The sequence below is a fragment of the Myxococcus sp. CA051A genome (assembly GCF_013336705.1).
GTDB classification, from domain to species: Bacteria; Myxococcota; Myxococcia; order Myxococcales; family Myxococcaceae; genus Myxococcus; species Myxococcus llanfairpwllgwyngyllgogerychwyrndrobwllllantysiliogogogochensis.
The window spans coordinates 1087183-1143844 of the sequence record NZ_JABUMS010000002.1; the positions used below are offsets into that span (position 1 = coordinate 1087183).

49 protein-coding genes (2 of these 49 running past the window's edge) are annotated in these 56662 nt (G+C 69.0%); 24 read left to right on the forward strand and 25 right to left on the reverse strand.

Translation table 11 applies throughout. The annotated features are described in order from the left end of the window. Positions 1-261 carry the end of a hypothetical protein gene (locus HUA74_RS09695; RefSeq protein ID WP_141640490.1) on the forward strand. Its footprint begins 378 nt before the window's first position, so only the last 261 of its 639 coding nucleotides appear in the window; its start codon lies off the left edge, out of view; its stop codon occupies positions 259-261. Between the two features lie 66 nt (positions 262-327). Here HUA74_RS09695 and HUA74_RS09700 read toward each other — a convergent pair whose 3' ends face one another. Together HUA74_RS09700 and HUA74_RS09705 are read right to left on the reverse strand one after the other, a co-directional pair. Continuing rightward, positions 328-1923 carry a TIGR02996 domain-containing protein gene (locus HUA74_RS09700; RefSeq protein ID WP_174454273.1) on the reverse strand — a complete coding sequence of 532 codons (1596 nt, stop codon included), beginning with the start codon at positions 1921-1923 and terminating at the stop codon, positions 328-330. 28 nt (positions 1924-1951) lie between these two features. Then, the gene (locus HUA74_RS09705; protein ID WP_174454274.1) at positions 1952-2422 is read right to left on the reverse strand and encodes a YchJ family protein; all 471 of its coding nucleotides are present in this window, start codon (positions 2420-2422) and stop codon (positions 1952-1954) included. Positions 2423-2546: 124 nt separating this feature from the next. Between HUA74_RS09705 and HUA74_RS09710 the strand changes: the two genes are divergently transcribed. After that, the gene (locus HUA74_RS09710; RefSeq protein ID WP_174454275.1) at positions 2547-3440 is read left to right on the forward strand and encodes an undecaprenyl-diphosphate phosphatase; all 894 of its coding nucleotides are present in this window, start codon (positions 2547-2549) and stop codon (positions 3438-3440) included. A 13-nt stretch (positions 3441-3453) separates the two neighbouring features. Then, positions 3454-4077 carry a CoA pyrophosphatase gene (locus tag HUA74_RS09715; RefSeq protein WP_141640494.1) on the forward strand — a complete coding sequence of 208 codons (624 nt, stop codon included), beginning with the start codon at positions 3454-3456 and terminating at the stop codon, positions 4075-4077. On the opposite strand, the gene HUA74_RS09720 is transcribed toward HUA74_RS09715, so the two are convergent. Together HUA74_RS09720 and HUA74_RS09725 are read right to left on the reverse strand one after the other, a co-directional pair. Then, positions 4068-5486 (reverse strand): MBOAT family protein, encoded by a 1419-nt coding sequence (locus HUA74_RS09720; RefSeq protein ID WP_174454276.1) that lies wholly within the window; start codon positions 5484-5486, stop codon positions 4068-4070. The genes HUA74_RS09715 and HUA74_RS09720 overlap by 10 nt on opposite strands. A 1-nt stretch (position 5487) precedes the next feature. Continuing rightward, complete coding sequence (locus tag HUA74_RS09725) at positions 5488-8367, reverse strand: GDSL-type esterase/lipase family protein (RefSeq protein ID WP_174454277.1); 2880 nt, start codon at positions 8365-8367, stop codon at positions 5488-5490. Between the two features lie 124 nt (positions 8368-8491). On the opposite strand from HUA74_RS09725, the gene HUA74_RS09730 reads away from it, so the two are divergent. The 6 genes from HUA74_RS09730 (at position 8492) to tpx (ending at position 15349) form a co-directional block, all read left to right on the forward strand. Next, positions 8492-9556: a mannose-1-phosphate guanylyltransferase gene (locus HUA74_RS09730; protein ID WP_174454278.1), complete on the forward strand. Its 1065-nt coding sequence runs from the start codon at positions 8492-8494 to the stop codon at positions 9554-9556. 200 nt (positions 9557-9756) lie between these two features. Beyond that, on the forward strand, positions 9757-11700 hold the full coding sequence (locus tag HUA74_RS09735) for a protein kinase (protein ID WP_174454279.1): 1944 nt from the start codon (positions 9757-9759) through the stop codon (positions 11698-11700). Positions 11701-11940: 240 nt separating this feature from the next. Beyond that, the gene (locus tag HUA74_RS09740; RefSeq protein ID WP_141640499.1) at positions 11941-13311 is read left to right on the forward strand and encodes a phosphomannomutase/phosphoglucomutase; all 1371 of its coding nucleotides are present in this window, start codon (positions 11941-11943) and stop codon (positions 13309-13311) included. A 2-nt stretch (positions 13312-13313) separates the two neighbouring features. Beyond that, complete coding sequence (locus tag HUA74_RS09745; RefSeq protein WP_174454280.1) at positions 13314-13865, forward strand: NADPH-dependent FMN reductase; 552 nt, start codon at positions 13314-13316, stop codon at positions 13863-13865. Between the two features lie 14 nt (positions 13866-13879). Then, positions 13880-14812 (forward strand): ROK family protein, encoded by a 933-nt coding sequence (locus HUA74_RS09750; RefSeq protein WP_141640500.1) that lies wholly within the window; start codon positions 13880-13882, stop codon positions 14810-14812. An 18-nt stretch (positions 14813-14830) separates the two neighbouring features. Next, complete coding sequence (tpx, locus tag HUA74_RS09755; RefSeq protein ID WP_141640501.1) at positions 14831-15349, forward strand: thiol peroxidase; 519 nt, start codon at positions 14831-14833, stop codon at positions 15347-15349. A 46-nt stretch (positions 15350-15395) separates the two neighbouring features. Here tpx and HUA74_RS09760 read toward each other — a convergent pair whose 3' ends face one another. Continuing rightward, on the reverse strand, positions 15396-15800 hold the full coding sequence (locus tag HUA74_RS09760; protein ID WP_174454281.1) for a hypothetical protein: 405 nt from the start codon (positions 15798-15800) through the stop codon (positions 15396-15398). Positions 15801-15933: 133 nt separating this feature from the next. Here HUA74_RS09760 and HUA74_RS09765 point away from each other — a divergent pair, with 133 nt between their 5' ends. Further along, complete coding sequence (locus HUA74_RS09765; protein WP_254624978.1) at positions 15934-16740, forward strand: helix-turn-helix domain-containing protein; 807 nt, start codon at positions 15934-15936, stop codon at positions 16738-16740. A 65-nt stretch (positions 16741-16805) separates the two neighbouring features. On the opposite strand, the gene HUA74_RS09770 is transcribed toward HUA74_RS09765, so the two are convergent. From HUA74_RS09770 to HUA74_RS09780, 3 genes are read right to left on the reverse strand one after another with little or no spacing between them, the layout of a single operon-like run. Then, complete coding sequence (locus tag HUA74_RS09770) at positions 16806-17354, reverse strand: peptidase M23 (RefSeq protein WP_141640507.1); 549 nt, start codon at positions 17352-17354, stop codon at positions 16806-16808. Positions 17355-17410: 56 nt separating this feature from the next. Next, positions 17411-18397, reverse strand: a complete 987-nt coding sequence (locus tag HUA74_RS09775) for a HEAT repeat domain-containing protein (RefSeq protein WP_174454282.1) — start codon at positions 18395-18397, stop codon at positions 17411-17413. Beyond that, complete coding sequence (locus HUA74_RS09780; protein ID WP_174454283.1) at positions 18397-19563, reverse strand: HEAT repeat domain-containing protein; 1167 nt, start codon at positions 19561-19563, stop codon at positions 18397-18399. The genes HUA74_RS09775 and HUA74_RS09780 overlap by 1 nt, the downstream gene beginning before the upstream one ends. Before the next feature lie 207 nt (positions 19564-19770). Here HUA74_RS09780 and HUA74_RS09785 point away from each other — a divergent pair, with 207 nt between their 5' ends. Next, positions 19771-22626: an HAD-IC family P-type ATPase gene (locus HUA74_RS09785; protein WP_174454284.1), complete on the forward strand. Its 2856-nt coding sequence runs from the start codon at positions 19771-19773 to the stop codon at positions 22624-22626. A 6-nt stretch (positions 22627-22632) separates the two neighbouring features. On the opposite strand, the gene HUA74_RS09790 is transcribed toward HUA74_RS09785, so the two are convergent. Further along, complete coding sequence (locus HUA74_RS09790) at positions 22633-23619, reverse strand: DUF547 domain-containing protein (protein ID WP_174454285.1); 987 nt, start codon at positions 23617-23619, stop codon at positions 22633-22635. Positions 23620-23736: 117 nt separating this feature from the next. Further along, positions 23737-24828, reverse strand: coding sequence for a Gfo/Idh/MocA family protein (locus HUA74_RS09795; RefSeq protein WP_174454286.1), 1092 nt, complete (start codon positions 24826-24828; stop codon positions 23737-23739). Positions 24829-25023: 195 nt separating this feature from the next. Here HUA74_RS09795 and HUA74_RS09800 point away from each other — a divergent pair, with 195 nt between their 5' ends. The 3 genes from HUA74_RS09800 (at position 25024) to HUA74_RS09810 (ending at position 29709) form a co-directional block, all read left to right on the forward strand. Then, positions 25024-25626, forward strand: a complete 603-nt coding sequence (locus HUA74_RS09800) for a TetR/AcrR family transcriptional regulator (RefSeq protein WP_174454287.1) — start codon at positions 25024-25026, stop codon at positions 25624-25626. 102 nt (positions 25627-25728) lie between these two features. Then, positions 25729-28926: a TonB-dependent receptor gene (locus HUA74_RS09805; RefSeq protein ID WP_174454288.1), complete on the forward strand. Its 3198-nt coding sequence runs from the start codon at positions 25729-25731 to the stop codon at positions 28924-28926. A 27-nt stretch (positions 28927-28953) separates the two neighbouring features. After that, a complete protein-coding gene (locus HUA74_RS09810) occupies positions 28954-29709 on the forward strand; it encodes a hypothetical protein (RefSeq protein ID WP_141640514.1) in 756 nt (251 codons plus the stop codon). A gap of 54 nt (positions 29710-29763) precedes the next feature. Here HUA74_RS09810 and HUA74_RS09815 read toward each other — a convergent pair whose 3' ends face one another. Then, on the reverse strand, positions 29764-31149 hold the full coding sequence (locus HUA74_RS09815; RefSeq protein WP_174454289.1) for a nitrous oxide reductase family maturation protein NosD: 1386 nt from the start codon (positions 31147-31149) through the stop codon (positions 29764-29766). A 95-nt stretch (positions 31150-31244) separates the two neighbouring features. Further along, positions 31245-32438, reverse strand: a complete 1194-nt coding sequence (locus tag HUA74_RS09820; RefSeq protein WP_174454290.1) for an LLM class flavin-dependent oxidoreductase — start codon at positions 32436-32438, stop codon at positions 31245-31247. Between the two features lie 284 nt (positions 32439-32722). Here HUA74_RS09820 and HUA74_RS09825 point away from each other — a divergent pair, with 284 nt between their 5' ends. The 5 genes from HUA74_RS09825 (at position 32723) to HUA74_RS09845 (ending at position 36466) form a co-directional block, all read left to right on the forward strand. Next, on the forward strand, positions 32723-33289 hold the full coding sequence (locus tag HUA74_RS09825) for a hypothetical protein (protein WP_174454291.1): 567 nt from the start codon (positions 32723-32725) through the stop codon (positions 33287-33289). A gap of 143 nt (positions 33290-33432) precedes the next feature. Continuing rightward, complete coding sequence (locus HUA74_RS09830; RefSeq protein ID WP_174454292.1) at positions 33433-34077, forward strand: HAD family hydrolase; 645 nt, start codon at positions 33433-33435, stop codon at positions 34075-34077. Between the two features lie 23 nt (positions 34078-34100). After that, entirely contained in the window at positions 34101-35162 is a 1062-nt protein-coding gene (locus tag HUA74_RS09835; protein WP_174454293.1) for a Rieske 2Fe-2S domain-containing protein, read from the forward strand. A 7-nt stretch (positions 35163-35169) separates the two neighbouring features. Beyond that, positions 35170-35739 (forward strand): RNA polymerase sigma factor, encoded by a 570-nt coding sequence (locus tag HUA74_RS09840; RefSeq protein ID WP_174454294.1) that lies wholly within the window; start codon positions 35170-35172, stop codon positions 35737-35739. Between the two features lie 91 nt (positions 35740-35830). Beyond that, entirely contained in the window at positions 35831-36466 is a 636-nt protein-coding gene (locus HUA74_RS09845) for an isoprenylcysteine carboxylmethyltransferase family protein (RefSeq protein WP_141640522.1), read from the forward strand. A gap of 77 nt (positions 36467-36543) precedes the next feature. Here HUA74_RS09845 and HUA74_RS09850 read toward each other — a convergent pair whose 3' ends face one another. From HUA74_RS09850 to HUA74_RS09860, 3 genes are all read right to left on the reverse strand, one after another. Beyond that, positions 36544-39027, reverse strand: a complete 2484-nt coding sequence (locus HUA74_RS09850; protein ID WP_174454295.1) for an FG-GAP-like repeat-containing protein — start codon at positions 39025-39027, stop codon at positions 36544-36546. Between the two features lie 269 nt (positions 39028-39296). Further along, a complete protein-coding gene (locus tag HUA74_RS09855; RefSeq protein ID WP_141640524.1) occupies positions 39297-39509 on the reverse strand; it encodes a hypothetical protein in 213 nt (70 codons plus the stop codon). A gap of 143 nt (positions 39510-39652) precedes the next feature. Further along, complete coding sequence (locus tag HUA74_RS09860; protein ID WP_174454296.1) at positions 39653-41077, reverse strand: TolC family protein; 1425 nt, start codon at positions 41075-41077, stop codon at positions 39653-39655. Between the two features lie 311 nt (positions 41078-41388). Here HUA74_RS09860 and HUA74_RS09865 point away from each other — a divergent pair, with 311 nt between their 5' ends. Beyond that, the gene (locus HUA74_RS09865; protein WP_174454297.1) at positions 41389-41877 is read left to right on the forward strand and encodes a MarR family winged helix-turn-helix transcriptional regulator; all 489 of its coding nucleotides are present in this window, start codon (positions 41389-41391) and stop codon (positions 41875-41877) included. A gap of 51 nt (positions 41878-41928) precedes the next feature. On the opposite strand, the gene HUA74_RS09870 is transcribed toward HUA74_RS09865, so the two are convergent. From HUA74_RS09870 to HUA74_RS09885, 4 genes are all read right to left on the reverse strand, one after another. Then, a complete protein-coding gene (locus HUA74_RS09870) occupies positions 41929-42732 on the reverse strand; it encodes an energy transducer TonB (protein ID WP_141640527.1) in 804 nt (267 codons plus the stop codon). Positions 42733-42747: 15 nt separating this feature from the next. Next, the gene (locus HUA74_RS09875; RefSeq protein ID WP_141640528.1) at positions 42748-43182 is read right to left on the reverse strand and encodes a biopolymer transporter ExbD; all 435 of its coding nucleotides are present in this window, start codon (positions 43180-43182) and stop codon (positions 42748-42750) included. Positions 43183-43185: 3 nt separating this feature from the next. Beyond that, positions 43186-43896 (reverse strand): MotA/TolQ/ExbB proton channel family protein, encoded by a 711-nt coding sequence (locus tag HUA74_RS09880; protein ID WP_141640529.1) that lies wholly within the window; start codon positions 43894-43896, stop codon positions 43186-43188. Positions 43897-44097: 201 nt separating this feature from the next. Continuing rightward, complete coding sequence (locus HUA74_RS09885) at positions 44098-45327, reverse strand: PQQ-dependent sugar dehydrogenase (protein ID WP_174454298.1); 1230 nt, start codon at positions 45325-45327, stop codon at positions 44098-44100. 203 nt (positions 45328-45530) lie between these two features. On the opposite strand from HUA74_RS09885, the gene HUA74_RS09890 reads away from it, so the two are divergent. Next, positions 45531-46106, forward strand: coding sequence for an NIF family HAD-type phosphatase (locus HUA74_RS09890; RefSeq protein ID WP_174454299.1), 576 nt, complete (start codon positions 45531-45533; stop codon positions 46104-46106). A 6-nt stretch (positions 46107-46112) separates the two neighbouring features. Here HUA74_RS09890 and HUA74_RS09895 read toward each other — a convergent pair whose 3' ends face one another. The 6 genes from HUA74_RS09895 to HUA74_RS09920 all read right to left on the reverse strand — a co-directional run bounded on the left by HUA74_RS09895 (position 46113) and on the right by HUA74_RS09920 (position 52891). Beyond that, positions 46113-47105, reverse strand: coding sequence for a hypothetical protein (locus HUA74_RS09895; protein ID WP_174454300.1), 993 nt, complete (start codon positions 47103-47105; stop codon positions 46113-46115). Positions 47106-47230: 125 nt separating this feature from the next. After that, positions 47231-47521 (reverse strand): hypothetical protein, encoded by a 291-nt coding sequence (locus tag HUA74_RS09900; protein ID WP_174454301.1) that lies wholly within the window; start codon positions 47519-47521, stop codon positions 47231-47233. 1020 nt (positions 47522-48541) lie between these two features. Then, positions 48542-49537 (reverse strand): aldo/keto reductase family protein, encoded by a 996-nt coding sequence (locus HUA74_RS09905; RefSeq protein WP_174454302.1) that lies wholly within the window; start codon positions 49535-49537, stop codon positions 48542-48544. Between the two features lie 11 nt (positions 49538-49548). Continuing rightward, positions 49549-50031 carry a DoxX family protein gene (locus tag HUA74_RS09910; RefSeq protein ID WP_174454303.1) on the reverse strand — a complete coding sequence of 161 codons (483 nt, stop codon included), beginning with the start codon at positions 50029-50031 and terminating at the stop codon, positions 49549-49551. Between the two features lie 52 nt (positions 50032-50083). Next, the gene (locus tag HUA74_RS09915) at positions 50084-50860 is read right to left on the reverse strand and encodes an AraC family transcriptional regulator (RefSeq protein WP_254624979.1); all 777 of its coding nucleotides are present in this window, start codon (positions 50858-50860) and stop codon (positions 50084-50086) included. A gap of 63 nt (positions 50861-50923) precedes the next feature. After that, positions 50924-52891 (reverse strand): alpha-amylase family glycosyl hydrolase, encoded by a 1968-nt coding sequence (locus tag HUA74_RS09920; protein ID WP_174454305.1) that lies wholly within the window; start codon positions 52889-52891, stop codon positions 50924-50926. A 261-nt stretch (positions 52892-53152) separates the two neighbouring features. Between HUA74_RS09920 and HUA74_RS09925 the strand changes: the two genes are divergently transcribed. The 3 genes from HUA74_RS09925 to HUA74_RS09935 all read left to right on the forward strand — a co-directional run. Beyond that, complete coding sequence (locus tag HUA74_RS09925; RefSeq protein ID WP_174454306.1) at positions 53153-54400, forward strand: hypothetical protein; 1248 nt, start codon at positions 53153-53155, stop codon at positions 54398-54400. Between the two features lie 287 nt (positions 54401-54687). Further along, positions 54688-55524: a hypothetical protein gene (locus tag HUA74_RS09930; RefSeq protein ID WP_174454307.1), complete on the forward strand. Its 837-nt coding sequence runs from the start codon at positions 54688-54690 to the stop codon at positions 55522-55524. Positions 55525-55630: 106 nt separating this feature from the next. After that, positions 55631-56662, forward strand: the 5' portion of a protein-coding gene (locus tag HUA74_RS09935; protein ID WP_174454308.1) for a hypothetical protein. 561 nt of this gene lie beyond the right edge of the window; only the first 1032 of its 1593 coding nucleotides appear in the window; the start codon lies at positions 55631-55633; the stop codon falls past the right edge of the window.

Below are 56662 nucleotides of genomic sequence, written 5' to 3' on the forward strand. Positions count from 1 at the left end.
GCCGTCGACGCGGGCTCCAACCCTCAGCAGGGCAATCAGGGAGGAGGCGAGGAGCAGAGCGCGCCACCTCCGTATGACCCCTGCACCAACCAGTCCGACGAGATTGGCGACAAGCCGCCGCCGGACCCGACGGATGAAGGGGGAGCGGTGCCGGATGGCTTCGCGGCCCTGGCCTGGAGGACCGCCAATGCCGTCGATGACACCAGCGACCCCTCGCCCGCGGCCACTGCTCCGCCGGCTGGAACGACGGTGCCCCGCTAAGCGCGGATGAAGGGACGAGGCCCGGAGCTGTCACGCCGGGCCTCGTCGTAATTCCTCGCAGGCGCGTCAGGTCTCCAGCGTGCCGCCGAGCGCCTTCACGCGTTGCTCGATGTCCGCCTTCACGTCCGAGCGCAGCTGATGGGCCATGGTGAGCTTCGAGCGCTTGAGCCGCGCGATCTGCTCGAGTCCGGCGACGAGGTCGTCGCGCACGAGCTCCTCGTAGGGCTCGTTCATCTTCGTGGTGAAGAGGTGGACCGCGTGCTTGCCATCCGGCTCGCGCACGAAGCGGAAGCCGCAGCTCCAGTCCTTGGTGTCGTTGTGCACCAGTCGGAAGGTGAGGTCAGGGACCTTCAGCGTCGGCACGAGCGAGAAGACCTCCCGCGCCGCCGACGAGTCTTGGGCGCTCACGTAGATGCGGACCTGGAGTCGCTCCAGTCGCGACACGAGCGGTGTCGCCAGGAAACGGGAGACCCACGCGGGGAAGAGGAAGAGGTCCAGGTGGCGCAGCGAGGGGAACGCGCTGGGGTCCTGGCCCAGCTCCATCCAGGCGTCCACGGCGCCACGCACCGCCAGGGATTCGAGCCGAGGCATCTTCGCTTGATCCCGGAGCCCCACGTCGCTGTATGCGAGCGAACGCAGCGACTTCATCACGGGGTCGGTGGTGATGTCGTAGTCGCCGCGACCTTCCAGGTGCTCCACCGTGGCCCACAGGGGATGGCCGATGGTCTTCTCGATGGCGCTCTGGGTGGCGCGCGCGTTGCCCTGCTTCAGCGTGGCGTGGGACAGGAAGCCCCGCGTGAAGACGCAGTCGGGCTTGAGCGCCTCGTCGAGCGGGCCGAGCAGCTCCTTCCGGGCGCTCTTGAGAATCGCCTGCTCCCGCTTGCGCTCGGCGGCGGTGAGTGGGCGCCGGGCGGCCTCGAGCTGGAGCGCGATGAGCTCGCCGCGAGGGTGGCCCTGCTCCAGCAGCACGTCGGCCAGCACGGCGCGGGCCTCGTCGTCCTCGGGCTTCGCGAGCACCTGGGCCAGCAATGCCTCCGCGTCCGCGGCGTTCCGGGGCTTCGGTGGCGCGGCTTCCTGGAGGGCCGCGTCGAACCCGGCGAGGACCTTCACGTCGTCGGCGTGAAGCTCGGCGTCCTTCGCGGCCTCGAGCCCGGCGCGAATCCGGTCGACGTGGCCGGCGAGGAACTCCTCGAAGTCATCCTGTTTGTCGTAGCCCGCGCGTGCCTTCAGCATCGAACTCGCGGCCTGGGCATCCCGGACGCGGCGCGCCAGGGGGGCCAGCCGTGTCCAGTATGGACGGGCTCCGGTGCTGGTGAAGGGCGGGTCCACGAACTGGCTCGCGACCCAGCGGTCGATGCGCGGGTCCTCGGGCCAGTCCGCGAGCGTCTCCAGCCGGGGCCTCCCTTTCACCGAGCCCTTGTCGAGCAACGCGGCGAGCAGCGTCGTGAGGTTCTTCGCGTCGGGCTTCTTCGCGAGCGCATCCCAGTCCTTGGGCGGAGGGATGTCGCCGGAGAGCTTCTGTCCCACGGTGACGATGCGGTCGGCCAGCGCGGTGTGGGGCGCGGCACGCCACGCGACGAGCAGGTCGTCGAGGACGCGGCTCCAGTCGTGCTGGCTCGCGGCTTTCAGCAGGGAAGACAGCTTCGAGGTCGCGGTGGGCATCGAGGGTCCTTCGAGGCGCGGAGCTGGCCTACCTGGGAAACGTCGCGAGTGTGAGGGACTCGGGCGGGACGGTCAGCTCGCGCAGCACGAGCGTGTCCCCGGAGAGGTAGCGCCAGCCGGTGCCGTCGTGGCGGAAGTCGGAGCGCTCCACGAAGGAGCGGTCCTTGCCCTTCTCGAACACCTTCGCGAAGAAGAGCACCTGCGCGGTGCCCTGGGCGTCGGGGGCCTGACGGTCCATCACCACCAGCTTCGGGAACTGGTGGGCCTGCGCGAAGGCGCGCAGCTCGCGCACCACGACGTCCTCGGGCCGCGCGCGGTCCGGGTGGCTGGGGTGAAGTGTCTTCCACAGGTACGTCGGCTCGCGCTGGGCGAAGGCGCTGTAGCGGCTGCGCATCAGTCGCTCGGCGTCTGGCGGTTCTGCTTCGCCCCGGTGGAAGGGGGCGCAGCACTCGCGGTAGCGCAGTCCGGAGCAGCAGGGGCACGGAGGGGCAGGGGGCATGTCGCGGACCCGAGCCTACCTTGACCGAGGGGGAAGGGGGACGCCGCGTGCTCGCCCCGCCACACACGCGGAGGTTCGCCCTTGCTGGCGGCGGTGTCCGGGCATACATCCGGGGACCGCGCCTATGAGCCTCCTTGAAGCCATCGTCCTGGGACTGGTCCAGGGTCTCACCGAGTTCTTGCCCATCAGCTCCACCGCCCACCTGCGCATCGCGCCGGAGCTGTTCGGGTGGAAGGACCCGGGGGCCGCGTACTCCGCGGTCATCCAATTGGGCACGGTCGCCGCGGTGCTCATCTACTTCCGCAAGGACATCGTCTCGCTGGTGACGGCGTTCTTCCGGGGGCTTGCGAAGCGCGAGCCCTTCGGCACCGTGGAGTCCCGGCTGGCGTGGTTCGTCCTGGTGGGCACGCTGCCCATCGGCATCTGTGGCCTGGCCTTCAAGAAGGCCATCGAGACGCAGTTCCGCTCGCTCTACGTCATCTCCGGCAGCCTCATCATCCTGGCCATCATCCTCTTCGTGGTGGAGAAGCGCGCCTCACACCAGCGGACGCTGGCCGACATGACGTGGCGGGACGGCATCCTCATCGGCCTGTGGCAGGCGCTGGCGCTCATCCCCGGCTCGTCGCGCTCGGGCACGACGCTCACCGGCGGCCTGTCGCTGGGACTCAAGCGCGAGGACGCGGCGCGCTACTCGTTCCTCCTGTCCATCCCCGCCACCTCGCTGGCGGGCATCTTCGAACTGAAGCACCTGTTGGAAGCCACCGAGCGGCCCAGCGCCGTGTCGCTCTGGGTCGGCACCCTGGTGGCGTTCGCCTCGGGCATGGCGGCCATCGCGTGGTTGTTGAACTACCTGCGCTCGCGCACGACGCTGGTGTTCGTGGTGTACCGCGTGGCGCTCGGTCTGCTGCTCCTCGGGTTGCTCCAGGCGGGCGTGCTCAAGCCGCTGTCGGGCGTGGAGAACGTGGACGTGCCTCGCGAGCCGGGGAAGCAGCAAATCGAGAAGCAGATCACCGACTAGGGAGGCTGGCGTCGTGAGCGTGGAGGCGTTGTTCCAGGGGGTGGAGGCGCGGCTGTCGACGCGTCCGGCGCGCAACGTGGACCTGCCGGGGCTCGTGCTGCGCGAGGCCTCCGTGCTGGTTCCGCTGTTCGAGCGCGACGGCGTGCCGCACGTGGTCTTCACCCGACGCCCCGCCACCCTGCGCACCCACGCCAATCAGTACAGCTTCCCGGGCGGAGGCCGCGACGCGGAGGACCTCACGCCGCTGCACACCGCGCTGCGCGAGACGGAAGAGGAGCTGGGCATCGACCGGCGCGGCGTGCGCGTGCTGGGCATGCTGGACGAGGTGCCCACCATCTCCCAGTACCGCGTGCGACCCTTCGTCGGCGTGATTCCGGGCGACGGCAAGTACCAGCCCAGTCCAGAAGAGGTGGCCTTCATCCTGGAGGTGCCACTCGTCGCCCTGATGGACCCGGCCATCCTCCGCGTGGAGCGCAAGGAAGTCTTTGGCGCCGAGCGGGACTTGTACTTCTACACGTACGACTCCCACGTCATCTGGGGAGCCACCGCGCGCATCCTCCGCGACTTCCTGGGGCAGCTCGCGCAGGTGCCCGGCCTGGAGTCCGTGCTCGCCGCGCCCGGCCGGCGTCAGAACTGAAGGTACACGTACGGTCGCGTCTCCACGGCGGACAGGTGGCGGATGCCCAGGCCGAGGACGACCAGCGCCACGGCGCGCACCGGCACCGGCATCCGCACGAACAGCTCCGACGTCACCGTGTAGAGCTTCATCGGCACCACGTGGAAGAACACCGCCGCCGCCAACATGCCCCACACCAGCGGGCTGACGTTGGCGATGCCCGGCACGCCCTCCATCATCCGCGCGTAGAACTCACCCGCGTGCGTCATCGTCTTCGCGCGGAACACCACGCGCGTCAGCACGACGATGGTGAACGTGGCCAGCATCCCCATGGCGATGCGAGGGACCCCCGGCTTCTCCGGCTTGCCTACCCACCACTCCCAGCACCGTGACAGGCCCAGCACCGCGCCGTGCACGCCGCCCCAGACGGCGAAGCGCCAGTCCGCGCCGTGCCACAGGCCACCCAGCACCATCACCGTCATCAGGTTGAACAACACCCGAGGCTTCGACACCCGGTTGCCGCCCAGCGGGCGGTACAGGTAGTCCCGCAGCCAGGTGGACAGGCTCATGTGCCACCGGTTCCAGAACTCGCCCAGGTTCTTCGCCAGATACGGCCGGTTGAAGTTCTCCGGGAACTTGAATCCGAACAGCGCCGCCACGCCCAGCGCGATGTCCGAGTAGCCCGAGAAGTCGTAGTAGAGCTCGAAGGTGTAGGCGATGGCCGCGACGATGCACTCGGCGGAGGCGTACTTGTCCGGCGAGGCGAACACCGGGTCGACAATGCCGCTGCCCAGCACGTCCGCGATGACCAGCTTCTTCACCAGGCCCACGGCGATGCGGAACATCGCCTGTCCGCCTTCGTCCGGCGTCAGCGTGGGCACGTCCTTGAAGCGCGCCATCAGCTCCGACGCGCGGACGATGGGCCCGCTTACCACGCGCGGGAAGAAGAGCATGTACAGCAGGTGCTCGATGAACGAGTGCTCGGAGCTGGCCTTCCCCCGGTACACGTCCACCGTGTAGCTGATGGCCTGGAAGACGAAGAACGACAGGCCCAGCGGCAGAATCAAACTGAACGGCGTCTCGCGGACGTGGAGGCCCCAGGACTCGGGCACCAGCTCCAGCGCCGTCTTGCGCAACAGCTCCAGGTACTTGAAGCCCGCGAGCAACCCCAGGTTCGACACCACCGACAGCGTGACGAGCAGCTTGCGCACGCCCTGCGACGTCGCGCGTCCCATCCCCTTGACGAGCAGGTGGTCCACCGTGACGCCGATGAGGAAGATGATGAGCGGGAAGGGCGTGAAGGCCGCGTAGAAGTAGACGCTGGCCACCAGCAGCACCAACAGGCGCGGCCAGTAGTGACGGTGCACCGCCCAGTACAGGGCGAACACCGCGATGACGAAGACGAGGTACTGGAGGCTGTGCGACAGCACGTCAGTTCCCCTCCATGCGCGCGGTGGGCTCGGTCTTCTTGCGCAGCTCGTACGCCGCCAGGAAGTCCCGCGCGAAGCTCGCCGCCAGCCGCTCGTAGCCTTCCGGCGTCAGGTGCACGCCATCCGCATGGCCCAGCACCGGACGGGCCCGCTGCCAGCGCAGCATCGCCCGCTCGCCGCCCATGGCCGCGCGCGGAGACCAGTATGCGCAGCCCGCGTCACGCGCCACCCGAGGCAACGCGTCCAGCACCGACGCCAGCGCGGGCGCCTCCGTCCAGCGGCCATTCGCGTCCTGCGCCAGCCGGTCCGTGGGGCCCATCAACAGGCACTCGGCGTTGCCGGTGGCCTTGCGCAGCCGGGCGATGAGCGCGGGGTAGTCGTTCGATATCGCCGCCGCGTCCAGGTCCGCCTTGCCCGCCTCGTTGGTGCCGTACCAGAAGACGAGCAGGTCCGGACGACGAGAGGCGAGCTGCGCATCCACCGCCGACGCATCCATGTCCCGCAGCGTGGAGGCCATGGCCCCGGGCAGCCCCAGCGCGTCCAGCACCACGCCCGGCGTGTCGTACTCCAGCGCGGCGCCCAGCACGGTGACCCCACTGCCCTCCGGCGCCACCACCTCGACTTCGTGCGAGGCGCCCGTGACGGGGAAGGAGCGGATGCGCACCATCGGCGCGGAGAGCGGCTCCGGCAGCGGTGCGTCCGGAGGCATGGCCTCGCCGTCCACCCGAATGTCTGGAGCCTTCGTGTCGGGCGCGTCGAGCGCGTACAGGTCGAGCCGCCCGGTCAAGGTCTTCGCGTCCTTGCAGTCCTTGCAGAACTCGATGCGCAGCTTCGCGCCCGGCGCGCCCACGGCGCGGATGCCCGTGAGGCCCCACAGTCCGCCCGGCGGTGCCTCCATCGCGTCCTCCACCGTCCAGTCGCCCACCAGCTCGCGGGCCACGCGCGCGTTCTCGAGCCGAGGCGAGGACTTGCCCGCGGCGATGAAGCCCCGGCCCGCGTCACCGAAGCGCTTCGTCAGCACCCCGCGCACCGCGTCCGTGAAGTAGTGCGACGCGGTATGCGACGCGCCGAGCTGGGCGATGCCCACGCGCAAAGCCTCGCCGGACTCGCGGCGGCGCAGCCGGTCGAACGTCTTCGTCAGCGCGGTGTCCGCGTCCCGCAGGCCCGGCGCATCCGCCACCGGCACCAGCGGCGCGTGCACCTTCGCGAACCCGCGCTGCAGCGCCAGGTCGAACAGGTGGCCCAGCAAATCGGAGCCCTTCGCGCGCGGGTGCACCAGGTCCTCCAACATCAACCCGGCCTCCAGCCACCGCAGGGCCGCGCCCTCGCCACCCATGGCGGTGTACGCGTCCCAGAAGGCACAGCCACCCAGGCGCGCCTCCTCGCGGAAGATGTCGGAGACCTCCTTGGAGCCCCGGCGCGGCACCAGCTCGCCGCCCATGGTCCGCACGCCCGCGTCGATGGGCGACATGACGAGGCACGCCGCGTCCGGCACGTTGGCGCGCACGCGCGACACCAGCTCCTTCATCTGCGCGCGCACTTCCTCCAGCGTGGTCCGGTCTCTCGAGAAGAAGAACGCCTCGTTGCCGCCCACCATCAACACCACCATGGCCGGTTTGCGCTGGCGCAGCTGCGCGCGGAAGGCCGCGGGCTGGGCGCGCAGGTACACCTCCGCCATGCCGCCGAGCAGCCCCACCGTGTCGTAGATGACGCCCGGCGTGCCCGTCTCCAGCGTCACGCCGTGCAGCTCCACCTTGCCGGATGTGGTGAGCGTCAGCGTCTTGGCGCCCTCGGGCAGGTTCACCCGCGCGAAGGCCGCCTCCGACTTCGTCTTGGAGAAGCCGCGCGTCTGGATGCGCTGCAGCGGCCGGCCATCCACGGAGAGCTGCACGGAGCCGCTGGAGGGCTGGGCGAGGAAGAACAGCTCCGCCACCCGCGAGCCCTCCACGTCATACTTCGTGTTCTGCGAGCCACCCGCCGAGGTGAAGGCCACACCCGTCCAGCCCACCCTGTCGCGGGGCCACTTGGTGTCCACCAGCCGCGCGATTTCCCAGCCGTCCGAGCCCCGTCCGGAGCGCGTCCACCGGCCCGCGCTGGCGGGGCGGGTGATGAAGAGGAAGCCCTTGCCGCCCGAGCCGAAGCGCTCCTGGAGCCTGTCCCGCACCACGTCGGTGATGTAGTCCGACGCGACGAGCGAGTCTCCCAGGTGCACCACGCGCACCGGCGTGCGCCGCGTATCCGCGCGCAGCTCCGTCAGCGCCCGGTGGAAGGGGGCGAGCCCATCCTCCTCACAGGTGCCGTCCGCCCGTGCCTTGCGGCAGTTGGGTTCGATATCCACGTGCTGGGCGCTCATCCGCTCGCGCAGCGCCTCCAGCTCCACGGCGCGCGCCAGCGAGGGGGCGCTCAATTCCTCCAGGCCGATGCCGGGCACGGTGGGCACCGCGGGCGTGGGCACCGCGTCCACCACCTCCGTCCCCGCGTCGTCGGCCGGGTCCTCTTCCGGCACGACGCCCTGCTTGGGCGTGTCCGACGCCACCACCTCAATCTCCGGGGGCGGGGCGGGGCGGCCTCCGGTGAAGGACGCCGGCACCGCCAGCGCCACCAGCTTCGGGCCCAGGGGGCCTCGCTGGAGACTGGGCAGGGGGCGCCACGACTCCGGAATCGGGGCGAGCGAAAGCCCCAGCGCCAGCGCGACGGTGAGGGTGAGCGTCAGCCCGGTGGTTCTGGCCTTGAGGAAGTCCAACAGCGCGGCATGAGACTGGCTTTTCGGGGGCGGGTCAAAACTCTCGCCGCTCGGGGCCGCTTCATCGTCCGGGGGGCGGACAGGCGGGCGGTCTGGACCGGAAGGTGGGAGGCGCAACGGCCTGGACGGGGGCTTCATGGGAAGCGGCTCCCCTCTTTCCCGGAAAGGCCGAAACGGTATGGTGCGCCGCCATTCACGCTGGGGGAAGACCCTGGCGCCTCCCGCTGGCGACGAGCCGGCACTCGCAGGAGTCGTACCCCGCATGGCCCTCTACCCCGTCATCATGGCCGGTGGCTCCGGCACTCGCTTCTGGCCCCTGTCCCGTCAGGCGCGGCCCAAGCAGTTCCTGCCCCTGGCCTCCAAGCTGCCGCTCATCACCGACACCGCCGCCCGCCTCAAGGGCCTGTCGACGGTGAAGAACACCTTCATTGTGTGCGGCCCTCCGCACGCGAAGGCCGCGGCGAAGCTGGTGAAGGGCCTGCCCAAGGCGAACATCCTGGTGGAGCCGGTGGCTCGCAACACCGCGCCCGCGATTGCGCTGGCCGCCGTGCACGTGGCCGCCAGAGACCCGAAGGGCATCATGGTGGTGCTGCCCTCGGACCACCATGTCGCGGACGTCCCCGGCTTCAAGCGCACGCTGGAGGAGGCGGCCCGCATCGCGGAAGGGGGGCACATCGTCACCCTGGGCATCCAGCCCAACCGCCCGGAGACGGGCTACGGCTACATCCAGGTGGGTGACGCGCTCTCGGGTGGCGGCCGTTCCGTGAAGGCGTTCAAGGAGAAGCCCGACACGCAGACGGCCAAGGCGTACGTCTCCTCCGGCGAGTACCTGTGGAACGGCGGCATCTTCGTCTTCCGCGCCGACGTCATCCTGGCCGCCTTCGAGCAGCACATGCCGGAGATGAAGAAGGGCCTGGCCACGCTGAGCAAGGCGGCGGGCAAGCGCACCTTCGGCCCGGTGCTGAAGAAGGTCTTCCCCAAGCTGCCCTCCATCTCCATCGACTACGGCGTCATGGAGAAGGCGTCCAACATCGCGGTGCTGCCCGGGGACTTCGGCTGGTCCGACGTGGGCTCCTTCGCGGCGATTCCAGAGGTCCGCCCCGCGGACGAGAACGGCAACGTCATCTCCGGCGCATCGGCGGTGGTGGTGGACTGCAAGGGCTGCGTGGTGCTCGCGGACAAGCGTCCCCTGGCCGTCGTCGGCCTCACCGACGTGGTGGTGGTGGACTCCGGCGACGCGGTGCTGGTGGTCCCCCGCGAGAAGAGCCAGGACGTCCGCAAGGTGGTCGAGGCCCTCAAGGCCCGCAAGCTTCAGAAGTATCTGTAGGCGCAGGCGCCCAGTGTGCGCTGGAGAAACTTCCACTCTCGGGGCTGAAACATTTTCCGCTTCGTGGGTAACGGGTTTCCCCGGGTTCTCGTCCCGTCGGGAGGTTGTCCTGTCCAGTCGGTGACGAAGCCGGGGGTGCACGGGGGTTGCAGTGCCACCGCCGCCCGCCCCATCCAGGGGCGGCAGGGGCGGTGGCGAACATGGCATGCAGGCACTGCGCGGTGGAGCATCCGGTGGGTACGGGCTGTCCCCAGGCGCCGTCGCTGGAAGGGCAGCGTCACGGTCCGCTCGTGCTGCGCCAGCCGCTGGGGGCCGGAGCGCTGGGCACGGTGTACCTGGCCGAGCACCAGCCCACGGGCCATCGCTTCGCGGTGAAGGTGCTGCATCGGCACCTGGCCGCCCAGCCCGCGGTGCGCGCGCGCTTCCAGGCGGAGGCCCGGGCGCTGCGCGGACTGAAGCACCGCCACGTGGCCCGCGTGCTGGATGTGCGCCGGGGCCCCGAGGGACTGCCGTGCCTCCTCATGGAGTACGCGGAGGGTGAGCCCTTCTCGCGCCTGCCCATGCCGCTGGCCTCGGCGGAGGTGGTGCTGCTCCTGGCCCAGGCGCTGTGCGCGCTCGAGGCCGCGCACGCGCGAGGGTTGGTGCACGGGGACCTGTCCGCGGACAGCCTCATCCTGACGTGGGACTCGCGCGGTGAGCGGCAGGTGAAGGTGCTCGACTTCGGCACGCAGGCGGTGCTCTCCGCCAGCCTCTCTCCGGAGGAGCGCGCGTGCGGCATGGTGGTGGGCTCGCCCGCCTTCCTCGCGCCCGAGCAGTGGGCGGGGGACGCGGTGGATGGGCGCACGGACCTGTATGCGCTGGGCGTGGTGGGCTACCTGCTCGCCACGGGCCGGCTGCCCTTCGGCTTCGGCCGCGTGGGCGGGCTTTCTCCCACGGAGCCGCACGTGCTCAACCCTCGGGTTCCTCCCGCGCTCTCCACGGTGCTGCTGCGCGCGCTGGCCCAGCGCCCCGGGGAGCGCTTCCCGAACGCGAGGGCCTTCCGCGAGGCGCTGCTGGAGAGCCAGGGCATCGGGCGACTGGAGCCCTCTTCGTCGACGCGTACGCGCACGTCGAAGGGTGGCGTCTCCATCTTCGGGCACATCCTCCCCGAGGACGGCGCCACGCCGCTGCACCTGGCGCTGCGAGACGCGGCGCATGGGAACGCCACGCCGACCGAGGTCAACCCGCCGCGCATGGAGTCGCCGCGCGGGCTGGGCGTCCGGCTGGGGCTGGCGACGGACACGGAGCTGGTGCCCGTGCGCGTGGGCGATGTGACGGTGGACGGCTTCTTCGCCACCTGGGCGGGCCCGCTGCCGGAATTGGCCTCGCAGCTCCCCGTGGAGCTGTCACTGGGGGGCCGCAAGGTGGCGTGTGACTGCGACGTGGTCCGCCATGTCACGAGTGAAGAAGCGCGGGCGTGGGGCGGGGCCTCGGGCCTCTATGTCCAGTTCGCGGGCGAGGCGGCGCGGGCGCTGCTGGGCCGCGCGCTGGGCGTGGGCGTGACGCCGGGGGAGCTGGACGCGGAGCCCGTGCCGGACGCGGAGCTGGGGCGGCTCTTGTCGCGCGCGGCCGTCGTGGCCAAGGACCCGTACGCCCTCCTGGGCGCGCTGCCTCACGAGGACTTCGAGCAGGTGCGTCGTCGCGCGAGCGCCGCGCTGCGCCGGCTGAACCTGTTCCGTCAGCGCGCGCTTCCACTGGGGCAACGTCAGGCCCTGGAGTCGCTCCTGCGCCGGGTGGAGGCCGCGGGACGCGTGCTGGGCGAGCCCGTGTCACGCGCGGGCTTCGACGCCACGCGCGGCAACCTCGCGGGAGTGGCGCGCTGCCTCGCCGCGGGCCTGTCGGAGCCGCAAGCGGACGTGCTGCGCAAGGCCTTCCTCGCGGCGCGTCCCCTGGCCGAGACGCGGGCCCGGGCGCTCTTCACCCAGGGGCATGCGTTGGAGGCGCGGGGTTCGCTGGACGCCGCGCTGGAGCGCTACGCGGAGGCCCTCTCGTTGGACCCCCTCAACGCCTCCTGGCTGCGGCACTACCAGGAGCTGCGCGGACGGGTGCGTCTGGCGGTCCTCCCGGCCGTCGAGGCCCCTGGCGCGGAGGCCCTCACGCACTGAGGGCTGTGTCTTCCGGGAGACCCTCCAGAGGGCGTGGAGGCCCGGTGTGTACCGCCGCCCGCCCGACAGGCGGGCACATCCAGGGGTTGATTGGCACCCCAGGGACTTGAAGGGCCCCCGAGGGGCCTCCGTTCAGCAGGTTGCGCCCCCGTCTCGGCGGGTGCCGGGAAGGTCGGGGCTCGTGTAGAGTCCGCCGCCCTCCGTCATGCCCTCCGGTCTTCCGAGGGCGGGGACACCTTCATGAACGCGCATATCTTCCGCGAGTACGACATCCGGGGTCTGGTGGACAAGGACCTCACCGCCGAGGTGGTGGAACTGCTGGGCAAGGGCCTGGGCACCATCATCCGACGCAAGGGCGGCCGCTTCATCGCCGTGGGCCGCGACTGCCGCGAGTCGTCCACCCGCTTCCGCGACTCGCTCTGTGCCGGCCTGACGTCCACGGGCCTCAACGTCTTCGACGTGGGCGTCGTGCCCACGCCGCTGGTCTACTTCGCCGCCAACACCCTGCCGGTGGATGGCCTGGCCATGATTACCGGCAGCCACAACCCGCCGGAGTACAACGGCTTCAAGATTGGCGCGGGGAAGACGACCTTCCACAGCCACGAAATCCAGGCGCTGCGAAAGCTCATCGAGGCCGCTGACTTCGAGGTCTCCGCCACGCCCGGCACCGTCACCCCGTTCGACATCATCACCCCCTACAACCACTTCGTGAAGCAGACGGTGAAGGTGGGCCGCAAGGGGATGAAGATCGTCATCGACGCGGGCAACGGCACCGGCGGCGCCATCGCCGTCCCGCTGTTCGAGAGCATGGGCTTCGAGGTGGTGCCCCTGTTCTGCGAGATGGACGCGACGTTCCCCAACCACCACCCGGACCCGACGGTGGTGGAGAACCTCCAGGACCTCATCGCCGCGGTGAAGCGCGAAAAGGCGGAGGTGGGCATCGCCTACGACGGCGACAGCGACCGCATCGGCGTCATCGACGACCAGGGCAACATCCTCTGGGGAGACCAGATCATGGTCCTCTTCAGCCGCTACGTGCTGAAGGACAGCCCGGGCGCGGCCATCGTCGGCGAGGTGAAGTGCAGCTACACGCTGTACGACGACATCGCGAAGCGCGGCGGCAGGCCCATCATGTGGAAGGCGGGCCACTCCCTCATCAAGGCGAAGATGAAGGAGGAGCACGCGGAGCTGGCCGGGGAGATGAGCGGCCACATCTTCTTCAAGAACCGCTACTTCGGCTTCGACGACGCGGTGTACTCGTCCGCGCGCCTGCTGGAAATCCTCACCCACGAGAAGCAGAAGCTGTCCGAGCTGCTCGCCGACGTGCCCAAGACGTACGCCAGCCCCGAGCTGCGCTTCGAGACGAAGGAAGAGAAGAAGTTCGAGATGGTCAAGCGCGCCACGGAGACGCTGCGCGCGGCGGGCCACGACATCATCGACGTGGACGGCGTGCGCGTGACGTTCCCCGACGGCTGGGGCCTCATCCGCGCCTCCAACACGCAGCCCATCCTCGTCCTTCGCTTCGAGGCCAACACGGCCGAGCGCCTCAAGGAAATCCAGGCGCTCATCGAGGGCACGGTGGCCCGTGTGCAGAAGGAAGTGGGCGGGTGAGCATGTCGTCGCCTCGCATCCTCGCCATCAGCGGAAGTCTCCGGAGCGGCAGTTTCAACCAACTGCTCCTGGCGGTGGGCGTCCAGAAGGCCCGCGCGCTGGGGGCCGAGGTCGACGTCGTGGACCTCAAGTCGCTCGGCGTCCCGCTCTATGACGGCGACGTGGAGGCCCAGGGCCTGCCGGCGCCCGTCGTCGCGCTGCGCGAGCGGGTGGCCAGGGCCCAGGGCTTCCTCATCTCGAGCCCCGAGTACAACTCGTCCATTCCCGGCGGCCTGAAGAACGCCATCGACTGGGCGTCGCGTGCGCCGGGCCGGTTGTTCCAGGGCAAGTGGGCGGCGCTCATGGGCGCGAGCCCCGGCAACTTCGGCACGTCGCGCATGCAGCCGCACCTGCGGCAGGTGATGTCTTCGGTGGGCGCGCTGGTGCTGCCCACCCAGGTGCACCTGGCGCGGGCGATGGAGGCCTTCACGCCCGAGGGTGCGCTGAAGGACGACGCGCGGAAGAAGGAAGTCGAAGCGCTGGTCACCGAGCTGTTCGAGCGCGTGAAGGGTTGAGAAAGGACACCGCCATGGCGACGCTAGGAATCGACCTGGGTGGGACGTTCGCCCGCGCCGCCGTGGTGGACGCGGCGGGAAAGATGCTCGCGTCGGCGAAGGTGGCCCTCGACGAGCGCAGCCCCACCGGGGTGGTGGAGACGATTGCCCAGGCGGCGTCCGCGGCGGTGAAGTCCGCGGGCGTCGTGGTGGGCGGCTGTGGCGTGGGCGCGGCCGCGCAGATTCACAAGGACTCCGGCGTGCTGTCGGTCGCCCCCAACCTGGGCTGGCGCAACGTGCCGCTGGGCCAGTTGCTCACGGACCGGCTGGGGCAGAAGGTGAAGGTGGTGAACGACCTGTCCGCCGCCGCCTGGGGTGAGCTGCACGCGGGCGCGGGGCGCGGCGCCCAGGATTTGTTGGTGGTCTTCGTGGGCTCGGGCGTGGGCAGCGCCATCATCGCGGGCGGACAGTTGCTGGATGGCGCGGGCGGCGTGGCGGGAGAGCTGGGCCACATCAAGGTGGTGCCGGATGGCCGGCGCTGCGGCTGTGGTGAGCAGGGGTGCCTGGAGGCGTATGCCGGCGGACACAACCTCATCGCGCAGGCGCGGGAGCTGCTGGCGGCCGGGAGCTCGCCCGCACTGGCGGAGCTGGTGGGGAATGACGCCACGAAGCTCACGCCGGTGACGCTGGAGCAGGCGGCGGAAGCAGGCGACGCGGCGGCTCGAGAGGTGTATGAGCGGGCCGCGCGGTTCCTGGCGCTGGCGGTGGCCAACCAGGTGACGGTGTTGAATCCGGCGCGACTCATCCTGGGCGGTGGGGTGTTGAACCACTGTCCCGGCATGCGGCGCCGGGTGCTGGATGGTGTGCGGGCGTGGGCGTCCCAGACGTCCCGCGAGGGGCTGCTCATCGCCGACGCGGAGCTCGGTGACGACAGCGGCCTCATTGGTGCGGCGTTGCTGGCCGCGTGATGAGAGGAGTGGGGATTCATGGCCGAGTTCAAGAACCAGGTCACCTACCGGGGACAGCCGGTGACGCTGGAGGGGGACGGACAGGTGCAGGTGGGCGACGTCGCGCCTGACTTCACCGTCTTCAAGGGGTTCTTCGAGTCCCACCAGCTGTCGGAGCTCAAGGGTCAGGTCGTGGTGCTGAGCGTGGCGCCCAGCGTGGACACCAAGGTCTGCGCCATCCAACTGCGCATGTTCAACAAGCAGGCGACGGACATGGGGCCGGACGTGAAGGTCTGGTACCTGAGCCTGGACCTGCCCTTCGCGCTCAACCGCTTCAGCGCGGCCGAGGGCATCAACAACGTCGCGGTGCTGTCGGACTACAAGAACCGCGAGTTCGCGCGGAAGTACGGCCTGTACATGAAGGAGCTGGGCCTCCTGGCGCGCAGCACCTTCGTGGTGGGCCGGGACGGCAAGGTCGTCTTCCGGGAGGTCGTCCCGGAGATGATGCACGAGCCGGACTACGACGCCGCGCTGGAAGCGGTCCGCAAGGCGCTCTGAGTCGTCGAGCGCCGCGCCGCTTCCAGGCGCGGGAGTGTGAGGCGGCTCAGGCGTGCACCACGCGGGCCTGCTTGACGGCCATCAGCTCCAGGCAGCTGAAGCCCGCCACGGCGAGGGCCTGCACCAGGGTGAAGGCCTGACCCCAGACGGTGGGCTGCACCCAGCCCGAGGCGAGCAGGACGAAGCTGTCCACCGTCCACAGCACGTTGGCGACGATGATGGCCCAGACGAGCGCTCGGGGCACGAGCGGGCGCATGGCGAGGAAGACGAGCAGCGCGGCGAAGGGCAGCAGGCTGAAGCCCGCCGAGCGCAGCAGCGTGACATGCAGGCCCAGCAAGTCGCTCAAGGGCCCCGCGGCGAAGAACATCAGGGCCCCGGTGGCGCCGCTGATGAGACCGTCGGCGAGCAGGATGTGGCCCAGCAGGGTGCGGGAAGCGGGAATGGCGCTCATGGGTGTGTCCTTGGAGAGCGGCGCCGGTGAATCCGGCCGCCGTGTGAGGACACAAATTGCGCGCCGGGGGATTTGAAGTCGATTACGTGGGAGGTAATTGGAGCGCTTCCCCCGGGTTCCTAGTGTCAGGGGCATGATGATGCCGAGCCGTCCGGTGGGTGAGTTGCTGCGGGAGTGGCGCCAGCGCCGCAGCTTGAGTCAGCTGGATTTGGCGTGCCGCGCGGATGTGTCGGCACGGCACGTGAGCTTCCTGGAGACGGGGCGCTCCACGCCGAGCCGGGACATGTTGCTGCATCTGGCCGAGGAGCTGGAGGTGCCCCTGCGCGAGCGCAACGCGCTGCTGGTGGCCGCGGGCTTCGCGCCTGTCTATTCGGAGAACGAGCTGGATGGGCCCCGGATGGGCGCGGCGCGCGAGGCGGTGGAGTTGGTGCTCTCCGGCCACGAGCCCTATCCCGCGCTCGCGGTGGACCGGCACTGGCAACTGGTCACGGCCAACCGTGCCATCGGGGTGCTCCTGGAGGGCGTGCCCATGGAGCTGCTCCAGCCTCCCATCAACGTGCTGCGGCTGAGCCTGCACCCGGAGGGACTGGGCCGGCGCATCCTCAACCTGGAGCAGTGGCGCGCGCACGTGCTGACGCGGCTGCAGCGGCAGGTGTCGAGCACGGCGGACGTGACGCTGGCGGCGCTGCTCGAGGAGCTGCGCGCGATGGGGGCTCCAAGCGCGTCCGCGGAGCCGGACTTCGCGGGCGTGGTGGTGCCACTGCGCATCCAGACGCCGCGAGGCATCATGTCCTTCATCGGCACGACGACGGTGTTCGGCACGCCGGTGGACATCACCCTGGCGGAGCTGGCGATTGAGTCGTTCTTCCCTGCGGACGCGGCGACGGGGGAGCTGTTGCGCCAGGCCGCGGCCGAAGCGGCGCGACACACCGACGCCTGAAAATAGGGACGCCCCGTTCCGGCCATAGGGTAACCGGAGCGGGGCGCGGGGTGTGGCGACCGCGACTACAGCGTGGGCGTACCCACGCGATTGCTGCAGTACGCGCTGGAGCCGCAAGTGGTGCCGACGCTGGTGTACCAGGCCGTCTTGCGGGTGCCGTACTGACGATTGTCCGCGTGTACGTGCGCGCCGGTGGAGTTGCCCGTGGAGCCCACGAGGCCCAGCGCACAGCGGTCACACGTCTTGGAGCCGGAGGACACGTTGGAGTTCAGGTGGAGCTGACGGAAGTCCCAGCCGGTGGCGCCGGTGACGACGTAGTAGTTGCCCGCGCCGCCGTTACAGGTGGTGCCTCCGCTGCAGTTGTTCGCACAGCCGCCGTAGTAGGCGTAGTAGCGGCTGACGTTGATCATCCCCCGGTGGTTCCACTCGCTGCACGTGCCATTGCTCATGTCGAGCGCGTTGTGGCTGCTGCCCGAGCACGAGTAGTACGTCGTGGAGCCCACGCGAGCGGCCGTGTCACAGATGGGGCCCACCGCCGTCGCGGACAGCGCGCTGGTGGCCCATCCCGTCACGGTGAGCACCACCGTGGCCAACATCCACTTCATTCCCTTCATGGAAACCTCCTCTGGGTTGTTTCGCTGTGGCACTGCCTACGGCGGTGATGCAGGGGTCACCTCCGCAGCCGCTGCTTTTCACGCAGCAGCAGGTGCCACTCCTGGAGGTTGAGCTTCAGCGCGGACAGCCACGCGTCGATTTCCAAGTCCATGCTCGCGTCCACGCCCCGCAGCGACTCCAAGAGGGGCCGCGCGGAGGCCTGACCCAGCCGGGCGATTCCCTCGAGCGCCGCCTTGCGCACCGCGGGATTCGCGTCACGTCGGAAGGTCTCCACCAGCGAGCGCCGCGCCCCATCCGCCTCCGCCCCTGGCACGCCTCCCAGCGCCGTGGCCGCCGCCGCGCGCAGGCCCGGGTCCTCCGCCTCGAGCTGCCGCGTGACGCTCTCCACCGCGTCGTGGCCCACGGCCTCCATGGAGACCTCGCCCAAAAGCTTCGCCGCCACCGCCGGGTCCTCCGTCGCCGCCGCCACCGACACCGCAGTCTCCGACACCGCGCGGTCATGGCCGGAGTACACCTGCGCGCTCTCCTCCCGCAGGTTGTCGGCCACGGCCTGACGCACCTCGGGGGATGAATCCCTCGCGAGCTGCTCGTACGTCACCACGCCGCCGTTCTTCGCCATGAACTCGACGGAGGGCGTGGCCCTCAGCGCGCGCACGGCCGCCGCGCGTGCGGCCGGGTCCGCGTCTCCGGCTGCTCGTGCGAGCAGGGGCTGCACCAGCGTGGGTGACTCGGCGTGGCTCGCCTTGGTGGCCAGCGCCGCGCCCAGGGCCTCCAGCACCTCGGGTTCTCGCTCCCGCTCCAGCGCGGCCTGTAGCTCGGCGACGGGCAGGGCCAGCGCCGCCTCTCGCAGCCGCAGCTTCACGTAGCGCCGCAGCGCCGGCGAGCCGCCCTTCAGCGCGGCGCGCACGTCCACCAGCATCGTCTCCACCGTGCAGGTGGACGGCGTCAGCAGGGGCTGGGCCGCGCTCGCGGACATCCCCCCGGCCGCCAGGGCCGACAGCAGCAGCGCGCGCCCCAGGTGCTTCCTCACGAGGGCGTCCATCAGTGCGGCGCTCCTTCCTCGACGAGGCACGCGTGGTGCTCGCCCTTGCCCAGCCAGATGCGGGCGAAGTCCACCGTGCCGGAGGCGTAGAGCTGCTTGAACTCCGCGTAGTCGCGCTGGAAGCGCGGGTCCTTCGCGGCGAGCCTCGCCAGCAGCGGCAGCGCCTTCTCTCCGGCGGCGCGCACGGCGAAGCGGAAGATGGCCCAGCGCACGCAGACGTCGTGCTCCTTCTCGAAGGCCGCCTCGTAGATTTTCAGGGCCTCCTCCGGTTCGCGGGTGACGCCGAGCCGGAAGGCCGCCATCTCCCGCACGTCGCGCTCGCGGTCCGTGGTGAGGATGCGCTGGAGCTCGTCGAAGGACTCCGAGCCGATGAGCGGATTGGAATACGACGGCATCTCCAGCGCGAGCAGCCGCACCGCCATGTCGTCCGACTTGCCGGCGATGGAGAGCAGCTCCTTCCAGTACGGGGCATGGGTGCCGGTGCGCTCGAAGTCCTCCTTCATCACCCGGCCCAGGGTGCGCGTGGCCACCCAGGCCGTGGAGTCCGCCGTCTCGTCCAGCGCCACGGCCTTCAGCCGCGCCAAATCGCTGGGGGACAGGCGGCGCTGGGTCTCCAGCGCGTCCAGCGCCGCCGAGCGGTTCTGGAGCGGCATGCTCCGGTCCTCACCCAGCTTCAGCAGCGCCTCCGACACCTTCGCGTCGTGGACGGCCGGGGCCGCCTTGAGCGCGTCCAGGTAGAGCCCCAGTTCGGGAGGACTGGCTTGCTTCGCCCACTCGACCACCTGGAGCCCGCGGCCCGCGTCCTGGCCCACCACCTCCGTCAGGCGCTCCTGGAGGTACGTCGCCAGCAGGTTGTCCCGCTTGCCCACCGCGACACCCAGCGCCTCGCGCAGCGAGTCCAGCGTGGCCGTCTTGTCGAGGTCTCTCAGGCCGTCCCAGCACCCCGGCATGGGAAGCTGTTCAACCGCCAGCTTCGGCTCGTTGGGAGACGGCATCCCTGAAGACGTGCCGACCAGCACGCCACTCGCGGAGGGCGGCCTCGCGGCGGAATCAGAGCGCGCGCTGTCCTCGACGGAGGGAGGTGTCCCTCGGGAGAGCAGCAGGGCGACGGCCGCCCCCACCAGCACCGCGCCCACCAGGGCCCAACCAGGCTTTCTGAAGGTCATCAGGAGAAAGTCGATAGGTGGTTAAAACTGAGAATTCTCGATTACTTGGAAAATGCGTGAATGGCAACGGATTTGTCACGGGCCCGACGCGACGCCTGCTCCCTGCGAGGGCGGGCGTGAAGCGCGCGGAAGCGGCGGACATAGCTTTCCCGGGTGAGGTGGAGGTGACGCCTCCCATCACAGCCGATGTCTGGCAGGGGGAGTCCCATGCACGAGCCGCCACCCGCCGCCTCTGGAGAGGACGGCCGTGTGTCTTCTCGCGGAGCCGTGCCCTGGCATGCCCTTCCCCCCGAGCGCGTGTTCGAGCAGTTGGAGAGTGGCGCCGAGGGCCTGACGGACGAGCAGGCGCGAGAGCGGTTGATGCGCCACGGGCCCAACGTGCTGGAGCGCCAGAAGGGTGAAGGGCCGCTGAGGCTGCTCTGGCGTCAGGTGAACAGCCCGTTCATCTGGGTGCTCATCGTCTCGGCGGTGCTCGCGGTGGTGATGGGGAAGGTGACGGACGGGCTGGTGGTGGCGGCGGTGGTGGTGCTCAACACCGTCATCGGCTTCGTGCAGGAGTTCCGTGCGGGCAAGGCCATCGAGGCGCTGAGCCGGATGGTGCCGGAGAACGCCACCGTGGTGCGCGCCGGCGACAAGCGCGCGGTGCCCGCGGCGGAGCTGGTGCCTGGCGACGTGGTGGAGATTGCCTCGGGAGACAAGGTGCCCGCGGACATGCGGCTGGTGTCCTCACGCAACCTCCAAATCGAGGAGGCCGCGCTCACCGGCGAGTCCGTCCCCGCGTCGAAGCAGCCCCTGCCCGTCGAGGAGGACGCGGAGCTGGGCGACCGGACGAGCGTCGTCTTCGGCGGCACGCTGGTGACGTCCGGCGCGGCCAGGGCGGTGGTCGTGGCCACGGGCGGTGCCACGGAGCTGGGCCGAATCTCGGAGATGCTCCGAGGGGCGACGGACCTCCAGACGCCGTTGACGAAGGCGCTCGCGACCATCGCCAAGGTCATCACCGGGGCCATCCTCGTCGTGTCCGTGCTCCTGCTCGGGGTGGGCCTGTGGCGCGGCTATGACCTCAGCGAGGCCGTCGTCGTGGCGATTACCCTGGCGGTGGCGGCGATTCCGGAGGGCCTGCCCGCCATCGTCACCATCGCCCTGGCCATCGGGGTGCAACGCATGGCGGCCCGTCGCGCCGTCATCCGCAAGCTGCCGGCGGTGGAGACGCTGGGCAGCACCACCGTCATCTGTTCGGACAAGACGGGCACGCTCACGCGCAATGAGATGACGGTGCAGGCGCTGTGGACACCGACGGGGCGCTACACCGTCACCGGGGTGGGCTATGCGCCTCGGGGAGAGCTGCGCAGGGATGGCCCGCCGCTCAGCGCTTTGCTGGTGCCCGAGGACGTGCGGGAGCTGCTGCTCGCGGGCGCGCTGTGCAACGACGCCGCGCTGCACGGGCAGGGCGGTGATTGGCGGATGACGGGTGACCCCACCGAGGGCGCGCTGGTGGTGGCGGCGGAGAAGGCGGGCCTCGGCGTGGACGAAGCCCGCGCCCGCTTCCACCGGCTGGACGCCATCCCGTTCGAGTCCGAGAGCCAGTTCATGGCCACCCTGCATGAGGACGCACGAGGCGGCCGCGTGCTGCTCCTCAAGGGCGCGCCCGAAGTCGTGCTGGCGCGGTGCGCACCGGACGGCGCCGCGTCGAACGAGGCCGTGCTGGAGGAGGTGGAGCGACTGGCGCGGCGGGGGATGCGCGTGCTGGCCGTGGCCTCGCGCGAGCTGGCGGAGACGCGAGACACCCTGGCTCCGGAGGACGCGGAGAGGGGACTGGAGCTGCTGGGACTTGAGGGGATGATGGACCCGCCTCGCGAGGAGGCCATCGAGGCGGTGAGGGCGTGCCACGAGGCGGGCATCGTCGTGAAGATGATTACGGGCGACCATCTCGCGACGGCGGAGGCCATTGGCGCGCGGCTCGGGCTGCACGAGCCAGGGACGCCCGGTGTCGCGGGCGCGAGGTTGGGGGCGCTGGACGATGAGGCGCTAGCGGACGTGGCCGAGCGCACCAATGTCTTCGCGCGGGTGGCGCCGGAGCACAAGCTGCGGCTGGTGCGCGCGCTCCAGCAACGGCGGCACGTGGTGGCGATGACGGGGGACGGCGTCAATGACGCGCCCGCGCTCAAGCAGGCGAACATCGGCGTGGCCATGGGCATCACCGGCACGGCGGTGTCCAAGGAAGCGGCGGACATCGTCCTCACGGACGACAACTTCGCCTCCATCGCGGCGGCGGTGGAGGAGGGACGGCGTGTCTACGACAACCTCATCAAGTCGCTGGCCTTCGTGTTGCCCACCAACCTGGGGCTCGCGCTCATCCTCCTGTGTGGCGTGGCCTTCTTTCCCATCCAGGACTTCGGAGGGGGGCCGGTGCCGCTGATGGCGATGCTGCCCACGCAGTTGCTCTGGATAAACCTGGTGGCCACGGTGTCGCTCGCGCTGCCGCTGGCGTTCGAGGCGCGTGAGTCGGACGTCATGCGGCGCAGGCCGCGCAATCCGGACGCTCCGGTGCTCAGTCACTTCATCGTGATGCGCACGTGCCTCGTCGCCCTGCTGATGGCGGCGGGCGCCATCGGCCTGTTCCTCTGGGAGTACAAGCACGAGGTGCCGGACGTGGGGCATGCGCGGGCGCTGGCCGAGGCGCAGACGATGGCTGTGAATACCGTTATCAGCTTCCAGATTTTCTACATGGTGATGTGCCGCACGCTCACCGGCTCGCTGCGCAAGGTGGGCCTGTTCAGCAATCCCTCCGTGTTCATGGGGATTGGGGCGCTGGTGCTCCTGCAGCTCGCCTTCATGTACGTGCCCTTCATGCGGCGCATCTTCGGCACCGCGCCGCTGTCGCTGGAGGCCATTGGCCTGTCCGTGCTGGTGGGCGCGGTGGTGGTGCCCGCGGTGGGTTTGGAGAAGTGGCTGCGCGGACGCAAGGACGGCGGTCCGGTGGAGCGCTCCCGCTCCCGCCCCCGCTCGCGAGAGGATGAGGAGCACACGCCGCCTCCCGGGACTCACGAGCGTCTGCCGGCGTGAGGTGCTTCAGCGCTCCGTGCGCGAGGGGCGCGCGGCGGCGTCCGGGAGCGAGGTGTCCTCGGCCTCGAAGACGATGTGGCAGCGGTCCAGCTTGGGTCCGCAGGCGTGGTCCAGGTCCGCGCGGGTGTCGCAGCCGGGACGCTCCTCGCAGGTGTCGGGAAGGAAGGCCCAGACGAACTGGAGCACGTTGCCCCGGCGTCCCTCGGGCAGGGCGGCGAGGAAGTCTTCGCGGTACGTCTCGAACAGGCGCGCCAGGTGCACGGTGTCCCTGTCCAGGCGCACGTGGCGCTTGTCGCCGATGAAGCGGCGGCTGGCCTCGTTGAGCTGCGAGTGGAGGTACTCGGGCTGGAAGTGGGAGCTGTCCATGCGCGGGCCGCCCCGGGTGGCGTGGAAGAGCGCGAGGTGCACGCGCGGGTCGGCGAACTCCCCGGAGAGGACGCGATGGCGCAGCGACCACAGCGTCATCCGCCGGCCGCCCACGGGCCATGAGCGGGCCCAGAAGAAGCGCCCTGGCCAGGGCTGCTCCACGCTCTCCAGATAGGGATACCCATCCACCACCTGCTGGAGCACGAGCGCGTGGTAGGTGTTGAGCCAGAAGGCGAGCGCGTCCTCCGACGTCGGGAAGACATCTGGCCGGTTGTGCGGAGAGAACGAGGCGAGCGACGCGACGAAGAGGTCCAGCTCCGCGCGCTCGCGCCCCACCGAGGAGAAGTCCACATCGCCGTCCGGCTGGACGTGTCGCAGCACCTTCTCGAAGCCCTGGTAGTGGAAGGGCTCGTCGGCGGAAGGCACGGAGGCGGGTAGCAGGCCCTGCACGTGCAACGCCGCCAGTGCCGCCAGCATGCTCATGCTGGCGAAGAGCACGGCGGCCACCAGATAGCGTCGTCGGGAGGGCAGGGGAGCGTCCACGCGGCGCGCAGCATAGACCAGCGCGAGCCTGTGCCACCTGCCCCCATTGGTCTCCCGCCCGGCGAGCACACAGAAGGACGCCATGCCCACCGGCCACCTACCTTGGTGACCAGACGCGGAGGCCTCCGCTACAGCGTCCGCCGCTGTCCCGACGAGGAGGGCGCCACCGGCATCCCCGCTGCTGACGCGCGGAAGACTCCGCTACAGCGTCCGCCATTGTCCCGACGCGGACGACTCCGCGAACGTGTTCAGCAAACGGTGCAGCTTCACCGCGTGCTGGAAGTCGGGAGCGAGCGACGTGCCCTCCGCGACATCCTTCGCGAACGCCGCGTAGAGCTGCGCCGTCTGGTGCGCGTCGTCGGTCAGCGCGCCCTTGGCGCTCAGGAGGTACTTCTCCGGCGTCGGCAGCAACTGGAGCGGCTGGTTGTCGCCTCGCGCTCCGGACACGGTGAGGTCCTGCGACAGGTACAGGTCCCCCTCGGTGCCGGTGATGGTGCAGCCGATGACGCCGCCATTGCGCTTGCCGGCCTCGACATGGGCGGACAGCACCGCGCCGCTCTTCAGCGTGCCGGTGATGAGCACCTGGTCCGGCGCGGTGACGGGGATGACCTCGCCCGTCTCCGCCAGCGTGGTGTGCTCGAACTGGCGCGTGACGAGCGCGGCCACGCTCTGGAAATCCCCCACCGCCGCCAGCACCGTGTCGAGGAAGTGCGCGGTGATGGTGGCCAGCGCGTTGGCCCCCTTGGTGGCGTCCGCCGTGTAGTCATACGCCTTGGGCCGCGTGTGCCCGAGCATGGCCGTGGACACCTGGAGCGTCGCGGAGCGCACCTGCCCCACGTAGCCCTCCTGGAGCAAATCCCTCAGATAACGCGCGCCGGGCGCCAGCCGACGCTGAAGCCCGATGACGGTGCGCACCCCCGCCGCTTGCGCCAGCGCCGCCAGCTCCGTCGTCTCCTCCACCGAAACGCCCAGCGGCCACTCGCAGAACACGTTCTTCTTCGCGGCGATGGCGGCGCGCACCAACCGCGCATGTTCGGCCGCGCGCACCGAGACGACGACGAGGTCCACCTCGGGATGCTCCACCAGCGGCTCGAAGCTCGCGAACGCATGCGGCACGTCGAACCGGCGCGCCGTCTCATCCGCGCTCACCTGCCGCGTGGTGCTCACCGCCGTGACGCGATAGCCCGGCAGGGACTGCAGCGCGGGCAGATGCGCGTAGGTCGCCCACCCCCACTGCGGGCTCGCCCCGATGATGCCCACCCGAATCCTGTCCGACACGCTCGACTTGCCCATCGCTCCACTCCTTCGCAGGTGACGGGGCGGCACCGCGCCAGTCCGGGCTCCGCTCCCGGCCGGCAGGCTAGCGAGCGACCTCCATGGATTCAAGACGACTGGTCATATTCAACAAAAAGCCGTGGAGTATCATGGGGTTGTATCGAATTCGAGGCGGGTTTTGACGGCCCGGGGCACGGGCCCTAAAAGGGAGCGATGCCGAGAGCCAGCGTTCGCGACAAGCTGCTCGCCGCCGGTCTGGAGACCCTGCGTACTCAAGGGTTCAACGGCTGCGGCGTGCAGGACATCACCGACGCGGCCGGTGTGCCGAAGGGCTCCTTCTACAACCACTTCGAAAGCAAGGAAGCGCTGGGCGCGGCGGTGGTGGACCAGTACATGCGCGCCAGCAGCGCGGACCTGTCGCTGCTGCGCGACACGTCCCTCACACCGCTGCGACGGCTGCGCGCCTACTTCGCCGCGCAGGTGGAGGTGCTCGTCGCGGGCAGGTTCGAGTGCGGCTGCCTGCTGGCGAACTTCGCCGCGGAGCTGGCCGACCACAGCCCCCTCATCCGCGAGCGCGTGGCGGCCTCCTTCGCCGAGTGGTCCTCGCGCCTGGAGGAAGTGCTGCTCGAGGCGCAGGGCTCCGGAGAGGTCGCCAAGGACGTCGCTCCTGAGATGCTCGCCACCTTCATGCTCGGGGCCTGGGAGGGCGCCGTGCTGCGCAGCCGCGTGGAGAAGGGCCGCGCCCCGCTGGATGCCTTCCTGCGGCTGGCGTTTGATCGCTCCCTGGAGCAGGCAACCGCCGCCTGCGCCACCTAGCGCGCATGGCGCGGCTCGCCAATCCGCACTGTTTAATTAGGGATTGTTGCTTTCTCGTGTCTTGAGACAGAGTGCTCCCTGAATCACGGGAGGGAGTCAGCTTTGTCCATACGTGTAGGTCTTGCTCGCGGGCTGTGTCTCGCGGTCCTGCTCTTTGGCGCGGGGGCATTCGCGCAGGGCGTCTCGGTCATCACCGGCACCATCACCAGCGCGGATGACAAGCGTTCGCTCGCGGACGCAGTCGTGACGGCGACGTCGCCGAAGCTGCAGGGTGAGCGGGTGGTTGTCTCGGACACGAGCGGCCAGTACCGGCTCGCCCAGTTGCCGCCGGGTACGTACACGCTGCGCGTGGAGCGCGAGGGCTTCGAGCCCTTCGTGCGCGCCGACATCGTCCTGCGGTTGGACCGCACCATCCGGGTCAACATCCAGCTGTTGCCCTCGGCCTTCGGCGAGGAGATTTCCATCAGCGCGGCGCCCACGGTGGACGTGGGCTCCAGCACGACGGGCCTGAGCGTGGACGCGGACTTCCTGCGCACCATGGCCGTCATCCGCCCCGGCACGAAGGGCTCCGCGTCGCGCTCCTTCGAGTCGCTGGCGGAGCTGGCCCCGGGCGCCACGGAGGACCGCTACGGCGTGAGCGTCAGCGGCAGCAGCTCGCCGGAGAGCCAGTACGTGGTGGATGGCCTGTCGGTGAATGACCCGAGCGTGGGAACGCTGGGCACGCCGCTGTCCGTCGAGTTCGTCCAGGAGGTCAACGTCATCACCGGTGGATACATGCCGGAGTACGGCCGCTCCACGGGTGGCGTGCTCAACGTCGTCACCAAGTCCGGCTCCAACGAGTTCCACGGCTCGGTGTTCGCGAACATGGCCCCCGGTGCGTTGCAGCGCAACGGCACGGTGGTCCGCCAGGAAGGCACCGTCATCTCCGCGCAGGGTCAGCCCTGGAACCAGGGTGACTTCGGCTTTGATTTGGGCGGCCCCATCCTCAAGGACAAGCTCTGGTTCTACGTGGGCGTGGCGCCGTCGTTCAATCGCATCCGCGTGGACCGGCAGTTGAGCACGCTGGATTTCTGCACGGAGGTGGACCCGGCGATCGGCTGCGCCACGGTGGGCCAGCGCCGCAGGGATCCGGAGACGGGCTTCGGTCAGGTGACGCCGATTGAAGGCTCGCGCACCACCCGCTTCGCGGACGAGCGCAGCATCCAGTACATGAGCAAGCTGACGTACCTCTTCAACCCGGACCACAACCTGTCGCTCTCCGTCTTCGGCACGCCGCGCTCCTCCGGCGGCGACGGCAAGTATGCCTTCAGCGATGACGGTGACCCGGAGGTCTGCGTGGGCCTGTCCTGCACGGCCTACGTCCAGGGCACCTACGACTCCATCGCCACCCGGCGCTCCAACGGCGTGATGGACATCGTCGCCAAGCAGTCCTCGTCCTTCTTCGACAAGAAGTTCCTCGTCGACGCGACGGTCGGCTGGCACCACCAGTCGGACAGCCAGCTGCCGTCGGATGGCTCCGGGCTCTTGTCGGACTCGGGCCTGTCCTCCCGGCCGAACATCGCCTGGCGCCGCACGCGCAACCCCGGCCCCCACACCATCACCGAGTTCGAGTCGCTGATGGACCCGTCTGTCTGTGGCGCCACGGAGGCCGAGCAGCGCCGCAACTGTCCTGTCACCGCCTATTCCACGGGCGGCCCCGGCACCATCAGCGAGCAGGAGTTGGACCGCGTCCAGGGCAAGGTGATGGGCACGTACCTGTTCCAGGCGTTGGGCCACCACATCGTCAAGGCGGGCTTCGACGCGGAGCGGATGAGCTTCTACAACAACCGCGCGCGCACCGGCGGCACGCCCTGGCAGGAGTGCACCGGGGGCGACTGCTTCTACACGCTGAACCAGTACGGCTACCTGGATGGGCCGGACTCGCCGGTGTTCCTGGCCAGCAAGGAAGGCACGTCCACGTCGATGACGGTGGGCGGCTTCGTGCAGGACAGCTGGTCCATCATGGACACCGTCACGCTCAACGCGGGCCTGCGCTACGACGTGCAGACGCTGTGGGGCCTGGACGACAAGGTGGGCCTGCACCTTCCCAACCAGTGGTCACCCCGCGTGGGCGCCGTCTACGACTTCACGCAGCAGGGGCGCTCCAAGCTGTTCGTCAACTTCGCGCGCTTCTTCGAGAACGTGCCGCTGGACATGGCGGACCTGTCCTTCCCGCAGCAGCAGCTGCTGTCGGCCACGTATGACTCGCCGCCGTGCCGCCCCGACGACCGCAACTCGCTGGTGACGGACTGCGTGGCCAGCCGCAACCGTCAGCTCATCGGCAACAGCGAGAGCCCCAACCAGGCCTGGGACGCGCAGGGTGGCGACCGCGTGCCGGTGGACCCGAACATCCGCGCCCAGTCCGCGGACGAAATCATGGTGGGCGGCGAGTACGAGGTGCTGCTCGGCCGCTTCGGCCTGACGTACACCCGCCGCCAGCTCAACGACGTCATCGAGGACATGAGCCGTGACGACGGCAACACCTTCTTCCTGGGCAACCCTGGCAAGGGGTACTCGACGGACTTCCCGGAGGCGGTGCGCAAGTACGACGCGGTGAACCTGTACTACCAGAAGGCGTTCTCCGACGGCTGGCTGGCCCAGGCCAGCTACACGTGGTCCCAGCTGCGCGGCAACTACTCCGGCCTGTTCCGCGCGGACACGGGCCAGTTGTCGCCCAACCTCACGCGCGACTTCGACCTGCTGTCGCTCACCACCAACCGTGACGGTCCGCTGCCCGGTGACCGCACGCACGCCATCAAGGTGTTCGGCGCGCGGGAGTTCCAGGTGACGCGGACGACGAGCGTCAATGTTGGCGGTGGCTACCGCAGCCGCTCCGGCACGCCGCTCAACTACCTGGGCGCGCACCCCCGGCGCAGCGGCTCCGAGACGTTCATCCTGCCGCGCGGCAGCGCCGGCCGGCTGCCCTGGGTCCACAACCTCGACACCCACGTGGGCGTCAGCCAGAAGCTGGCCCGCGACTACACGCTGAGCCTGTCGCTGGATGTGTTCAACCTCTTCAACTTCCAGCAGTACACCGCGGTGGACCAGACGCTGACCTTCACCCGCGTCTATGCGATTGAGCAGGGCGGCAAGCCGGAGGATTTGACGGCGTGCCTCACGGCCAACAACCCGGGCTGCAAGGTCATCTCCACGGCGACGAACCTGCCCATCACGACTTCCGACATCAACCCCAACTTCAAGCGTCCCACCGCCTACCAGGCGCCGCGCTCCGTCCGTCTGGGCGCGAAGCTCAGCTTCTAGGCCCCCACCATGAAAGGACAATCACCCATGAAGACTCGTTGGATGGGATGGGGACCCGGCGTCGCCGCTTTGGTTCTGCTCGCGGGCTGTGGCGTCGAGGACCCGGAGCCGCAGTGTGTCGTGGCGCGCGCGGTGAGCGACGGCTCCATCGGCTCGTTCGCCACCGTGTACACGCTGTTGCCCGGGCAGAATCCGGACCAGCAGTGCGCACAGCTCAAGCCGGAGCCGCTGGGCCTGCAGAAGTACTACAGCCAGGACCCCAACGCGCGGGACACCGTCGCGGTGCGCAGCGAGCGGCTGGGCGAACTGGTGGCGGACTTCGAGGAGGACCGGCCGGACCCGGACCCCTCGCACACGCCGTTCTCGGTGGGCCCGTTCTCGAGCGAAGGGCCCGGCGCGGACAACTTCTGCGACGTGCCCCAGCTGAGCCCCACGCGGCTGGACGTGCCCGCCACGGCCACGCTGCCCGCGCAGAGCTTCCGCTACGAGTGGTCCAACCTGCGCATCTACAACACGCCTGGGATTCCGGGCACGCAGTTCAAGGCGGACCTGACCTACACGGAGAACGGCTGCACGGCGACGTACCAGGCCAAGGGCATCTGGCCCGTGGTGGGCTGTGCGACGAAGGGCGCGCCGGACGAGACGAAGTGTGACCCGTACGCGGACTACTCCGTGGGCCGGCTGCGCGGCTCCGGCATCAACCCGCTGTTCCCCGTGAAGTGTGACCCGGACGCGCTCATCTGCGTGCTCACCGGTGACGTGCCGTCCGACGAGACGCCCTGAGCGTCGGTGACGCAGGCCCCTTCCGCTGTTCGTCGAGCGGAAGGGGACCTGGGCTCACTGGAGCGGGGTGGACTGCTGGTCCACGCCGGAGGACTTGCGCCAGTCGGTGAGGTTCGTCTCCTCCTGGGGGTCCACCTTGAACGTCCCATTGGAGCCGTACTGGTTCCGGTCCATCTTCAGGCCGGGCCGGTGCTGCCGCTGCCCCAGGCGCACCAGCCTGCGCCCCTGGATGCTGTTGCCCCGCACCGTCAGGTTCTCGCTGGGCGCGCCGTTGGAGCCCAGGCCGAGCATCATCCCGTAGCCCTGCGTGCCGGAGATGGCGTTGTCCACCACCTGCACCTCGCGCGAGTTCTCCACGCGGATGCCCGTGCCGTCGCTCCCGCCGCTCTGGGTAATGTCCCGGATGACGTTGCCGCTCACCACCACGCCCACGGGGCTGGGCTGGTCGCCGATTCGCGAGCCCCCCACGGAGATGCCCCGGCCCGCGTCGTGGATGGTGTTGTCCTCCACGCGCACGTCCCGCGCGGAGTAGTGGATGACGACGGCCTCTCCGGAGGACGTGGGGGACTTGCGGAAGCCGTACATCGTGTTGTCACGAATGACGACGCGATGGCACGTCTTGATGTCCACGGCGTTCTCGTCGTTGTCGTGGAGCAGGTTGTTCTCGATGAGGATGTCGCTCGCCGGAGCGTCTTCCTTCTTGTCCGGCAGCAGGCACTGCACGGAGTCCCCCGAGTTGTGGTGGATGTCGTTGCCGCGCACCGTGATTCCGCGCGACGTGGCCTGGATGACGACGCCGTGCGAGTCGCCCTTGGGCTGCTTGCGGAAGTCGTGGATGTGGTTGTTCTCGATGAGCACGTCCCGGGCTCCGCCGTAGGTGGCGACGCCGGCGCCCAGGGTGCCGTGGTGGAGGTCGTTGCCGGTGAGCACGGAGCCCGTGGTGTTGCCCTCGAAGAGGACGGCGAAGCGGGGCTGGCCGCGCACGTCGATTTCGAAGCCCTCGACAATCCAGTAGGGCTTGCGCACCTGGACCAGCGTCCCGCCTTTCGGCGTCGGGACGATGCGCGGTCGCCCCTCGCCCACCAGGGTGATGGGGGCATCCGCGCGGCCCGCCTTCACCGCGTTGTCGATGAGCAGGCCCTCCGCGTACTCGCCGGGGCCGACCCGGATGGCCTCACCGGGACTCACGACTCTCAGCGCGCGGCCGATGGTGCGGAACGGCGCCTGCTTCGTGCCCGCCGCCGTGTCCGAGCCCGAGGTGCTCACGTGCCACTCCCGGGAGAATTGTTTCGGGCGGCGCGTGGCGTGCCGCACGGTGTCGCCGCTCCCCTGGTCGCCCTCCTTCTTGGCGGGCGAGTTCGTGTTCGCCGCCCATGCGGGGCTGAACGCCCACAGCGCGCAGGCAAGGCCCCATCCCAGTGTCAGCTGGCTGACCCTCATCCCCATCCCCTCCCGTCGGACAAACCCCGCTCCCCAAGGTGCGCACGATGGCGCGGCTGGGAAGCGGGGAAGGGGCCCGTCGTTGCCGCTGGGGTTCAGGGAGGGGCGGGGGTCTTGAACTCGGGGATGAGCTCGCCGGTGAGGCGGATGCTCTTGAGGACGGCCTCGTGCGAGAGGGCGCCCACCTGGTGGAAGGACATGAGGGCGTCGATTCCCAGCGACTCGTAGCGCTTGAGGCCCTGCCGCACCTGGTCCTTCGTGCCGACGATGAGCGAGTCCTGCGCGCTCAAGACTTCCCACACCTGCTCGTGCGGCACGTCCTCGCCGGACATGATGCGGCCGAGGATGCGCTGGGCCTTGGACACGGGGGCGTTCGGGTCCTTGCCGCGCAGGTACTGGCCCGTCAGGCCGCCACCGGCGGGGTCCTTGGCGAGCGCCTCCAGCTCCGCGGCCGACTTGACGAAGAAATCCTTGGCCTCGAAGAAGGTGAAGGAGCCGTTGGTGTACCAGGCCGCGGCCTGGGCGGCGCCGTTCTCCATGGCCTCGCGCTCCGAGTCCGCGCAGTGCACGAAGGTGAAGAAGGCCACCTGGTTGTTCACGAACTCGCCCACGGGCTCACAGCGCGTCCTCAGCGCCTCGCGGTAGATGTGAATCATCTCTCCCACCTGCTCCGGAGAGGCCCACAGCGTCACGCCGAGCGCGCCCACGCCGTTGCGTCCCGCCTGCTCGAAGGACGCGGGGCTGGAGCACGCCTGCCACAGGGGAGGGTGCGGCTTGCGGTAGGGCTTGGGGATGACGCTGATGTCCTTGACGCGGAAGTCCGGCGTGTCCCAGGAGAACTTCTCCTGCGTCCACATCTTCGGGACCATCTCGAAGGCCTGCTGCATCTGTGAGCGGGTGGCGTCCGCGTCGATGTTGAAGACGCGCCACTCGGGGATGGTGCTGCGGGCCATGCCGAGCTGGAAGCGGCCGCCGCTCAGGTGGTCGATGAACGCGGAGCGCTCGGCGATGCGGATGGGGTGGTTGAAGCGCGCGGGCGCGAGCGCGGCCGAGTGGCCCACGTGGATGTTCTTCGTGCCCATCGCGATGGCGGTGAGCATGACCTCCGGCGCGGAGCTGTAGCTGAACTCCACCGCGGTGTGATGCTCCACCTGCCACCAGACGCCGTAGCCCATCTCATCCGCCAGCCGCGCCTGCTCCAGTGTTTCGCGGATGAGCCGATGCTCATGGTCCGGCTGGGTCCAGTGTTCCTTCGGGTGCTGCATCTCCGAGAAGATATCGAGTCGCATGTCAGGTCCTTCCCCCTGTAGACCTCGGGTTGACTCGAGTGTAGCACCGGGAGTGTGGTTGTTCCGTCTCGCGGGTCAATCCTTGTCACGGCAAGGGTCGCGGTTGACATCCATTGTTTGTCTTACTCGGCGCTGCTCGCGGGAGGTCGCCAGCCCGCACCCTTCGTTTCAAGTGCGGGGCGATGTGGCCGTCGACCTGTCGAATGGGTCCTGCATGGGTAGCGTCCCAAGTACGCGAGGCGCGCCGGGCCGAGCGCACCCTGTTCTCTCTTTTTGGAGCTTTCATGTGGAAGCAGGTCTTCCTGGTGGTGGTGCTCGCCGCCCAGACACTCATGGGTTGTGGAGGCGATGCGGTGTCGTATTCGGCGCCGGTCGGCATCAACCTCAAGGCCAAGTCGTCTGATACCGTCAATGCGACCGTGACTTCGCGGAAGGGCATCTCGACCGAGTCGGGAAATCCCTTCAAGGTCTTTGTCGATGCGGCGCGCGAGGAGCTGGACGGAAAGTCCCCTGCGCGCATCGAACTCACCCAGCTCACGCTCACCCTGGGCGCGTCCAGCGTCGGCGTGAGCTCGCTGGCCGAGGTCTTCACCGGCCGCGTGGACATCCTCTTTCTCATCGATGACTCCAACAACACCTACGTCGCGGGCCACGGGGAGAACCCCACGGGCAGTGGCCCGGTGGCATTCATCGTCGACTTCGACTCGGAGGCGATGGCGGAGGAGGACTACACGCGCTTTCTCGCGGGTCGGTTCGATGTGGTCCTGCGAGGCACGGCGGCGCCGACCTTCACGAGCAAGGGCGCGGACGTCGACTTCCAATCGACCTTCTCCTTCACGGCTTTCGAGTGAGCCCCTCCGTCACCCCCGCGAGGCCCCCACGGCGAAGGTGACGACCTCCTCACGGGCACCCGTCCGCTTCCCAGGCCGGGTGCCCGTGAGGGCCACGTCGGGAACAGGTGCCCCGCGCGCACGAACCACGTATGCAGGAGCGCATGAGCCGCGCTGACTCCCGTGGAATCCTCTTCGACCTCGACGGCACGCTGGTGGACTCGCTGCCGGATATCATCGACAGCTTCCTGCAAGCCTTCCCCGTGCATGGCCTCACCGCCCCCACCTACGCCCAGGTGCGCGCGCTCATCGGCTACCCGCTCGACTTGATGTACGCGGAGTTCGCGCCCCAGCACGTGCCCGCGCTGTGCGCCACCTATCGCGAGCACTACCCCCTCAACTACATGAACCGCTCGCGCCCCTATCCCGGTGTGCTGGAGGCCCTCGGCACGCTGCGCGAGCGCGGCTACCTGCTGGCCGTGGCCACCACCAAGAAGAGCCCCATGGCCCGCCGCTTCGTGGACGCCATGGGCCTGGGTTCCGTGCTCCACCATGTGCAGGGCACGGATGACTTTCCGCACAAACCCGCACCCGACGTGCTCCACCGCGCCCTCGCCGAGCTGAAGACGGGCGGACTGTGGATGGTGGGTGACACCACCCTGGACCTGCGTGCAGGCAAGGCGGCCGGACTGCGCACCTACGGTGTCACCTGGGGCACTCACCCCGTGGAGGAACTGGCCGGTGAAACACCGGATGAGCTTCAGCCCGACTTGCGACGGTTGCTGGAGCGCCTTCCTCCCCTGTCCTGAGTCGCTCGCTATACTTGGAAAGTATGGAGCCACTGCCCGACGTCCTCCGTCATTTCCATCCCGTGCTCCCAGCCACCGCGCTCCGTAAGAAACCCATGCGAGTGGAGGTGGCCGGTCGTGCCTATGCCCTCTTCCGGGACGCTGAAGGGCGTCCCGCCGCGCTCGCGGATGCGTGTCCCCACCGCTTCGCGCCTTTGTCCAAGGGCCGCGTGCGCGCGGATGGTCGGCTCCAGTGCCCGTACCATGGCTGGCGCTTCGACGCGCAGGGACAGGGCGCCAATCCCAGTCAGCCGGAGCTGCGCCACTGCGACGTGAAGAGCTTCCAGGTGGTGGAGCACCGGGGCTACCTGTGGCTGGCCCACCGTGACACCCCGCTGTCCTCGCTGCCGGAGCTTCCCGCCAACGACGGCTACCTCTTCGGGGGCAGCTTCTCCGTGCTCTTCGAGGCGCCGCTGCATGTCGCGCTCGACAACTTCAGCGAGGACGAACACACGCCCTACGTCCACACCCGCCTGGGCTGGGATGACCCTCATGCGGGCCAGGTGGAGTTCGAGGCGCACAACCTCGAGGACCGCACGGAGGTGTTCTACCGCGCCCCCCAGCGGCCCGCGGCGCTCATGAAGCTTCTGGGCGTGCGCGACGGCGACCTGTTCCGCAACGAGTGGGTGACGCGCTTCGACCCGGTGCACAGCCAGTACACCGTGAGCTGGGAGGCGCCCTCCGGAAAGCAGCGTCCGTTCATCACCCGCGCCAACATCTTCTTCGTCCCGGAGACGGCGAAGACGACGCGCCTGCATGTCTTCTCCTTCCTGCGCTGCGTGCAGCCGCTGCTCAAGCCCTTCCTGCCGGTGGCGGCCCGCGTGGCCATGGAGCTCACCCGCTGGGAGGTCGTCGACGACGCGCGCTTCATCCCCACCGTCGCGGACACGCCCTACAGCCACAGGGGCATGCGCCTGGACCGGTACGACAAGCCGCTGGTTCACCAGCGCCGGCTGATGGAGCGCATCTACTTCCGTCAGCCTCGGACGACGACCACCGAGGACGAACTGCCCGCCGTGTCGCTCGCGCGCGAGGCGGTAGGCTGAAGCCCGCATGAGCCTGGACGCGCGCGTCATGGAGACCCTCGTCGCCCAGCGGCGCCGCTTCCTCGCGTTCCTGGCCCCGCGCGTGGGCAGCCCGGAGGAAGCCGAGGAGGTCCTCCAGCTCGCCCTGGTGAAGGGGCTGGAGAAGGGCGAGGGGCTGCGCGACGAGGAGAGCGCGGTGGCCTGGTTCTACCGGCTGCTGCGCAATGTCCTGGTGGACCGCCACCGCCGCGCCCGCAGGGAAGAGCGCGCCCTGGCCGTCGAGGACGCGGAGGCTCCCCGCTCCACCGAGGACGCCGAGGCGCTGGAGTCCTCCGTGTGCGCGTGCGTCGCGGGGCTGACGGACACGCTCAAGCCGGAGTACTCGGCCGCCATCCGCCGCGTGGACCTGGAGGGCACGCCCGTCTCGACGTTCGCCCGCGAGGAAGGGCTCACCGCGAACAACGCCGCCGTCCGCCTGCACCGCGCCCGGCAGGCCCTGGGCCGTCGGCTCATCGAATTGTGCGGCACCTGCTGCACCCACGGCTGCGTGGACTGCGCCTGCGAGCCGGGGCGTCCCCGAGTCACCGAAGAGGCCTGACAAAAAGCCGGTGTAATGCGGCACGGGGGCCGGGCGTCAGCCCTGGCGTCAGGGGCGGGCGGGTGCTCGCCCCCTTCGTCGAGGACCTCTCATGGACGCCGAAACCCTCCACCGCCTCGCGCTGCCCGCCAGCGCCGTCGCCTTCCTCCTCTTCGCCATGGTGCTGCCCACCGCGCGGCTGCGCCGCCGCACGGGCCAGGCTGCCTTCGTGCTGCACCGCCGCGCCAATCCCTTCCAGCGCGTCATCGGCGTGTGCATGGGCCTGTTCATCCTCGGCCTGACGGCCTGGAGCGCGCTGTACGCGGCGCTGGGCTCGGAGCGGCTCGGCGTGTGGCCGGTGCCGGACGCCGTCCGGTGGCTGGGCTGGGCGGTGCTGCTCGCGGGGCTCGTCGTCGTGCTGGTGGCCCAGGTGCAGATGGGCGCGTCCTGGCGCATCGGCATCGACCGGGAGCCCACGGCGCTGGTGACGGACGGCCTGTTCTCCGTCGTCCGCAATCCCATCTTCGCGGGCATGCTGTGGGTCGTGGTGGGGATGGCCTGCGTGACGCCGAGCGCGTGGACGTGGATGGCGTGCGCCGACTACGTGCTGCTCGTGTCTCTTCAAGCAAGGCTGGAGGAGGAGCACCTCGCGCGGCTGCACGGCCCGGCGTATCGCGAGTACGCGGCGCGGGTGGGGCGCTTCCTGCCAGGGTTGGGCCGGTTGGAGCCCGCGGAAGTCACGGCCTGAAGGGCACACCTCCCAACGGCACCTGGGACTGGGATGAACTCCGGCCCCAGGCGCTTCTGGTAGGTCAGTCGTTCACGTCACTGCACCGTGAAGGCGAGGTCATCCACGTCCGTGAAGCCGCCACCGGGGCATGCACCCGAGAGGCTCGTGGAGCGGAGGACGGCTCGCACCGCCTGCTGCGCGCCCGCCGGCAGGGTGTAGGTTCGCGTCACCCACGCATACCCCGCGCTCGACAGGGTGGTCGCGCCCAGGCTGACCCACGTCGGGCTGGCGGCGTTGGCCGCGGTGAAGATCTCCAACTGCTCCCCGGTGCCCGAGGCAAAGGCGCTGACCTCCACGCGCACCGTCTTTCCCGAAGCGAACGGCGTCTTGTCGAGCGTCATCACCCGGACGCGTTCGACCGAGCCATCCTTGAGGTAGCCGCCCGTGACGACATTGCCCACGGTGGTGGACGCGGTGCCATCCGCGCAAGTGCCCTGCAGCGTGTTGGGCTGCTGTGCCTCCGGATACACCGTCCCCCGGCCCTCATAGAACATCCCCGAGTCGCAGGAGGCCTGCGCCGTCGAGCACAGCCCGGTCTGTCGCGTCGTGTTGTAGGTGGCCAGAAGCATGGGGGCCAGGGTGCAGGTCAACCCCGTGCTCGCGCGAGCACAGAGGTCCGCCCGGCCATCGCCATTGACGTCTCCCAGGGCGAGCGTCGAGCCGTACTCGTCGGCGGACCACCCTTCGGAGTCACCGAAGTCCATGTTGGTGACATAGCGGTAGTTCCTGAAGGAGGTCCCCGTCGAGAAAGAACAGACCAGCCCCGTCGAGTGCCGGCCGCAGACGTCCGCCTTGCCGTCCCCATCGACGTCGCCGAGCTTGATGGACTTGTAGCGCGACGGCAGGGTTCCCCATCCCTGGGCGTCATCGAAGGACATCTGCGTCCAGCGCGACGCCGTCGCGAAGCCCGTGGCGACGCCCTCGGACAGTCCACACCACATGCCGTCCGCCCCACGCGCGCAGATGTCCGCCTTGCCGTCGTTGTCCAGGTCCGCCAACTGGAACGTCGTGGCGTGCTTCGCCAAGGCCCACGACGGGGCCGTGAAGTCCGAGCTCCAGGACGTCGCTGCCTCGAAGGTCGTCCCGTTGAAGAGGCTGCATACGATTTCACCCGCCGCGTTCCGCCCACAGATGTCGGCATAGCCATCGAGGTCCCCGTCGACGTTCCCGATCCGGATCGAGCCATAGAGCGCCTCCGAGGCATTCCACCCGTTCGCATTGGAGAACTCCGCCGCGTCCCAGGCTGACGTCGCGAACGCCGTCGTTCCGTTCGACTTGAAGCACAGGTAGCCAACCACGGCACGGATGCAAGCATCGGCGTTGCCATCATTGTCGATGTCCGCCAACTGGAACGTCGTGCTGTACTGGGCCGGCTTGTAGCCATCCGTGTCTGCCACCAGGCTCAGCCAGTTGGTCGCGGTGTCCATGGAGCCGTCCGCGAGCGACAGCGCGCACCGAATCCCCCCGGAGCCACGCCCGCACACGTCCGCCTTGCCGTCGCCATTGATGTCACCCAGCCGGACCGTCCCGTAGTAGCCAACGTCGCTGTTCCACGTCTCCCAGTCGGACAGGTAGGTCGTGGTCCATTGGGTCGGAGCGGGAAAGCTGAACATTCCCCGGACGCCGGGATGCGCGTCGAGCGGGACGAAGACGTACGGGGTGCCAGACACGGCCTTGAGCTTTCCGACCAGGGAGACCACGAAGCGGTAGGCCCAGTCCGTCCCAGCGATGTTCATCGTGGGATTGAAGTCATGCATCTGGATGATGCCTCGCTCGAGCCCATTCACCGTCCTGTCCCCATCGGGATCCAGCTCGAGGCTCATGGCGACGTAGTGGTCCGCGCAGGCCTCCGGCGTCCAGCCGTTATTCGTGCAAGCCCAATCGTGGGCGTCCCAGTCGAAACAGAAAGGGCCACTCATCTTGGACAACGCGGGGTCGCTCCGGACGTTGTTCGCGATCGAGGAGGAGCCGTCGCACGCGTGGGTTTCACCGATGGGGGACTGCCCCCAGTTGTCGCCCGGGGCCCGGAAGAGAAACATGCCATCCGTGATGTAGGGGTCCAGGATGGCCTGGTTGACTTTCAGCTCGGCGATCTGCCCCGCGGCCCCCAGCGAAGGGTTGGTGAGCGCCTCGTGGTCATACGTGTGGTTGGCCACCCGGTGGCCCATCTCGACAATCTGGGACAGATAGGTGGTGTTGCCCAGGTCGCCGTCGAACCGCGGGCAACCCGCGTCGATGCGGCACCCGTTGATGAAGAATGTCGCGCGAATCCCCTGCTGCTGCAGGTACTTCGCGATCTGCCAACTGGTATTGAAGCTGGCCATCGGATTGTCATCCGGACCGTCATCGAAGGTGAAGGAGACGGTCCGGTACGGCAGGGGTGGGTCCTTCCAGGCATTCCCAATCTGCGCGTCCGTCAGGACGGCATCACGGCGCTGGGCCGTCTCGACGGGGGCGGAAGGAGTGGCCTGGGTACAAGCCATGCTTGTCATCAACAACGGCAGCAGGAGTCTTTTCATGGGGGAATCCAAACGGGGGCCTTCGTGAATGGCCCGGCAGGCTCCTACCATGTCGTGCTGACGCCTTCGCACGTCGCTTCCAAGGGCAGACTCCAGGCGGCCCCAAAGCAGTCCATGCGTCACCTGCGCGCCCGCGAGCAGGACGTGCTCGCTCTGACGGAGCGGGTGTCAAAGGGTGTTGAGAGGGAGGACGGCCCGACGGGCCGTGGCCGTCTTGCTTCGTGGAGTCTTGTGCTCCACGAAGTCTCGACGGGAACCGCTTGCCGGTGTCAGTGCGCCGGCTGGGCGGGCTCCTGCCGCTGCTGGGGTCCGACGCCGGTGCGGGCCTCGAACGCATTGCAGCCGCTGGCGCCAGAGACCTTCAGGTCGTACGCACGCAGGTCCGCCTGCATGCAGCGCTGCGTCTCATTGTCACTGGGGTTCGCGTTACCGCTGGCGAAGTAGCGACAACTCTTGCAGTTGCCCCACTGTCCTTCCGCCATGATGACCTCCTCGGAAAAAGGGGTGCTGCTGTCTTCCTTCCGAGGGTGGGGTCGGTGGCGAAGCCTCACAAGCGGGGCCGCGCCACCGCCCCGGGAGGCGGTCGGTCCGGCGCCTGGAGTTCAGGCGCCGGACGGGTGAGTCTCTACGGCTGCGGCGCGGGCTGCGGCTGCTCCGGCTTCGGCTGCTCCGGGGGCTGCATCCCCGCGGGGTTCTGCTCCGTCGCGCCGGGCAGCGGCTGCACCGTGGGCGGCACCGCGTTCTCGTCCTTCAGGTCGGAGTCGAGCGGGCGAGCCTCGAACGCACCCACCGAGCGCAAGAGGCGCAGGGCGGCGACCGAAGCCTGGAGGCGCTCGCTCACCAGGCCGATTTCGGCGTTGGTCAGCGCGGTGTTCGCGTCCGCGACTTCCAGGTACGTGGCCACGCCGGCCTTGAAGGAGACGTCGGTGAGGCGCTGGGACTCCCGCGCCAGCTCCACCGTCTGCTCCGCCTTGAGGCGGTTGGCCAGGGCGCTCTCCAAATCCAGCTGCGAGCGCTTCACTTCCTCGCGCGCCGTCAGCTCCGCCTTGCGGGCGTTGGCCTGGGCCTCGACGATTTTCGCGGAGGTGTCCGCGAGGTTGGCCTCGCGCAGACCGCCATCCCACAGCGTCCAGTTGGCCCCGAGGGTGATGAGCCACACGTCCGCCCGGCCCGCGAAGCCCGCGGCGTTGGCGATGCGCCAGGTGCCGGTGAGGCCCACGGTGGGCAGGTAGCTGAACCACACGCCGCGCTTGTTGATGCGCGCCAGCTCCGTCGTCTCACGGGCCGCGGCCACGTCCGCGCGCTGCTCCAGTGAGCGCTCCACGAGCACCTCTGACTCCGTCTTCACCGGCACCTGCGGCTCCGGCGGCGGGGCCACCTCGAAGTCCGGGCTGTCCAACGCCAGCAGCGTGGTCAGCACCAGCTTCGCGGACGCCAGCGCGTTGCGGGCGCGGATGAGGTCCTGCTCGGCGCGGGACAAATCCTGCTCGGCGCGCAGGAGCGCGACGCGCGTCACCGTGCCGGCGTCGAAGCGGACCTTGGTGTCCTTCGCGCGAGCGCCGTTGAGCTCCACCAGCCGCTCCTGCACCGTCACGGCCTGGGCCTGCGCGGCGGCGCCGTAGTACGCCTGCGCCACGCCGAAGAGGATTTCCCGGCGCGCCTGCTCCACGTTGAGCGCGGCGACCGTCTCGCTCTTGTAGGCCGCCTGGATGCCCGCCCACAGCTGGGGCGCGATGAGGGCCTGGCGCAATTCCGCCTGGAACTGCCGCTGCACCAGGGGCTGGATGACCACGGGCTCGGGACCCAGGGGACCGGGGGGAATGACGGCGGCATTGGAGTTTCGGACGATGGCCGCGCCCACGGTGATGGTGGGCAGATAGCCCGCCCACGCCTTGCGGGACGCCGTGTCCGCCTGACGCAGCCGCGCCTGCGCCGCCTTCAGGTCCAGGTTCTCTTTTCGCGCCTGGATGAGTGCGTCTTCCAGGGTCAGCACGGGGGGCGGTGCCGCGGCCAGGGTGGCCGCCAGGGTCAACGCCAGAAGTGAGCTCATAACCGCCTCTGCCTCCTCGTGGGGTCCGCGCCGGCGCGAACCCCAATGGTCCTAGATGGATTCACTACGGGGGTGTGTCTTGGGTCCGCGTTCCGGGCGTTCTGCCCGAGCGCGTCATGAACGACAGGAATTCAGCGCGAAGGGCCGAACCGGCTCTTATGAAGGTCATCCGCCGCCGCATGGCTTCTTCCACGGTCCTGTTTCGGGTCGGGCCCCACATAGGCCATGTCGTTCGATTTTGGAAGCTCCGGAATGTAGTAACCCTCAATATTTGATGAAGTCAATTGTTTAGGTAATGGGGGTGAATTACCATGAGCGGTATGAGTGGAAGCAGCGAGAATCTGGAGCGACGGGGCAAGCCGCCGAACTCCGGGCCGGAGGCCCTGGAGGGGGACCTGCCCAAGCAGGCGTGGACGCTGCTGTTCGAGCTGATGCACGCCCACATGCGGAACTTCCCGGCGCTGGCGGCCGAGTTCGAGCTGTCCCCGGTGCAGGCGCACGTGGTGCGTCAGCTGGGCGAGGGCCCGCTGGCGATGAGCACGCTGGCCAACTACCTGTCGTGTGACGCGTCCAATGTCACCGGCCTGGTGGACCGCATGGAGGCGCGGGGCCTGGTGGAGCGGCGCAGCAGCGAGCAGGACCGGCGGGTGAAGATGCTGGTGCTGACGGACTCGGGTGTGGCGCTGCGCGAGCGGCTCCTGGAGCGGCTGGCGGAGCCGCCGGAGCTCATCGCCGCGCTGTCGGATGATGACCTGCGCGCGCTGCGCGACATCATGCGCCGGGCGCTGCGCTCGCAGTGAGGCTCGCGCGGGCCCCGTCCCTCCAGCAGGGAGGTGGGGCCCCGGCGTGCTTCAGTCCAGCAGGAACGTGTACGAGTACTTCATCTCCGTGGAGACCGCCTCGCCGCCCTTGATGGCGGGCTTGAAGCGGAAGCGTTTGATGGCATCGCGCGCCGCTTCATTGAGGCCGTAGCCGGGGCCGGAGAGCACCTTGGCGGCGACGACGCGGCCCTCGTTGTCGATGGTGATGGACAGCGTCACCGTGCCTTCGATGCCAGCGCGACGGGCCTCTTCCGGATAGGGGACCTTCACCTCGGAGGCCACGGTGGGCTCGGAGTCCACCTGGTAGATGGGCGTGTACTTGGGCGCGGAGTAGCCCTTCACGTCCTTGGGGTCCTTCGCGACGCCGTCCGCCTTGCCGTAGGCGGTGTTGCCCACGGGCGCGGCGAACGAGCCCGCGCTGGTGGTGGAGGACATCGTCATGCCCACCACGAGCGGCGGCGGTTTGGCCTGCGGCGTGGGCGGCGGCTCGTTGGGCGGAGGCGGCAATTGCTCCGGCGGAGGCGGCTGGGGCTTGGGCACCTCGGCCACCTTGATGGGCGGGGGCTTCACCGCCTTGGGCTTGGGAGGAGGCGGCTTGGGCTCTTCCTTCTTCTCCTCGGGAGGAGGCGGCGGAGGCGGCTTCTGGACCTCCACCATGACGAGCTCCACCGGGCGCTGGGCGACGGGGCGCGGGCGCTCGGCGATGCGGTTGAGGTACCAGAAGCCCACGCCGTGCAGCACCAGCGAGGTGAGCAGGAAGATGCCCACCACCCAGAGCGAGCGCTCACGGCGGGGGAACATCGGGGGAGGGGAGTCGACGACCGCCTGGCTCATGCGCTGGGCCTTGCGTCAGGGTGTGGCGGGCGCGGCCGCGGGGGCCACGTCCTTCTCGATGTTGAGCGCGAACTTGGCGATGCCCTGGCCCTTCACCGTGTCGATGAGCCGCATCACCTGTCCATACGCGATGCTCTGGTCGGCGCTGATGATGGCGCGGGTGTCCTTGTCCTTGGCGATGGCCTCGGCGACCTTCGCCCTCAAGTCCGCCTCGCTCACCGCGGCGCCGTCGAAGTAGAGCTTGCCCTCCTTGTCGAGCACCACGTTGACGAGCCCCTGCACCGTCTCGCCACCGTTGGCCGCGCGGGGCAGGTCCACCTCCACCGTCTCCCGGACGATGAAGTTGGCCGTCACCATGAAGATGATGAGCAGCACCAGCACGATGTCCACCAGCGGGGTGACGTTGATGCCGGTGATTTCCTCGTCGTCTTGCTGCGCGCCTCCGGCCATGGGCTAGCGGCCCTCCGCCGTGCGAGTGGCCGCGTCGGGCGTGCGGCCCTCGGCGCGCATGCTGCCCACCAGCGCGTAGCCCAGGGCGTTGGCGCGGCTGGTGAGCGTCTTGAGCTGACGGTTGAAGATGTTGAAGGCGACGACGGCGGGAATCGCGACGGCCAGACCCACGGCGGTGGCGACGAGCGCCTCGGAGATGCCGGCCATGACGGTCTGCTGAATCGCCGCGCCCTTCACGTTGGCGGAGCCCAAATCGTGGAACGCCTTGATGATGCCGAGCACCGTGCCGAACAGGCCGATGAACGGGGCGTTGTTGCCCAGCGTGCCCAGGAAGGACAGGAAGCGCTCGTACTGGGGGCGCTCGCGGGACATGGTGGACGCAATCACCTGCTCCACGGTGTCCGCGCCCTGCGAGGCGGAGGCGAGCGCCTCGCGGATGATGGCGGCCTCCATGCCCGTCTTGCCCTCCACGGCCTTGCGCGCCGCCTCGAAGTCGCCGCGCGCCAGCCGGACCGCCAGGGCCTCCGAGTCCGGGAGGCGGTTGCGGGCGAAGTACACCGTGCGCTCCAGCATGATGGCGATGGAGAGCACGGAGAGGACGACCAGAATCCAGAGGACCCACTCGGCGGAGGTGAGCGTGACACCGAGCAGCTTGCTGCTGAGCCAGCCGAGCTCGGGTTGCCCTGTCTGGGCCAGGAGGAGGGAGAGCGTCATGAAGGGAAGCCTGGGGGGAAGTGGGTGACGGGTGTCAGTAACCCGGTTGCCAACTCGCGCGCCCATCTGTTGTTCCGTCCGCCCTGAAAGTCAAATGGATCGGCCGGTTTGTCCGCTTCCTGGGCCGTCTGGCAACGGCTGGAAACACATTTGTCGCCTGGCCGTCGCCTCTGGTTCCAGCGCCCCTCGCGGGAGGCCCCATTAGAGCGGCGGCGTCGGGCGGGGCGTCACCTTGAGCAGCCGGCCGTTTGGCGCGTCGGTGAGCAGGTAGAGCGCGCCTTCGGGACCTTGGACGACGTCGCGGACCCGGTTGTTCCCCGCGGGCTTGAGGCGCTCCTCGCCCACGACGCGGTCATTGCGCAGGACGAGCCGCACCAGGGCGTGGCTGGACAGCCCGCCGATGAAGAAGTTGCCCCTCCATTCGGGGAAGAGGTTCCCGGAATAGATGGTCAACCCCGAGGGGGAAATCACCGGGTCCCAGTAGTAGACGGGCTGCTCCATGCCTGGGCCCTGGGAGCTCTCGTGGATGGGCGCGCCGGAGTACTCCTTGCCATAGCCGATGGTGGGCCAGCCGTAGTCCTTGCCCGGCTCGACGAGGTTGAGCTCGTCGCCGCCCAGTGGTCCCATCTCCACTTCCCAGAGGCGGCCCTGGCCGTCGAGAGCGGCGGCGAGGACGTTGCGGTGGCCCCGTGAGTAGATTTCCGGACGCGCCGCGGGGTTGTTCACGAAGGGATTGTTGGCGGGCACGGTGCCATCGGTGTGGATGCGGACAATCTTGCCGAAGTGGCTGTTGAGTTGTCGGGCCTGGACGCGGCCGGTGAGGATGGAGCGCTCGCCCAGGGTGACGAAGAGGGTGCCGTCGGGAGCGAAGACGAGGCGGCCTCCCGCGTGCCACAGCGAGTCCAGGGTGGGCTTCATGCGGAAGATGATTCGCAGCGCCTCGATGCGCGGCTGGGGGCCGTCCTTGAGCTTCCCGCGTCCCACCGCGAGCCCGTTGCCGTTCTCGCGTGGCTCGTAATAGGTCCAGTAGATGAGGCTGTTCGTGGCGAAGTCGGGGTCGACCTCCACATCGAGCAGGCCGCCCTGCTCGCGGCCGTCCACGGGAGGCAGGCCCGCGACGGGCGCGGACTTCACGCCCTGGGGTGTGACGATGAAGAGCTTCCCGGTGGGCTTCTCCGTCACGAGCATGCGCCGGTCCGGCAGGAAGGCGACGGCCCAGGGGTAGTTGAAGCCGGAGGCGATTTCAGTGACTTGATAGGGCGTCTGCGTCTGCACGGCGGGCGCGCGCGTCTGGCCGGGAAAGGCCGGGTCGAACGAGGACACGCCGGGCTCGGACGGAGGACTCTCCGTGGCGCCCTGGGCTCGGGCGGGTCCGGCGAGGGACAGGACGGCGGCGCAGGCCAGGGTCGTCAACAAGACGCGCAGGTGCATGGGGCTCCTCAGGGGGCGGATGAGAGGGATGAACCCGACAGCACTTAGCCCCGGGGCGCGGCGTGCCGCCTGTCCTCACAGCGGGGTGTGCGCGTTCCAACAGGGCATGCGTGGAAGAGTCAGCACTGGAGGCACGGAGGCGTCCCTGGCATGTGTCTCCTGGCGATGTGGCGCATCCCGCAGCGCGACGAGTGGTGACCCGCATGGACCCGGACAAGCTGCTCCTGGTGCTGGACCTGGACGAGACGCTGATTCACGCCCGCGAGGCCCCTCTGGAGCGCGCGGCGGACTTCCGTGTGTTCGGTTTCCACGTCTACGCGCGGCCCCACCTGGAGCGGTTCCTCACCGCGTGCGCGGCCCGGTTCCGCCTCGCCGTCTGGTCCTCCGCGGCGGACGACTACGTCGCGGCCATCGTCCATCACCTCTTCCCGCCGGAACTCCGCCCTGAGCTGGTCTGGGGCCGCAGCCGGTGCACCTTCAACGTGGACCGCGCGCGCGTGCTGGAGGAGGGCTTCATGGACCCGTCCTCTCATTACGAATATGCGAAGAAGCTCCACAAGCTGAAGCGCAGGGGCTTCCGACTGGAGCGGGTGCTCATCGTCGACGACACCCCCGCGAAGTGTCTGCACAACTACGGAAATGCCATCTACGTGCGGCCCTTCGAGGGGCAGGTGGACGACATCGAGCTGCTCGCGCTGTCGGACTACCTGGCCACGCTCGCGGACGTCCCCAACGTGCGCGTGCTGGAGAAGCGGGGCTGGAGGAATCCACGCGAGTGAGCGAACTCACTCCGGATAGGAGGTCTTCGCGCGCTCCTTGCGTTCCTTCTCCAGCCGCGAGCGTTCCTCCAGGTGGCGGTCCATCTCATCCGAGCTCGTGCGTCGTTTTCGGAGCTCCTCCGGATACTGCGCGGCGATGATGGGCGCGAAGTGCTCCAGCGCCTCCTTGAGGTCGGGGAAGGGCACGTCGTTCTTCTCGACCAGGATTTCCCAGGGCTCAGAGCTGGAACCGCGCTCCATCTCGAAGCCGACGCCTCGGCTCGCCCAGGTCCCAGGGACGGTGATCATGACGGAGAAGTACTCGTTGTGCGTACAGGTCCTGAGCCAGACCGTGGTCGGGTAGTTGCGTGAGCCTCGCCGGTCCCGCTTCATGTAGCTGAGCGAGCAGGCCTCGAGCGGCCTCAGCTGCTCCTGGATGCGCGCCAGCTCGGGGAGCCCGCCCACGTCCGAGGTCGTCAGGAAGCCACCCTTCTTGAGCCCCGTGCTCAGCGCGCCCACGCCCAGTCCGACGGCAATCGTGCCTCCGATGATGGCGAGCACCCGCATGCTGGGGTACTTGTTGACGTGCTGGCCGTTGCTGGGACCGGACGCGGTCGTCCCTGGCGCGTTGCCATGCGCCTGTGAGGGCTGCCGAGCGGAGTCTCCCCGGGGCATGGCCCCAACGGTGTAGCCAATCATGAAGGCCGCGAACAGGGAGACCCCTCGCAGCAGCTCGAGCGTGGGCACGAAGGGCAGCCCTCCCAGTGACTGGAGCCACGTGAGAGTCCTCGGGGCCATCATGCCGCTGCAGGCCAGCGTCACTCCCACCCAGAAGATGACGAACACGATGTTCGACAGCCGGGTGACGCTGGAGTTCGCCGTCCTGCTGAGCAGCTCCGAGTGCGCCATCACCTTGGGATGTACGTGCTTCCTGAGCCACGTCCCGATGAACACGCCCAGCAGCAAGGGGACCCACAGCACCGCCACCCCGACGAACATCGCGGACTCTTGCCGATTCATGGCGAGGACCATGCTTCAATCCCCGCTGAATCCCAAGGGGGGCGGAGCTGTAGCCCTGAAACATCAGGAACTTGAGAACGTGAGAGACGGCGTGAGGCCCTCACGCCGCCTGGACAGCGCGACGGCTACTTGCAGATTTCCCGGGTCAGCTTGTCGCGCTGGAGCTGCTCCGCCGTCGCCCGCTTGACGGCGTCCTCCAGGGCATCATCCGCCTTCTCCAGTGAGTCCAGGGCGCGGCTGTGCGCGCGCCCCTTCTTGGCCGTCACCAGCACGTCGCGCATGTCCTTGCGCGCCTTCTTCAAGGTGGTGAGCTGCTCCTCGCGCTCCGCGAACTCCTTCTTCGCCGACTTGCATTCAGGAGACTGGGCGGACGCACTCGACGCGAACAGCACCGCGGTGATTACGAACCAACGCACACGCCACCTCCAGGTGAAGCGCCTGGGACGAGTATACGCGGCGCGCCGTGGGAGGGATTGATTGCGTGGAGGGTCGGCGATTGGCCATCAGCCCACGGAGCTCCGCCTGCGCGGTCCTCACGGAGGTGCCCCGGTCGCGATAAGTGAAGTTTTCGGCTTTCGCTGGAATTCGGCTTGTTTGTCAGGACAAACAGCACAACAATGACGGCTTCTCCAGGAGCCCCCTTCTTGGCTGATAGGGAGACAACATGAGGACGCGACTCGACGTGTTGCCACGCATGGGACTCATGGTCTGTCTGAGTCTGGGGCTCGCCGTCCTGCAGCCCGGCTGTGTCAGCGAGGACATGGACGTGCAGGAGTCCTGGACTCAGCAGAATGAGGAATACCTTGGAGGTATGGGAATCGGCGAAGCCGCATTCACTCTCCAGAACTGTCCCTCCGGCAAGGAGTGGGACGCCTCCTCGGGTTCTTGTCGGGACGTGTCGGGCGCCTGGTGTTACCAAACGCGCGGGCCAGGATGGGGAGGCATGGAGCCCTGGTGCAGCAAGCTTGGCTCTCCTCCTCCACCACCTGAATGGGAGCCGGAGCCGGGTGACCCCCAATCCTGCTCGTCGAGCCGGGGCGCGACCTGGTGTGGCATCGAGCCAGCTTGCGTCCTGTGCCCGGTCGCGTGCTCCCAGAGTCGTGGCGAGGGATGGTGTGGTACCGAGCCGGATTGCTACGAATGCCCAGCCTGCTCCGTGAGCCGGAACAGCCCTTGGTGGTGCGGCGCCGAGCCCAACTGCTACGCGTGTGGGCCGAGTTGCGTGACGACGCGCGGCGCGAATTGGTGCGGGAGCGAGCCCTCCTGCTATGCCTGCGGCAACGGTGGCGGGACCTCCGAGGGAGGCTGAGCCCAGGCGAACTCGAGGGAGCGGCACTATCCCATCGGCTCCTGTCTGGGATTGTCGCCTTCGACTCCATCCCCTCTCACGTGTCGCAAGAGGGGACAGAGCCGGGCTGACGCCTGACAGCCCTGCTTCAGATTTTCCGGTCGGGCACTTCGGTGAGGGCCGGGTTGCGCTCGACGACGGGGCCGAGCACCTCGTCGATGCGGTGCATCAACTCCGCCTCCAGCTTCACGCCCGAGGCCTTCACCGTGTCGTGGACCTGCTCGGGCCGCGAGGCGCCGATGATGGCGGAGGAGACGCCCTTGTTCTGGAGCACCCACGCGACGGCGAGCTGCGCCATGGTGAGTCCCGCCTGCTGGGCCAGGGGACGCAGCTGCTGCACGCGGTTGAGCACGTCGTCCTTCATGAAGCGGGCGATGAATCGCGAGCCGGTGGGGTCGGTGGCGCGGCTGCCGGCCGGAGGAGGCTGGCCGGGGAGGTACTTTCCGGTGAGCACGCCCATGGCCAGGGGAGACCAGACAATCTGTCCCAGGCCTTCCTCGAGGGACGCCGGGATGACCTTCTCCTCGATGACGCGCCAGAGCATGGAGTACTGGGGCTGGCTGGAGACGAAGGGGATGCGCAGCTCGCGGGCGAGCGCGGCGCCCTGGCGAATCTGGTCGGCGGTCCACTCGGAGACGCCGATGTAGTGGGCCTTGCCCTGACGGACGATGTCCGCGAAGGCGACCATCGTCTCCTCCAGCGGCGTCGCCGTGTCGAACCGGTGGGCCTGGTACAGGTCCACGTAGTCCGTCTGGAGGCGGCTCAAGGAGCCGTCGATGGACTCCATGATGTGCTTGCGCGACAGGCCCCAGTCGTTCTTCCCGGGCCCGGTGGGCCAGAACACCTTGGTGAACAGCTCATAGCCGGCGCGGCGCTGACCCTTCAGGGCTCGGCCGAGCACGGACTCCGCGCGGGTGCCGGCGTAGACGTCGGCCGTGTCGAAGGTGGTGATGCCGACGTCCTGCGCCGCCTTCACGCAGGCCAGCGCGGCGTCCTCTTCCACCTGGGAGCCGTGCGTGAGCCAGTTGCCGAAGGAAATCTCACTGACGGCCAGACCGCTGCGACCAAGATGACGGAAGTGCATGGGGCGCCAGCCTAACCAGTGACAGGGCGGCTCGCACGGCTTCCGAGCGGCCACAGTCCACCGGCCCACGCCACCCACGCCAGGTAGATGAGCTGGAAGGGGATGCGCAGCCAGAAGTACCAGTTCGGGAAGGGCAGCACGTGGGAGCCCTGATTCGACGCCGCCTCGTGGATGTTGGCGGGGAGGACGGCGAGCAGCAGCGCGATGAGCCCCAGGGCCGCGAGCTTCCGCGTCCGGGGAATCAGCAGTCCCACGCCGCCCGCGACCTCGAACACGCCGGACAGCAGCGTCCAGAAGCGCGGCGAGGGGAGCTGCGGCGGAATCATCGCGTCGTACTGGGCGGGCACGACGAAGTGCATGACGCCGGCGCCGATGAAGAAGAGCCCCGCGGCCACGGCGGCGCGACGGGTGGGCGTGGAGAGCGAGGGGAGGCGGCGCAGCGGAGGCAGGTGGAGCAACAGGAAGGTGGAGATGAGTATCAGGGCGAAGGACATGGCGAGGCACCTCGAGGGCAGCGAGCCGGAGACTGGTCCGGCGGGTCGATGCTCAAGATGCGTCGGTGGGGCGGGCCTTCGCTTGAACGAACTGGCTGCGACGTTGAAGGAACGAGGGCGTGGTGCCGAACATGCGGCGGAAGGTGCGCGTCAGGTGGGCCGCGTCGGAGAAGCCCGCGGCGTGCGCGGCCTCTCCCGCGGTGCGGCCCGAGGCGAGGGCGCCCGCTGCTCGCTGCAGTCGCAGCCAGAGCAGATAGGGGCGCAGGGGAACGCCCGTGGACTCCGTGAAGGCGTGCATCAGGCGACCGGAGGACAGGCCGGCGACCTCGGAGAGGGCCTCCAGGGAGGTGTCCTCGGGAGCGGGCTCCGCGCGCAGGTGCCGCAGGAGCTTGCGCACGCGCGGGTGCATGCGCGGTGCGGGGACCTCCGTGGGACCGGCCAGGGCCTCCAGCGTGGCCTCCATCCACGGGCCAATGGCCTCGTGCGCGATGGGGCCCTTGCGCGGCAGCCGGGCGAGCAGGGCGTCACGTGCCGCTTCGTCGAAGAGTCGCGCGGGGGAATCGAGCGAGGCGCGCAGCCGCTCGCCGTCCTGGCTCTCCGGTTCGATGAACAGGAGGATGACGTCGCCCCCCGTCGCGTCGATGGCGTGGGGCACGTCCGGGCCCACGAGCACTCCCGCCGCGCGGGAGTCCCCCTTCGCGGTGCCCGCGCGGAAGGTCAGGGTGCCTTCGCGACGGAGCAGCAGGTGCATCGCGTGGTGGGCGTGCCTGGACGACGCGTCACCCGGGCCCCACATGGCGAGCGCGGCCGGCCACACCACCAGGGGCATGTCCGGCCACGGGGCACGGGGAGCGAGGTCGGGCGGTCGCGCGAGCAGCATTCGGCGGTGACGCTACCAGCGATTCCTCGAGAGGATGACCGCGCTGTAGGCCCCCAGGGAGAGCGCGCCGCGCGCGGGCAGTCCGTCCCGTCCGCCCCACTCGCCCCAGAAATCGTGCACGGAGGTGTCGCCGAAGTCCGGTGAGTAGCCCCGCCAGTCTCCGTTGAACCGCACCCGCCAGAGGCCATCCGTGGGAAGGCCGAGCTCGTACCCCGTGAAGGTCCGGTGTCCCAGGTTCACCACGACGATGACGTCGTCGCCCGCGCCGCCGTGCTCCCAGCGGTGGAACGCCATCACCTTGTCCTCGTGGTTCAGGTGGAACACGTGGACGTGTTCGCCGCGCAGGCCCGCGCTGGTGTCATGCCAGTTGCGGCGCAGTTGGATGAGGTCCCGGTGCGCCTGGAGGATGCCGCCGAACCAGCCCGCCTTGTTCCAGTCGAGCGGGTCTCCGTCGTCGAAGTGCCCGTCCTCCAGGAACTCCTGCCCCATGAAGAGCATCGGAATGCCCGGCGCCGTCAAGGTCAGCACCGCGCCCAGCAGCGCCTTCTTCTTCGCGAGCATGTCCCCCGGGTTGTAGGGCGACACCTCCGTGGGCAGCCGGCTGCGGCCGTTGGCCACCTCATCGTGGCTCTCCGTGAAGATGACCCGCTGGGAGGCCTGGCCGTTGTATCGGAAGTACAGCGCGTCGCGGACGGCGTTCAAGTCGCGCCACTCGTCGAAGGGCGCGGTGAGCGCGGCGCGCACCGGGTGCACGAAGGCCGCGTCCCACTGCGCGTCGAAGCCCGCGCCCTGGGAATGCGTGACGGCGGGGTCCGACGCCATGTCCTCCGCGATGAGCAGCTTCCAGGGGAACTCGCGCTTCACCGCCTCGGTGATGGAGCGCAACAGCTCCCAGCCCGCGGGATTGTCCACGCCGCTGGCGGTGCGAATCTCCTTCGTCGCATCCAGCCGCAGGCCATCCATGTGGTACTCGCGCAGCCACATCAGCGCGTTGTCGCGCAGGTAGTCGCGCACCTCGGAGCGGCCGTAGTCCGGACGCGTGTCGCCCCACGGCGTGCTCGCGCGCCAGTCCGAGTAGAAGTACACGCCGCCCCGTCCGAACGTCTCGCCATCGAAGTCCCAGTGCGGCAAATCACTGGGCCCCAGGTGGTTGTAGACGACGTCCATGATGACGCCGATGCCTCGCCGGTGCGCCTCGTCCACGAAGCGCTTCAAGTCGTTGGGCGTGCCGTAGGAACTCTCCGGCGCGAAGGGGAAGGTGGGGTTGTAGCCCCAGGAGAAGTCCCCCGCGAACTCGGCCGAGGGCATCAGCTCCACCACGTTGACGCCCAGCTCTCGCAGGTAGTCGAGCTTGTCGATGGCGCTCAGCCAATGCCCCGGTCCCCACCCGGCCGAGTCGTTGAACGTGCCGATGTGCAGCTCGTAGAGGACGGCCTCGTGAAATTCCGGCATCCGGAAGAGGCCGTCGTAGCGCCAGACGAAGTCGCGATGGTCCAGGATGACGCTGTTGCCCGTGGAGTTCGTGACGTCCGCGGCGCGCGGGTCATTGCGCCAGCGCCAGTCGCCGTAACGGCCCTGGATGATGAACTGGTATTGCTGGCCATTGCCCGCGCCAGGGATGTCACGGGAGAAGTTGCCGGAGGGCTCGCGCGCAAGCTCCACCGCGTGCCAGTGACTGAAGTCTCCCACCACCTGTACGCGCTGCGCATGAGGCGCCCACACGCGGAACGTCGCGCCGCCATCGAAGGGGATGGCGCCCATGCCGGGACGCCATGAGGGCTCGGGCTGGGGCTCCAGCGGGACGAAGGCCGTGAGGAAGCCGGGAGCCTGGAGCTGGTCCGCGGGGCCAAACAGCTCCGGCGCGGCGCGAGAACGCGCGGTGCGCTCCACCACCTGGTTTCCGCGAGCCCTGCACGCGGACTCGCTGAAGTCCTTGCGCGGCGAACGTGTTTCGTTCGGATTCGTTTCTCGGTTCGACATTCATTCCCCCGCACCGCGGACGTCGCGCGATGTGCCGCATTCCGACAGCGGGAGGACCCGAGGGTAAATCCTCCCTGGAGGGCCGGCCCTCGTTCAATTCCAGGCAGTGGCCCCCGCGTTTCACCCTGCTCCAATCCCTGGGGCCTCCGGTCTCCAAAGATTTGTCAGAAGTGGCAGATAGACTAAATCCTGAAATTGCCGCAAGTCGTAAAGAAGTCGTTGCGCGATGCGATGTGAATCCTCGCAGCACAAAGGACGTGTATGAACCCGCTTTGCAAACGCTTGTTGTCAGGCACCCTGGTGTTCCTGGGGTTGACCGGGTGTGGCGTCACCGATGTGCAGGGAGAAGAGACGGACAGCACCGCCCAGGAGATGACCGCGGAGGCCGTGCCTCTTCCGCTCCCTGTCGGGTGCCTGCTCGCCTCCCTGGACACGGACAAGGATGGCATCTGCGACATCGTCGAGGCGTTGCTGGGCACCAACCCCAACAGCACCGACACGGACGGTGACCGCCTGAGCGACTACGCGGAGTCATTCGGATTCGGGGGATTGGACCTGGCCGCGCTCGGGGCGAACGCGCGCAAGAAGGACGTCTTCGTGGAGGTGGATTACTACCCCGGCCTCCAGCCCACCCAGGCCACGCTGAACCGCGTCATCAATGCGTTCGCCAACGCGCCCATCTCCAACCCGAACGGTTCCACGGGCATCACGCTGCACCTGGTGGTGGACCAGCAGATTCCCGCGGTGGACGCGGACCTGGACCTGAACCCCGTCTGGACGGACTTCGACAAGATCAAGTCCAAGTATTTCGCGGCGAGCCGGGGGCCGTTCTTCCACTACATGGTGATTGCCAACCGCTACGACGGGGGTAACTCCAGTGGCATCTCTCGCGGCATCCCCGGCCATGACCTCGTGATGACCCTGGGCTTCGCCGGAGGCGGCACGTCACTGGATCAGGCCGGAACCATCATGCACGAGCTGGGGCACAACATCGGCCTGCGCCACGGTGGCACCGACCACGCCAACTACAAGCCCAACTACCTGAGCATCATGAACTACGAGTACCAGTTCTATGGGTTCAGCATCGGCGGGGCGGCCAACGTGCTCGACTACTCGCGCGTGCAGGTCGCTTCCTTCAACGAATTGGCCGTCAACGAGGGCTCGGGCTTCGCGCCTGTCGCCCCCACCACCGAGGCGGACCTTGCCCGCATCAGCGGACTTCGCTTCAACAACGTCTCGGTCGTCGGCAACGCGAGCAACAACACCGACTTCAACGGCAATGGCGTCACCGATGCCCCGACCTACTCCAGGGACTTCAACCGCAATGGCGTCGCGGACGTGTATCCCGCGTCCCAGAACGACTGGACGGCCCTGCTCTATGACGGGGCCGGGCAGATTGGTGACCCCGGGTTGGGCATCCTCCGGAGCCTGAACCGCGAGGCGCGGTTCCTCGATGCCCCGGAAACGTTGGAGCCCTGCCAGACCGTGAACGAGAGCCGCATGCCGTAGTCCCTCGTTTCGCGGAAGCCTTCGCATCCCAAGGCCGGGTCCTCCTTCCGAGGGCCCGGCCTTTTGTCTGCCATTGAGCGCGCCGTTGGAGCGGCAGTGTCCTGGAGGGTTCGTGCCTGTCCAATCCCTGGCATTGCTGTGATACAAGATTGCGAGAGTTCTTCATTGCCGGCGGATGCCATAAGTCGAAGCGCGGCCGTGAGCCGTAAGGGATGCGTTGCATGGCGTGATGCAAATGGGTGCAGCGCAAAGGATGGGTATGAGTCCGCGCGTTTGCCAACGCGCCGGTGAGCAACCCGGATGGCTCCACGGGCGTCTCGCTGCACCTGGTGGTGGACCAGCAGATCGCCGCGGTGGACGCGGACCCTGACCTGAACCCCGTCTGGACGGACTTCGACAAGCTCAAGGCCAAGTCCAAGTACTTCGCCGCGAGCCGAGGGCCCTTCTTCCACTACATGGTGATCGCCAACCACTATGACGGGGACTACTCCAGTGGCATCTCCCGAGGCATCCCCGCCCATGACCTGGTGATGACCCTGGGCGACGCCGGAGACAGCACTGCGCTGCAACTGGCCGGGACCATCATGCATGAGCTGGGGCACAACATCGGCCTGCGCCACGGCGGCACCGACCACGCCAACTTCAAGCCCAACTACCTGCGCATCATGAACTACGAGTACCAGTTCAACGGCTTCACCATTGGCGGCGTGGCCAACGTGCTCGACTACTCGCGCGTGCGGGTTGCCTCCTTCAACGAAGCGACCATCAACGAGGTCGCGGCCTTCGCGCCGGTCGCTCCCTCCAAGGAGGCGGACCTCGCGCGCATCAGCGGGCTGCGCTTCAACGAGGCCCAGGTCATCGGCAACGCGAGCACCAACATCGACTTCAATGGCGACAGCGACATCTCGGTCGCCAACTACTCCCGGGACTTCAATCGCAATGGCGTCGCGGACGTGTTCCCCGCGACGCAGAACGACTGGACGGCCCTGCTCTATGACGGAGGCGGGCAGATTGGTGACCCCGGGCTGGGCTTCCTCCAGAACCTGAACCGCGAGGAGCTGTTCCTCGTCGTCCCGGACGAGATGGAGCCCTGCCTCACCGTGGACCCGAGCCGCGCCCAGTAGTCCCTGTCTTCCCGGCCGGGTCCTCCTTCGTGGGGAACCCGGCGCGTTGTTACCGCTCCGCGTGGCTTGTGGGGGCCGGCCGAGTGTCCGACACTGGCCCCTCCCCATGGCCGCCAGCGAAGAACGTCGCCTCCAGGCTCTCGTGCTCGCCCCGGTGCGGCGTGTGCAGCGGCGCCTCAACGCCTTCGCCTGGGCACAGGCCAGCCTCGTTCCCTTGTGGGCCACCGTCACGGCGTGTGTGCTTGCCCGGCTGCTCTTGCGTGGCGCGGTGGTCTGGGCCCTGCCTCCGCTGGTCCTCGCGGGACTGGCGTGGTGTTTCCTCCGCGCACGGACGCGGGGCGTGTCGCTGGAGCATGCAGCCGTGCTCGCGGACCGCTCGGCCAACGCGGGGGGACTGCTCCTCACCCGGCTGGAGCGGCCCATGGGGGAGTGGGAGCTCAGCGTCAATCAGCTCGTGCGTGACGTGAAGCTCCCCGTGGTGGCGTGGCGGCGTCCCGTGGGGGCCCTCCTGGGCGCGCTGCTGTTCCTGCTCGTCGGCTTCCTCCTCCCGCTGCCCGCGCCGAAGGGCCCGCGCGCCCCTCATGCCGCGGCCGCCGCGAAGGTGGATGCCGTGAAGGCCCAGGCGGAGGCCCTGGCCCGGGAGGAACCTCTGGGCGAGGCCGTGGAGGACGAGTTGCGCCGACTGGCCGAGGAAGTGGCCGCGGGTCGCTTCGACTCGGGTGACTGGGAGGCCGCCGATTCACTGGAGCAGCGACTCGCCGAGCGCGCCGCCGAGGCCGCCGTCGAGCTGGCCCAGGCCTCCGAGGCCGCGCGTGACTTGGAGGAAGCCCTGGGGGCGGCGGGCGGCGCCGAGTCCTCGTCTCGTGAGCGCGAGGCCCTGGAGCGCGCGCTCATGGGCCTGGAAGGTGAGGGCGAGGGTGAGGACTCCCAGGGACCGGGTGAGGCATCGGCCCACTCGGGCGAGGGACAACAGGGGCCTCAGGGAGAGGACCCGAACGGGACGCAGGGCACCTCGCAGTCGGGGCAGCAGGGCACTTCGCAGTCGGGACAGCAGGGCACCGCGGATTCGGAGGGATCGAAAGCGCAGTCCCAGGCGCGGCGGCAGGCCCAGGCCCGAGCCCAGGCCTCGGGCGCTCCG

Coding starts and splice junctions, on each gene's coding strand:
- HUA74_RS09920 (WP_174454305.1), bottom strand. CDS start 52,891: ATGTCGAACCGAGAAACGAATCCGAACGAAACACGTTCGCCGCGCAAG.
- HUA74_RS09905 (WP_174454302.1), bottom strand. CDS start 49,537: ATGCACTTCCGTCATCTTGGTCGCAGCGGTCTGGCCGTCAGTGAGATT.
- HUA74_RS09740 (WP_141640499.1), top strand. CDS start 11,941: ATGAACGCGCATATCTTCCGCGAGTACGACATCCGGGGTCTGGTGGAC.
- HUA74_RS09925 (WP_174454306.1), top strand. CDS start 53,153: ATGAACCCGCTTTGCAAACGCTTGTTGTCAGGCACCCTGGTGTTCCTG.
- HUA74_RS09825 (WP_174454291.1), top strand. CDS start 32,723: ATGTGGAAGCAGGTCTTCCTGGTGGTGGTGCTCGCCGCCCAGACACTC.
- HUA74_RS09840 (WP_174454294.1), top strand. CDS start 35,170: ATGAGCCTGGACGCGCGCGTCATGGAGACCCTCGTCGCCCAGCGGCGC.
- HUA74_RS09910 (WP_174454303.1), bottom strand. CDS start 50,031: ATGTCCTTCGCCCTGATACTCATCTCCACCTTCCTGTTGCTCCACCTG.
- HUA74_RS09785 (WP_174454284.1), top strand. CDS start 19,771: ATGCACGAGCCGCCACCCGCCGCCTCTGGAGAGGACGGCCGTGTGTCT.
- HUA74_RS09915 (WP_254624979.1), bottom strand. CDS start 50,860: ATGCCCCTGGTGGTGTGGCCGGCCGCGCTCGCCATGTGGGGCCCGGGT.
- HUA74_RS09745 (WP_174454280.1), top strand. CDS start 13,314: ATGTCGTCGCCTCGCATCCTCGCCATCAGCGGAAGTCTCCGGAGCGGC.
- HUA74_RS09730 (WP_174454278.1), top strand. CDS start 8,492: ATGGCCCTCTACCCCGTCATCATGGCCGGTGGCTCCGGCACTCGCTTC.
- HUA74_RS09780 (WP_174454283.1), bottom strand. CDS start 19,563: ATGACCTTCAGAAAGCCTGGTTGGGCCCTGGTGGGCGCGGTGCTGGTG.
- HUA74_RS09815 (WP_174454289.1), bottom strand. CDS start 31,149: ATGAGGGTCAGCCAGCTGACACTGGGATGGGGCCTTGCCTGCGCGCTG.
- HUA74_RS09790 (WP_174454285.1), bottom strand. CDS start 23,619: ATGGCGTCCTTCTGTGTGCTCGCCGGGCGGGAGACCAATGGGGGCAGG.
- HUA74_RS09820 (WP_174454290.1), bottom strand. CDS start 32,438: ATGCGACTCGATATCTTCTCGGAGATGCAGCACCCGAAGGAACACTGG.
- HUA74_RS09705 (WP_174454274.1), bottom strand. CDS start 2,422: ATGCCCCCTGCCCCTCCGTGCCCCTGCTGCTCCGGACTGCGCTACCGC.
- HUA74_RS09700 (WP_174454273.1), bottom strand. CDS start 1,923: ATGCCCACCGCGACCTCGAAGCTGTCTTCCCTGCTGAAAGCCGCGAGC.
- HUA74_RS09835 (WP_174454293.1), top strand. CDS start 34,101: ATGGAGCCACTGCCCGACGTCCTCCGTCATTTCCATCCCGTGCTCCCA.
- HUA74_RS09885 (WP_174454298.1), bottom strand. CDS start 45,327: ATGCACCTGCGCGTCTTGTTGACGACCCTGGCCTGCGCCGCCGTCCTG.
- HUA74_RS09830 (WP_174454292.1), top strand. CDS start 33,433: ATGAGCCGCGCTGACTCCCGTGGAATCCTCTTCGACCTCGACGGCACG.
- HUA74_RS09810 (WP_141640514.1), top strand. CDS start 28,954: ATGAAGACTCGTTGGATGGGATGGGGACCCGGCGTCGCCGCTTTGGTT.
- HUA74_RS09895 (WP_174454300.1), bottom strand. CDS start 47,105: ATGAATCGGCAAGAGTCCGCGATGTTCGTCGGGGTGGCGGTGCTGTGG.
- HUA74_RS09870 (WP_141640527.1), bottom strand. CDS start 42,732: ATGAGCCAGGCGGTCGTCGACTCCCCTCCCCCGATGTTCCCCCGCCGT.
- HUA74_RS09750 (WP_141640500.1), top strand. CDS start 13,880: ATGGCGACGCTAGGAATCGACCTGGGTGGGACGTTCGCCCGCGCCGCC.
- HUA74_RS09760 (WP_174454281.1), bottom strand. CDS start 15,800: ATGAGCGCCATTCCCGCTTCCCGCACCCTGCTGGGCCACATCCTGCTC.
- HUA74_RS09890 (WP_174454299.1), top strand. CDS start 45,531: ATGGACCCGGACAAGCTGCTCCTGGTGCTGGACCTGGACGAGACGCTG.
- HUA74_RS09795 (WP_174454286.1), bottom strand. CDS start 24,828: ATGGGCAAGTCGAGCGTGTCGGACAGGATTCGGGTGGGCATCATCGGG.
- HUA74_RS09735 (WP_174454279.1), top strand. CDS start 9,757: ATGGCATGCAGGCACTGCGCGGTGGAGCATCCGGTGGGTACGGGCTGT.
- HUA74_RS09845 (WP_141640522.1), top strand. CDS start 35,831: ATGGACGCCGAAACCCTCCACCGCCTCGCGCTGCCCGCCAGCGCCGTC.
- HUA74_RS09880 (WP_141640529.1), bottom strand. CDS start 43,896: ATGACGCTCTCCCTCCTCCTGGCCCAGACAGGGCAACCCGAGCTCGGC.
- HUA74_RS09710 (WP_174454275.1), top strand. CDS start 2,547: ATGAGCCTCCTTGAAGCCATCGTCCTGGGACTGGTCCAGGGTCTCACC.
- HUA74_RS09865 (WP_174454297.1), top strand. CDS start 41,389: ATGAGCGGTATGAGTGGAAGCAGCGAGAATCTGGAGCGACGGGGCAAG.
- HUA74_RS09860 (WP_174454296.1), bottom strand. CDS start 41,077: ATGAGCTCACTTCTGGCGTTGACCCTGGCGGCCACCCTGGCCGCGGCA.
- HUA74_RS09725 (WP_174454277.1), bottom strand. CDS start 8,367: ATGAAGCCCCCGTCCAGGCCGTTGCGCCTCCCACCTTCCGGTCCAGAC.
- HUA74_RS09875 (WP_141640528.1), bottom strand. CDS start 43,182: ATGGCCGGAGGCGCGCAGCAAGACGACGAGGAAATCACCGGCATCAAC.
- HUA74_RS09850 (WP_174454295.1), bottom strand. CDS start 39,027: ATGAAAAGACTCCTGCTGCCGTTGTTGATGACAAGCATGGCTTGTACC.
- HUA74_RS09770 (WP_141640507.1), bottom strand. CDS start 17,354: ATGAAGGGAATGAAGTGGATGTTGGCCACGGTGGTGCTCACCGTGACG.
- HUA74_RS09800 (WP_174454287.1), top strand. CDS start 25,024: ATGCCGAGAGCCAGCGTTCGCGACAAGCTGCTCGCCGCCGGTCTGGAG.
- HUA74_RS09765 (WP_254624978.1), top strand. CDS start 15,934: ATGATGATGCCGAGCCGTCCGGTGGGTGAGTTGCTGCGGGAGTGGCGC.
- HUA74_RS09855 (WP_141640524.1), bottom strand. CDS start 39,509: ATGGCGGAAGGACAGTGGGGCAACTGCAAGAGTTGTCGCTACTTCGCC.
- tpx (WP_141640501.1), top strand. CDS start 14,831: ATGGCCGAGTTCAAGAACCAGGTCACCTACCGGGGACAGCCGGTGACG.
- HUA74_RS09775 (WP_174454282.1), bottom strand. CDS start 18,397: ATGGACGCCCTCGTGAGGAAGCACCTGGGGCGCGCGCTGCTGCTGTCG.